General features: G+C 65.2%; 55 protein-coding genes and 1 tRNA gene (1 of these 56 running past the window's edge). 17 read left to right on the forward strand and 39 right to left on the reverse strand.

From position 1 onward, the window contains the following. Window positions 1–232: hypothetical protein (locus V8Z74_RS17085; protein WP_349710310.1), on the forward strand; the 232-nt coding region annotated here is incomplete at its 5' end. 57 nt (window positions 233–289) lie between these two features. Here the strand turns inward: V8Z74_RS17085 and V8Z74_RS17090 are convergent. The 20 genes from V8Z74_RS17090 to cysS all read right to left on the reverse strand — a co-directional run bounded on the left by V8Z74_RS17090 (window position 290) and on the right by cysS (window position 15,173). Next, entirely contained in the window at window positions 290–880 is a 591-nt protein-coding gene (locus V8Z74_RS17090) for a recombinase family protein (protein ID WP_349710311.1), read from the reverse strand. Window positions 881–1,012: 132 nt separating this feature from the next. After that, window positions 1,013–1,714: a hypothetical protein gene (locus V8Z74_RS17095; protein ID WP_349710312.1), complete on the reverse strand. Its 702-nt coding sequence runs from the start codon at window positions 1,712–1,714 to the stop codon at window positions 1,013–1,015. A gap of 195 nt (window positions 1,715–1,909) precedes the next feature. Further along, on the reverse strand, window positions 1,910–3,340 hold the full coding sequence (locus tag V8Z74_RS17100; protein ID WP_349710313.1) for a zonular occludens toxin domain-containing protein: 1,431 nt from the start codon (window positions 3,338–3,340) through the stop codon (window positions 1,910–1,912). Continuing rightward, window positions 3,337–3,726, reverse strand: a complete 390-nt coding sequence (locus V8Z74_RS17105) for a DUF2523 family protein (RefSeq protein ID WP_349710314.1) — start codon at window positions 3,724–3,726, stop codon at window positions 3,337–3,339. The genes V8Z74_RS17100 and V8Z74_RS17105 overlap by 4 nt, the downstream gene beginning before the upstream one ends. Before the next feature lies 1 nt (window position 3,727). Further along, window positions 3,728–5,122, reverse strand: coding sequence for a hypothetical protein (locus V8Z74_RS17110; protein WP_349710315.1), 1,395 nt, complete (start codon window positions 5,120–5,122; stop codon window positions 3,728–3,730). A 113-nt stretch (window positions 5,123–5,235) separates the two neighbouring features. Continuing rightward, window positions 5,236–5,475, reverse strand: coding sequence for a hypothetical protein (locus V8Z74_RS17115; protein ID WP_349710316.1), 240 nt, complete (start codon window positions 5,473–5,475; stop codon window positions 5,236–5,238). Window positions 5,476–5,548: 73 nt separating this feature from the next. Beyond that, entirely contained in the window at window positions 5,549–5,761 is a 213-nt protein-coding gene (locus V8Z74_RS17120; protein ID WP_349710317.1) for a hypothetical protein, read from the reverse strand. Next, window positions 5,761–5,916 carry a hypothetical protein gene (locus V8Z74_RS17125; RefSeq protein ID WP_349710318.1) on the reverse strand — a complete coding sequence of 52 codons (156 nt, stop codon included), beginning with the start codon at window positions 5,914–5,916 and terminating at the stop codon, window positions 5,761–5,763. Before V8Z74_RS17125 ends, V8Z74_RS17120 begins: the two co-directional genes overlap by 1 nt. A gap of 34 nt (window positions 5,917–5,950) precedes the next feature. Continuing rightward, a complete protein-coding gene (locus V8Z74_RS17130) occupies window positions 5,951–6,145 on the reverse strand; it encodes a hypothetical protein (protein ID WP_349710319.1) in 195 nt (64 codons plus the stop codon). 3 nt (window positions 6,146–6,148) lie between these two features. Continuing rightward, complete coding sequence (locus V8Z74_RS17135; RefSeq protein WP_349710320.1) at window positions 6,149–6,460, reverse strand: hypothetical protein; 312 nt, start codon at window positions 6,458–6,460, stop codon at window positions 6,149–6,151. 21 nt (window positions 6,461–6,481) lie between these two features. After that, entirely contained in the window at window positions 6,482–7,750 is a 1,269-nt protein-coding gene (locus V8Z74_RS17140; RefSeq protein ID WP_349710321.1) for a replication initiation factor domain-containing protein, read from the reverse strand. A 220-nt stretch (window positions 7,751–7,970) separates the two neighbouring features. Next, window positions 7,971–8,183: a hypothetical protein gene (locus tag V8Z74_RS17145; RefSeq protein ID WP_349710323.1), complete on the reverse strand. Its 213-nt coding sequence runs from the start codon at window positions 8,181–8,183 to the stop codon at window positions 7,971–7,973. Next, window positions 8,180–8,308, reverse strand: coding sequence for a hypothetical protein (locus tag V8Z74_RS17150; protein WP_349710324.1), 129 nt, complete (start codon window positions 8,306–8,308; stop codon window positions 8,180–8,182). Before V8Z74_RS17150 ends, V8Z74_RS17145 begins: the two co-directional genes overlap by 4 nt. Continuing rightward, a complete protein-coding gene (locus V8Z74_RS17155; protein ID WP_349710326.1) occupies window positions 8,305–8,595 on the reverse strand; it encodes a hypothetical protein in 291 nt (96 codons plus the stop codon). Before V8Z74_RS17155 ends, V8Z74_RS17150 begins: the two co-directional genes overlap by 4 nt. 433 nt (window positions 8,596–9,028) lie before the next feature. After that, window positions 9,029–9,121: transfer RNA gene (locus tag V8Z74_RS17160), tRNA-Ser, on the reverse strand. A 53-nt stretch (window positions 9,122–9,174) separates the two neighbouring features. Beyond that, on the reverse strand, window positions 9,175–10,440 hold the full coding sequence (locus tag V8Z74_RS17165; protein WP_066472049.1) for an aspartate kinase: 1,266 nt from the start codon (window positions 10,438–10,440) through the stop codon (window positions 9,175–9,177). A 97-nt stretch (window positions 10,441–10,537) separates the two neighbouring features. Further along, window positions 10,538–11,590 carry a tRNA lysidine(34) synthetase TilS gene (gene tilS / locus V8Z74_RS17170; RefSeq protein WP_349710327.1) on the reverse strand — a complete coding sequence of 351 codons (1,053 nt, stop codon included), beginning with the start codon at window positions 11,588–11,590 and terminating at the stop codon, window positions 10,538–10,540. A 270-nt stretch (window positions 11,591–11,860) separates the two neighbouring features. After that, entirely contained in the window at window positions 11,861–12,838 is a 978-nt protein-coding gene (locus tag V8Z74_RS17175) for an acetyl-CoA carboxylase carboxyltransferase subunit alpha (protein ID WP_066472051.1), read from the reverse strand. A gap of 60 nt (window positions 12,839–12,898) precedes the next feature. Beyond that, a complete protein-coding gene (locus V8Z74_RS17180) occupies window positions 12,899–13,735 on the reverse strand; it encodes a DNA-3-methyladenine glycosylase family protein (RefSeq protein WP_066473832.1) in 837 nt (278 codons plus the stop codon). Window positions 13,736–13,787: 52 nt separating this feature from the next. Beyond that, a complete protein-coding gene (cysS, locus tag V8Z74_RS17185) occupies window positions 13,788–15,173 on the reverse strand; it encodes a cysteine--tRNA ligase (protein ID WP_066472055.1) in 1,386 nt (461 codons plus the stop codon). Window positions 15,174–15,392: 219 nt separating this feature from the next. On the opposite strand from cysS, the gene V8Z74_RS17190 reads away from it, so the two are divergent. From V8Z74_RS17190 to V8Z74_RS17230, 9 genes are all read left to right on the forward strand, one after another. After that, on the forward strand, window positions 15,393–16,007 hold the full coding sequence (locus V8Z74_RS17190) for a tetratricopeptide repeat protein (protein ID WP_349710328.1): 615 nt from the start codon (window positions 15,393–15,395) through the stop codon (window positions 16,005–16,007). Window positions 16,008–16,153: 146 nt separating this feature from the next. Next, window positions 16,154–16,747, forward strand: coding sequence for a peptidylprolyl isomerase (locus tag V8Z74_RS17195; protein WP_349710329.1), 594 nt, complete (start codon window positions 16,154–16,156; stop codon window positions 16,745–16,747). A 73-nt stretch (window positions 16,748–16,820) separates the two neighbouring features. Further along, window positions 16,821–17,348 carry a peptidylprolyl isomerase gene (locus tag V8Z74_RS17200; protein WP_066472061.1) on the forward strand — a complete coding sequence of 176 codons (528 nt, stop codon included), beginning with the start codon at window positions 16,821–16,823 and terminating at the stop codon, window positions 17,346–17,348. A 186-nt stretch (window positions 17,349–17,534) separates the two neighbouring features. Next, a complete protein-coding gene (locus tag V8Z74_RS17205) occupies window positions 17,535–18,281 on the forward strand; it encodes a UDP-2,3-diacylglucosamine diphosphatase (RefSeq protein WP_349710396.1) in 747 nt (248 codons plus the stop codon). A gap of 268 nt (window positions 18,282–18,549) precedes the next feature. Further along, window positions 18,550–20,568, forward strand: a complete 2,019-nt coding sequence (dnaG, locus tag V8Z74_RS17210) for a DNA primase (protein WP_349710330.1) — start codon at window positions 18,550–18,552, stop codon at window positions 20,566–20,568. Between the two features lie 277 nt (window positions 20,569–20,845). Beyond that, on the forward strand, window positions 20,846–23,266 hold the full coding sequence (gene rpoD, locus V8Z74_RS17215) for an RNA polymerase sigma factor RpoD (RefSeq protein ID WP_349710331.1): 2,421 nt from the start codon (window positions 20,846–20,848) through the stop codon (window positions 23,264–23,266). A 197-nt stretch (window positions 23,267–23,463) separates the two neighbouring features. Further along, window positions 23,464–24,507, forward strand: a complete 1,044-nt coding sequence (locus tag V8Z74_RS17220) for a tripartite tricarboxylate transporter substrate binding protein (RefSeq protein WP_349710333.1) — start codon at window positions 23,464–23,466, stop codon at window positions 24,505–24,507. Window positions 24,508–24,737: 230 nt separating this feature from the next. Further along, window positions 24,738–25,043 carry a winged helix-turn-helix transcriptional regulator gene (locus V8Z74_RS17225; protein ID WP_066472074.1) on the forward strand — a complete coding sequence of 102 codons (306 nt, stop codon included), beginning with the start codon at window positions 24,738–24,740 and terminating at the stop codon, window positions 25,041–25,043. A gap of 143 nt (window positions 25,044–25,186) precedes the next feature. Beyond that, window positions 25,187–25,540: an FKBP-type peptidyl-prolyl cis-trans isomerase gene (locus V8Z74_RS17230; RefSeq protein ID WP_066472085.1), complete on the forward strand. Its 354-nt coding sequence runs from the start codon at window positions 25,187–25,189 to the stop codon at window positions 25,538–25,540. Between the two features lie 75 nt (window positions 25,541–25,615). Here the strand turns inward: V8Z74_RS17230 and V8Z74_RS17235 are convergent, their stop codons facing one another. Continuing rightward, a complete protein-coding gene (locus V8Z74_RS17235; protein ID WP_066472087.1) occupies window positions 25,616–26,098 on the reverse strand; it encodes a hypothetical protein in 483 nt (160 codons plus the stop codon). Between V8Z74_RS17235 and V8Z74_RS17240 the strand changes: the two genes are divergently transcribed. After that, a complete protein-coding gene (locus tag V8Z74_RS17240; RefSeq protein WP_349710335.1) occupies window positions 26,093–26,296 on the forward strand; it encodes a hypothetical protein in 204 nt (67 codons plus the stop codon). The two genes, V8Z74_RS17235 and V8Z74_RS17240, sit on opposite strands and share 6 nt — an antisense overlap. 8 nt (window positions 26,297–26,304) lie before the next feature. On the opposite strand, the gene V8Z74_RS17245 is transcribed toward V8Z74_RS17240, so the two are convergent. Genes V8Z74_RS17245 through ppsA form a run of 3 tightly spaced genes read right to left on the reverse strand, consistent with a single transcriptional unit; the run spans window position 26,305 to window position 31,210 of the window. Further along, window positions 26,305–28,407 carry a VC_2705 family sodium/solute symporter gene (locus V8Z74_RS17245; RefSeq protein WP_349710336.1) on the reverse strand — a complete coding sequence of 701 codons (2,103 nt, stop codon included), beginning with the start codon at window positions 28,405–28,407 and terminating at the stop codon, window positions 26,305–26,307. Next, on the reverse strand, window positions 28,400–28,801 hold the full coding sequence (locus tag V8Z74_RS17250; protein WP_349710337.1) for a DUF4212 domain-containing protein: 402 nt from the start codon (window positions 28,799–28,801) through the stop codon (window positions 28,400–28,402). The genes V8Z74_RS17245 and V8Z74_RS17250 overlap by 8 nt, the downstream gene beginning before the upstream one ends. An 18-nt stretch (window positions 28,802–28,819) precedes the next feature. Further along, complete coding sequence (gene ppsA, locus V8Z74_RS17255) at window positions 28,820–31,210, reverse strand: phosphoenolpyruvate synthase (protein ID WP_349710338.1); 2,391 nt, start codon at window positions 31,208–31,210, stop codon at window positions 28,820–28,822. Between the two features lie 246 nt (window positions 31,211–31,456). Here ppsA and ppsR point away from each other — a divergent pair, with 246 nt between their 5' ends. Continuing rightward, on the forward strand, window positions 31,457–32,278 hold the full coding sequence (gene ppsR / locus V8Z74_RS17260) for a posphoenolpyruvate synthetase regulatory kinase/phosphorylase PpsR (RefSeq protein ID WP_349710340.1): 822 nt from the start codon (window positions 31,457–31,459) through the stop codon (window positions 32,276–32,278). 15 nt (window positions 32,279–32,293) lie between these two features. Here ppsR and V8Z74_RS17265 read toward each other — a convergent pair whose 3' ends face one another. Then, on the reverse strand, window positions 32,294–33,244 hold the full coding sequence (locus tag V8Z74_RS17265; RefSeq protein WP_349710341.1) for a LysR family transcriptional regulator: 951 nt from the start codon (window positions 33,242–33,244) through the stop codon (window positions 32,294–32,296). A 158-nt stretch (window positions 33,245–33,402) separates the two neighbouring features. On the opposite strand from V8Z74_RS17265, the gene V8Z74_RS17270 reads away from it, so the two are divergent. Continuing rightward, entirely contained in the window at window positions 33,403–33,678 is a 276-nt protein-coding gene (locus tag V8Z74_RS17270; RefSeq protein WP_349710342.1) for a DUF2798 domain-containing protein, read from the forward strand. A 68-nt stretch (window positions 33,679–33,746) separates the two neighbouring features. Here the strand turns inward: V8Z74_RS17270 and V8Z74_RS17275 are convergent, their stop codons facing one another. The 9 genes from V8Z74_RS17275 to ahpC form a co-directional block, all read right to left on the reverse strand. After that, on the reverse strand, window positions 33,747–34,562 hold the full coding sequence (locus tag V8Z74_RS17275; protein WP_349710343.1) for a heme ABC transporter ATP-binding protein: 816 nt from the start codon (window positions 34,560–34,562) through the stop codon (window positions 33,747–33,749). Further along, a complete protein-coding gene (locus V8Z74_RS17280) occupies window positions 34,559–35,719 on the reverse strand; it encodes a FecCD family ABC transporter permease (protein ID WP_502879566.1) in 1,161 nt (386 codons plus the stop codon). The genes V8Z74_RS17275 and V8Z74_RS17280 overlap by 4 nt, the downstream gene beginning before the upstream one ends. After that, window positions 35,719–36,642 (reverse strand): heme/hemin ABC transporter substrate-binding protein, encoded by a 924-nt coding sequence (locus tag V8Z74_RS17285; protein ID WP_502879567.1) that lies wholly within the window; start codon window positions 36,640–36,642, stop codon window positions 35,719–35,721. Before V8Z74_RS17285 ends, V8Z74_RS17280 begins: the two co-directional genes overlap by 1 nt. Next, a complete protein-coding gene (locus V8Z74_RS17290) occupies window positions 36,639–37,769 on the reverse strand; it encodes a hemin-degrading factor (RefSeq protein ID WP_502879568.1) in 1,131 nt (376 codons plus the stop codon). The genes V8Z74_RS17285 and V8Z74_RS17290 overlap by 4 nt, the downstream gene beginning before the upstream one ends. Continuing rightward, window positions 37,766–38,203, reverse strand: a complete 438-nt coding sequence (locus V8Z74_RS17295; RefSeq protein WP_349710344.1) for a hypothetical protein — start codon at window positions 38,201–38,203, stop codon at window positions 37,766–37,768. The genes V8Z74_RS17290 and V8Z74_RS17295 overlap by 4 nt, the downstream gene beginning before the upstream one ends. An 86-nt stretch (window positions 38,204–38,289) precedes the next feature. Continuing rightward, the gene (locus V8Z74_RS17300) at window positions 38,290–40,545 is read right to left on the reverse strand and encodes a TonB-dependent hemoglobin/transferrin/lactoferrin family receptor (RefSeq protein ID WP_349710345.1); all 2,256 of its coding nucleotides are present in this window, start codon (window positions 40,543–40,545) and stop codon (window positions 38,290–38,292) included. Between the two features lie 279 nt (window positions 40,546–40,824). Continuing rightward, window positions 40,825–41,616 (reverse strand): alpha/beta hydrolase, encoded by a 792-nt coding sequence (locus tag V8Z74_RS17305; protein WP_349710346.1) that lies wholly within the window; start codon window positions 41,614–41,616, stop codon window positions 40,825–40,827. 251 nt (window positions 41,617–41,867) lie between these two features. Continuing rightward, window positions 41,868–43,424: an alkyl hydroperoxide reductase subunit F gene (ahpF, locus tag V8Z74_RS17310; protein WP_349710347.1), complete on the reverse strand. Its 1,557-nt coding sequence runs from the start codon at window positions 43,422–43,424 to the stop codon at window positions 41,868–41,870. Between the two features lie 103 nt (window positions 43,425–43,527). Continuing rightward, window positions 43,528–44,091: an alkyl hydroperoxide reductase subunit C gene (gene ahpC, locus V8Z74_RS17315; protein WP_066472125.1), complete on the reverse strand. Its 564-nt coding sequence runs from the start codon at window positions 44,089–44,091 to the stop codon at window positions 43,528–43,530. Window positions 44,092–44,181: 90 nt separating this feature from the next. On the opposite strand from ahpC, the gene V8Z74_RS17320 reads away from it, so the two are divergent. Both V8Z74_RS17320 and bfr read left to right on the forward strand, forming a co-directional pair. Beyond that, window positions 44,182–44,319 (forward strand): hypothetical protein, encoded by a 138-nt coding sequence (locus tag V8Z74_RS17320; protein WP_157081822.1) that lies wholly within the window; start codon window positions 44,182–44,184, stop codon window positions 44,317–44,319. Between the two features lie 189 nt (window positions 44,320–44,508). Then, the gene (gene bfr, locus V8Z74_RS17325; protein WP_066472128.1) at window positions 44,509–44,985 is read left to right on the forward strand and encodes a bacterioferritin; all 477 of its coding nucleotides are present in this window, start codon (window positions 44,509–44,511) and stop codon (window positions 44,983–44,985) included. Between the two features lie 71 nt (window positions 44,986–45,056). On the opposite strand, the gene V8Z74_RS17330 is transcribed toward bfr, so the two are convergent. From V8Z74_RS17330 to V8Z74_RS17350, 5 genes are all read right to left on the reverse strand, one after another. Then, the gene (locus V8Z74_RS17330) at window positions 45,057–47,354 is read right to left on the reverse strand and encodes an FdhF/YdeP family oxidoreductase (protein WP_349710348.1); all 2,298 of its coding nucleotides are present in this window, start codon (window positions 47,352–47,354) and stop codon (window positions 45,057–45,059) included. Between the two features lie 143 nt (window positions 47,355–47,497). Further along, window positions 47,498–48,409, reverse strand: a complete 912-nt coding sequence (locus tag V8Z74_RS17335) for a LysR family transcriptional regulator (protein ID WP_349710349.1) — start codon at window positions 48,407–48,409, stop codon at window positions 47,498–47,500. A 99-nt stretch (window positions 48,410–48,508) separates the two neighbouring features. After that, window positions 48,509–49,465, reverse strand: coding sequence for an alpha-E domain-containing protein (locus V8Z74_RS17340; RefSeq protein ID WP_066472137.1), 957 nt, complete (start codon window positions 49,463–49,465; stop codon window positions 48,509–48,511). A gap of 139 nt (window positions 49,466–49,604) precedes the next feature. Then, a complete protein-coding gene (locus V8Z74_RS17345) occupies window positions 49,605–51,059 on the reverse strand; it encodes a circularly permuted type 2 ATP-grasp protein (RefSeq protein WP_066472139.1) in 1,455 nt (484 codons plus the stop codon). 52 nt (window positions 51,060–51,111) lie between these two features. Continuing rightward, window positions 51,112–53,709, reverse strand: coding sequence for a DNA internalization-related competence protein ComEC/Rec2 (locus V8Z74_RS17350; protein WP_502879569.1), 2,598 nt, complete (start codon window positions 53,707–53,709; stop codon window positions 51,112–51,114). Between the two features lie 151 nt (window positions 53,710–53,860). Here V8Z74_RS17350 and V8Z74_RS17355 point away from each other — a divergent pair, with 151 nt between their 5' ends. After that, on the forward strand, window positions 53,861–55,021 hold the full coding sequence (locus V8Z74_RS17355; RefSeq protein WP_502879570.1) for a GGDEF domain-containing protein: 1,161 nt from the start codon (window positions 53,861–53,863) through the stop codon (window positions 55,019–55,021). Window positions 55,022–55,200: 179 nt separating this feature from the next. Continuing rightward, a protein-coding gene (locus tag V8Z74_RS17360) for a RidA family protein (protein ID WP_349710353.1) crosses the window boundary here: on the forward strand, window positions 55,201–55,316 show its 5' portion. It continues 343 nt past the right edge of the window; only the first 116 of its 459 coding nucleotides appear in the window; it begins with the start codon at window positions 55,201–55,203; the stop codon falls past the right edge of the window.

A 55,316-nucleotide genomic window follows, 5' to 3' on the forward strand; every position in this document is an offset into this window, starting at 1 on the left:
TTTTTTTAATGAACCGAAGAGTCAATCGCTTGATTCTTCTGACTCGCTGCAATCAGCGAAGCCTTGCATTGTAGCACAGTTTTTAGCGCTTGCAGAAAGAATTTTCAAACTTTCTTCAACCACCTGCGAAGTGCATCTCGCTCAGCGAAGCCTTGCATTGTACACGGAATTCAATCCACACACTCCACTCAGCATCACTTCGATCAGGCTGTTCGCGCAACCCTCTCAATAAAAAAGACACCCTTGCGGGTGTCTTTCAATCTGGCGGAAACGGATGATATCACCATTTCTAGAGCTTCGAACGCTTCAGGTAGTCAGGTGGCTTCGTCGCACGATAGACAGCACGCTTTATGGCCGAGTCAGATACCTCGTACTTCACGCCTAGCGCTTTGTAAGTTGTCTCCCCTCTCAGGTACTCAGCGACCACCAATGCTTCCTCTTCCGCCGTCAGCGATCTGACCCGGCCTGGAACGCGCCCCCTCTCTCTCGCAGCCAATTGGCCTGCAATCGACCTCTCCCGAATCATCGAACGCTCCAGCTGGGCCACCGCGCCAAGTATCTGGATCATGAACACGCCCATGCTGTTTGTCGTGTCGAGGGGTTCAGTCACGCTCTTGATGGTCGCCCCAACTTTCTCCAGGTGCCGCAAGATGTCGAGCAGATCAAACAAACTACGAGCAATGCGGTCGATCTTGTAGACGACGAGTGTGTCTCCCCGATTCAGGGAAGCCAGACAGCGCGCAAGCTCTTCACGACCGCGCCTCGAAGCACCGCTAGCCTTCTCCTGAAAAATCGTGTCACAGCCTATCCTGTGCAGCGCGTCCAGCTGCAGAGCCGTGTCCTGCTCTTGCGTGCTCACCCTTGCATAGCCAATCAACACTCCATTTCCTCCCTTGTTGCAATGGCTAGAACTCTATTAATTAACGCGCAAAGCAAGACACAGAAAACGCTTCAAGCTATACCTTTAATAGCATGAATAGCAGAATCTGAAATCTACAGAATCACTTGCTGACTAGCAGCCAAGGCGAAACTGACGATCCCGCGCTTTCCGCCGCTCTTCTCTCACAGCATCCAGCTCATCCATATTGCAGGCCTTGACTCTGCACTCCCGGTCAGCCCAACGCACCACACCTTCCAAAGCCTGACATTCACCGGCATTGGATTTCTGCGTCAAAGCCCGTGGAGCAACCGGAACAATCTGCTCTGCAGCAATGGCCTGCGCTTTGTCGCGCTGCGCCCTTGCGATTGCCACCTGCTGATCCCAAGACACATCTGCCGGCACCCTGGCGATACGGTCAATAGTGCGGCCGCGCAAAGAGCATGGCGTGCTTTCCCAATAGAGTTGGTCGTGGATGTCCTTGCAGAGGTAGATTTCGCGCGATGCAGAGGCCGATGGATCGGTCAGGACCGACGCGATGCTGATGGCCTTGCCGCCTTCACCACATGGCTGCTGGCTGTAGGTATTGCCGCAGCGGTAGACCTGGCCGTCTCGAGGTATTGGACGCGGCGCGGGAGGCACATAAGCATTGCGCGCCACCGGCGCCTGAGGCACTGGCCCCGGTATTTCCGGCCGCGCCCGAACCGGCTCAGGCACAGCCTGTCGAGCTTCCCAGTGCCTGTAAGCCTCATAGCCAATCCACACCAGCACACCGAACATAACCAGCTTCAGCCAGAAGCCGAAGCCATCATCGTCCCAACTTGATCTGTGCCCCATAGTCCTCTCCTGTCTTGCATCATAGGACAGAGAGTTTGTCTATCAGGACGCGAAGCGACCGCCCTGCAAATGCAGAGACTGCGCAACGCGAACGAGTGGAAGTGATCTGCGAGAGGTGCCGCGAGCGCAGCGACTGGTGGGCTGGGTACTGCCTGGTCAACCGTTGACATCAGGGGCGCAGCCCCCGATACCCCCTCAGGGCTTATCCATGAGAATCGAACGCACCTGGGCATTGCGCCTTGCCAGGGCCTCCAGATAGCCGTATGCCTGCTGCTGCTGCTCCTGGCGCACCTGGGCTACCTCGTTAGGCATGGGGCCCTGGGCGCGGTATGAGGCGCGGCCATCACTGCGAGCGCCGGTAGCCGTGTCGATGACCAAGGGGCGATCCTGGCCGCCGGTGTTGAGGTATGGAGCATCGCACGTGACCGGGCGCACGGTGCCTTCAAACTTGACCGTGACCATGCACGTGGCGAGGCGCTTGACGGTGTAGCCGGCGTCCTGCAGGTCGTCGCTGCTGATCTCAAACATGCGGCGCGCGCCGTCAGAGACCACGAACATGACCAGGCTCTTTCCCTTTTTCGAGAGGTCGCCAACGACGTGCAGCTGCTTGCCGAACAGCGGGTCTTTGACCTGCGCCGCGGCGTCGGCCTGGCCGGAGCTTGATGCAGACGCGGGAGACTTGTCCGCCGCCTGGTCGGACTGGGCCGGTGCTGCAGCTGCAGGAGCTGGAGCAGGTGCGGAAACAGGCGCGACCGTGGCCACAGAAGCACCAGGCGCTGGCCCCATGACGCGCGGCTGCACGGGCGGCGATGGCACGACCTTTTTGCGGCCCCAAACGTCGCGGTCCGCTTTTGGCCAGAAAGCCCACAAGAGCACGACCAGCGACAGGGCCAGCCAGGCCCATTTGAAGCGGTTGAACTTGACGATCAGAGGGCTGACGTCGGTAACGCCCGACTCGGCAGATCCGCTGCTTTGCGTGTTGCTGCGGTACAGGCCAAAGTACTGCTTCTTGTACTCGCGCTCGTCGGTCTGGATGACCGCGCCACGGTAGCCGGCGTGCACCTTGCGGATGTAGCTGCCCTTATTGCCCAGGATGTCGGCCTTGCGGCATTTGATGAGCGTTGCGATGAGCTGCGCAATGGGCTGATTGATGTCGCGAAAGCTCTGCGTCATCAGCAGCACCTCTGCGTTGAAGTGCCGATGGAGCTTGAACCACTGCACGACGCTTTCCGGCGTCCCCAACTTGGGGAAGCAGACGTGGCACTCATCCACCACGAACAGCGGCCCTTCGCCCTTGGCACCGCGCCAGGTGCTATAGAAGTCCCAGACTGTGCCGAACGCGAAAACGTTCTCAGGCTGGGGCTCAGGCTCCCTGCCGTCCGTCCAGAGCTGGAAGGCATCCTGCTCGGCGATGTTCGCGGCGTTCCAGTCGCCGATGCGCGGCGCGGGCCTTGTGCGGACTTCGACCAGATCGCGGTAGCTGGGATCGATGGCAGCCAGCTGGTCGATGTTGAGTGGCAGATTCGTGATGACCTTGCGGCCAGACTTGAGCGCGGGCAGCACGTGGTAGGCCACGGCTTCATAGCTTTTCCCCGAGCCGGGGATGCCTTCCAGGCCATTGATCATGAGCCAAGCCTCGTGAACGGGATGAGCTGCAGGACCAGGCGGATGCCGATGGCCGTAACGATGATGCCAATGGCCGTCCCCGTACCGATGAGCCCCATGATGTTGGAGATTTCCTGCGGAAACTGAATCTGCTCCGCGAAGCCCTCCAGCGACTTGACGTCGACCGCATCAAGCGCCGCCTTGATGATGTCAAACAGCTTATCGATGATCCAGCAGACCGCATCAGTAAACATGTCCCAGCCCGCCTTGATGACAGCCTTGACCAGGTCAACGATCCACTTATAGCCAGAGTCGAGAACGTCCCGAATCCATTTGAACTGATCGGTCAGAAAAGACGTGATCCAGGTGAAGAAGGCATCAATGCGCCCCTTGAGCCAATCGAACATTTCAGCCTCCAAAAATGAGACGACGTGCGGTTATCAGCGCAGTGAGAATGACGATGGCCTTGAGCACATCCCAGAGCCATTGCGGCGGCGATATGTCATGCACGCCCAGGCTGCCCAACGGGCCAAAATCGAAGTCCACAACCCACTGCGGAGGTGTTCCACCGCCCGGCACCTGCGGAAAGAGCTTCAGCGCGAGCGAGCCGAGGCCCGAACTTTTGAGCGTGGCGCTCTTGTCGTTCCAGAGCTTTACAGGGCCGTCCGGATACTTCGGCTGGTAGAGCTGACCGATCTCACCACCCGCCCCCGTCCCGGGAAAGCCGACTTTGCCAGGGCCACCGCCGCCCGTATCGCTGCAGTTTGAAATATTGCAACCGCCGCTACCAGTGCCGTTACCGTTGCCGCCATTGGTGTTGTCTTTACCCGGCATCGGATTCGCATTGACGGCAGCACAGACCATGCTGCCCGGATTCTTGGCGCAGTAGTCATGCTGGCTCACCTTATCGGTCGTGGTCGTCGTGCCAGTGACGTTGCCCGCAGCATCCTTGGTGGTCTTTGTCGTCGTGGACTCGCATATGCCGTTCGAGCAAGTCGTAGTGGTCTTGCCTTCGGTCTTTGTGCCATCGCTGTTAGTCGTCGTACCCGTCCAGTCGACGCCGGTAGCGCTAGACGCAGGGATGCAGGCCTCTTTGCCATTGACGGTACCAACATAGCCAGCGCAGCGCTCATCAACAGGCCTTGCGGGAGGCTCATTTGGCTTGTCAGGATCAGCAGGGTTAACAGGACCAATGCTGTCATCACCCATGACAAGACCGCAGGTGCCGCCGCTGTACTTCCCCTCTCCCTGCCACCAAGTCTTGCCCTGATCGTCTTTCAGCGCAACATCCACGCCCGAAGGCAGCAATGTGCATCCCGTATTGCAACCGGGATACTTGGGCTGATCCCAGTAAAAGTCATCGGGTGGCGGAATGCAGTACGCGTCCAGGCCACCCGAAGCGGACGCATAGTTACGACGCCCGCCTTTCTTGGCTGCACATGTTGCTGCAACATCCTTGCATTTATCTTCTGCAACACACTGCCCCTTAACTTTGTCAAAGGTTTGACCGGATGGACAAACTGGACATGGCATCAACAAATAAGTCACATAAAACTGGATTACTTCGATCGTTGACCCATTACCTTGCTTCGACGGTCCATAACAAATGATCTGCGACCCGCTTATTTCCGCGCGTGTGACAGTTACACCGTAACCAATTGCAGACCGCTGACAAATTGCAGACTCGCCATAGACATACTCGGAGCCATACTGCTTTGCGACTGTGCGGCATTGATCTTCTGCAAATGCAACACCCCAAAGCAGTGCTGAGATGCAAAGCGCAAAACGTAGGAGCCAATTCATACAGCACCTCACATCCGCGCGAGCTGGAAAAAGCAAAGCGCCCCGATCGCGCCGATCAGCGCAAAAGCAGCGTGAACGACGACGACCAGGGCGACTACGAGCATGGCCGGGCCTTAGATCTTGGCAATGATGCGCTTGACGATGGCGGGGCCCTTCATGACCAGAGCGATGCCCACGATGATCACGGCCAGGGCAGTGATCTTTGCGGCGATGCCAGACAGGTCCACTTCATCGAAAAGGCTGTCGATGCCAGTACCGGCCGCATGAGCCGATGCAAAAGCCAAGGCACCCACCGTACCGGCAACGACCTTGGCACCGTACTGACGAGCGATAGCGCGAGTTTTGTGGAACATAGTTTTCTCCTGAAAAAGATCGGTGCGAACTTGCACCAGGGAGCAGGCACCGCGCCCGCTCTCGGCTGCAATCTCACAGCTTGCGGATGAACCGCAGCACAAGGCCGAGCACATAGCCCGTCATCACAAGGCTGAAGACCAAACCGAATCCCAGCGTGACGGACATACCAATGCTTTGCGGCGTTATGCCCAGGGCAGCCAGGTCCTGCACAGTGATTTCCGTGACAGCAACCTGATTGCCCGGCTGGCAGGGGTTTTCAATCTGCGTGCAGACGAAATAGGTCATCAGGCGTCGCCCATCTCATCGAGATACTCGGCATAGGTAGCCAGATCGCGCGAGCCACACTCGGGGCAGCCGTCGGCGCACTCCTCTACCGTATGACCCACATTGATGGCGCCGCAGCCGTAGCAGCAGCATGTGTCGTCGTCAAAATCGCTCATCGAATCACCTCATCAAGAGTTAGGGAAACAGCGCTCAGAGCTGAGACAGGTCAACTACCTGCGCTTGGTGGAAACCGTCTACGTGGTCGGCAATCATTTCGACGGCGGTTTCAAAGTCATCCAGCGCGCACGCGTCGCGCAGCAACATGACCCAGCGCGGCTGCCCGTCGTCAGGATCGGGGGCCAGAAATGCGCCGGTAAACGACGACTGAACCACGTAGCGGCTCATGGTTTAGGCGGCTTTGTGAGGCCGAATATCGACCAACACGAGCTTGGAGGACTGATCAGCGCCTGCCGCCATCTCAAACGTGCAATCGACCTGAATGCCGCCTGCAGGCCAGGAATTCTTGAGATGCGCCCACTTCTTGAACTCTGCAGATGTACCCATCTTGAAAGGGCGGGTGACTTGGCCCACGGAATCACCCGTCTGACTGTCCGGCAGATCAACGGCGAGGTGAAAGGTCGTGGAGTCAAAAGGACGGCCTTCGTACTCGCCCTTGCTTGTCTTGATGCCGGTGAGCACACCTTGAGATTGAAAACGCATGATTGATCCTCGGTTCAGGCATTAAGCGATTGCCGGACTAGCGCGCCCACTGCTAGCCAGCTCTGTGAAAACTTTTTGATAAGAGGCCACCACTTCGCCGCGGGAGAATTTCCGCAACCGATTCGGCAAACGGTGCTCGAACTCATCGAACAGCGAGTGCATGACGCCCCTAGGGAGATTGAGGAAGGCAAGGACGGCGCTGGCCCCTGCCGTGTTCATGAACCAGCGCACATTGCGCGTAACCTCGGCTTCAACGGTCTGCGTCTGCAGCCGTGGCTCGCACTTGATGGGCATGGGAATGGCGAGCAATTCCAGCTCGCGCACGATGCCTGCATGCCACTCGCTCGCACCCGCAAACGCAGCTGCAGGACGCCTCAGAATGTCTGCAGGCAGCAGGCGCTTTTGATTGCCGTAGCGCAGCTCGATGCGCAGCCATTGCGAGTCATCTTCTTTGCCGAAGAGCTGCTTGCCCTTCTCGTAGATGTTGGTCAGCTTGCCGCTTTCGCGCGAGCCGATATAGAAGCTGCGGCCCTTCTTTTTGGAGAGCCAGGAGCCGCCAAAATTCTCCTGCGGGCGGTGCCCGAGGTGATCCATGAGGCCGCTCTCATACTCGTGCGCAAAGCGGGCGAATGCATCGCTATGGCCCTTGTGATCGATGCCCTCAAAGAAGTCCGCTGCCAAGTCCACGCGGGTGATCAGACCCCGGTGCTGCTCGATGTAGTTCGCCATTTCATCGAGCCAGCCGTGCTGCGCAAACGTGCATGCCATGCCTTCGAGGTTGCAGTGCAGCGTGTTCGCTTGGGCTTCAGCACGAGCGCCCGAAGACGTAGACAAGAAGCCGATCCAGCCCACAGGATGATCGTTGCGCAAAATGTCGATACGAAAGCGATAGAAGTCTTTGCCGCGCTGTATGAGCGTGTCTGCGCGATAGTCCGGGCCCAGGATGGCGGCAACGTCTTCGGCCATGGTGAATGCCTGGGCGCTGGCGTCATAGTCCGGATCGGGCATATCGCGCAGCAGGCGCACAATGCGCTGACGGCGGCTCAGCACGACAGCATGGGCATTTACGCGCTCGCTCTCTGTCCAGCCTTCGCGGCCGGCCCGATAGTCGATGCCGGTATCCGGCTCAGGAAACAGCAGCTCGACGCTCGGCACCGGCGCATAGCGCCGATTGACAGTGAAGCGCAGCCAGTCAACATGGATATGAGCACCGTAACGCTCATGGTCGACGTGCAGGCGGGCCTTGATCTCACGGCCCTCTAAAACGAGGTCATTACGGCGGGTGCTCATACGCCCCGCCCTGTAGAAGTTGTCCCCGTGTTACCTACGGGGACAGAAGATGTACCAGCGCCTGCGTACCCACCAAAAATGATAGCAGCGCGCGGCGCCGCTGCTTCCCCGCAAGCGGGGGCCCCTTCAGCGCCGCGCGCCCTCCCCTGCAGCACGAGGCGCAGGTTTTGACGGGCCAGGAAGTCGGCGATAGAAAGCCATTGAGCGCGATTGCAGGCCATCACAGATTCCCCCATCCGCGAATGCCCGAGCAGTAAGCGCCAGAAATGATGAAGCCCGCCTCGCGCTGGCACATAAGCAGCGCAGCGCGGGTAAGACGATGGTGCGCGCCAAAACCGCGAACCAGAGCTTCATAACGGAAGCGGCAGCGCTCCAGATAAAGCGCCTGAATGGATTGGTAGCCCACCTGGGCGTGTTTTGCGACGAGCCTCATACCGGCAACGCCCCAGAATGGATCGAGATCAGCCAGCAGAACATGACGAACACAAGACCCACAAAGGAATTGTTCGCGACCATCAGCAGGCCGAGCAGTGCAAAAACAAGGTCGAGATTGCTCACAGGCCCTGCTCCAGCTTGAACATCATCAGAAGCGCTGTTGCCTCGCGGCAGCTATGAATCATCGCGTTGCAGCGGAACTCGTGATTCGATGGCGTTTCATTGAGCGAGGGACTTGGCCAGGTGGCATGCGCTGCATCGTGTGCGCGGTCTTCCAGCCAGCGCTGGAAATGCTCTAGGACATGGGTGCCCTCCACCTGATCGACCGAGGCGGGAGCCGCCAGGCAAGCGCTTTGGTCTTGCTGACCAGGCGGAGGACTTAAAGGGGATGTAGGGGTGCGATTAAGCATGCTGGCGGCTCCTGTAAACTCTGAGCGCAATCTGCTACCAAGCTGGTATCAAATTGCATCCGGCCGCATTTAAACACACAGTGGACGCAAATTGCAACCATGAACCTACAAGAATTCAACGACCTCGTCGACAAAGCCGCAGAACTCACAGGAAGCCAAAGAAAACTCGCCGAGCTACTTGAGCTCAGCAATGCAAGCTTGATTCAGATGAAACAGGGGAAGCGGCCCGCAAACTGGCGGGTGCGAGGCGGTCTACGCACAATCCTGGGAGAAGAGCCCGCACGTGCATTCATGGCCGCTATGGCCGAGGATCTGGAAACGTCAGAAAAGGCAGACGAAAAAAAAAGCTGCAGACGGATTCAAGGCCATCTTGGCAGCTTTCCCAGAAGGGCAAGAAAAAAGCCCCAGCGATCAAATCGATGGGGCTCATTCTTGGCGGAAACGGAGGGATTCGAACCCTCGATGAGGCTCTACACCCCATACTCCCTTAGCAGGGGAGCACCTTCGGCCACTCGGTCACGTTTCCGGATTGGCGCTATTGTAACGCGGTTTTTGGCCGTTTCCGGCAAAACAACGATTTTATTCGCTTTTGTCCAAACCGAAAGCGGTGTGCAGCGCGCGCACGGCCAGCTCCAGGTACTTCTCGTCGATCACGACGGAGGTCTTGATCTCGGAGGTGGAGATCATCTGGATGTTCACGCTTTCCTTGCTTAGCGCGCGGAACATGGTGGAGGCCACGCCCACATGGCTGCGCATGCCGATGCCGACGATGCTGACCTTGGCGATGTTGGGATTGCCCACCACGTCGGCGGCGCCCAGGGCGGGCACTACCTTCTCGCGCAGCAGTTCCATGGCACGCTGGTAGTCGCCCTGGCTCACGGTGAAGCTGAAATCAGTCTTGCCATCCTTGGAGATGTTCTGGATGATCACGTCCACTTCGATGTTGGCATCGGCCACGGGACCCAGGATGTCGGCGGCCACGCCGGGAGTGTCGGGCACGCCGAGCACGGAGATCTTGGCTTCGCCGCGGTTGAAAGCGATGCCGGATACGACGGCCTTTTCCATTTTTTCGTCTTCCTCAAAAGTAATCAGCGTGCCGGACTTGGCTTCTTCTTCCAGATCGATGTCCCAGGGCGTGAAGCTGGAGAGCACGCGCATGGGCACCTTGTACTTGCCGGCGAACTCCACCGAGCGGATCTGCAGCACCTTGGAGCCCAGGCTGGCCATTTCCAGCATCTCCTCGAAGCTGACGGTACCCAGGCGCTTGGCGGCAGGCACCACGCGCGGATCGGTGGTGTAGACGCCGTCGACGTCGGTATAGATCAGGCATTCGGCCGCCTTGAGCGCAGCCGCCACGGCCACGGCCGAGGTGTCGGAGCCGCCGCGGCCCAGGGTGGTGATGTGGCCTTCGGGGTCGATGCCCTGGAAGCCGGTCACGATGACGACGCGCCCCGCCTCCAGATCGGCACGCACACGCTTGTCGTCGATGGACTCGATGCGGGCCTTGGTGAAGCTGCTGTCGGTGCGCACCGGCACCTGCCAGCCCGCGTAGCTCACGGATTCCATGCCCTCGGCCTGCAGGGCGATGGCCAGCAGCGCAGATGATGCCTGCTCGCCGGTGGCGGCCAGCATGTCGAGCTCACGGTAGTACGAAGTCTTGGCATGGCTGGGAGCCAGCTCGCTGGCCAGGCCGAGCAAGCGGTTGGTTTCGCCACTCATGGCGCTGGGAACGACCACCATCTGGTGACCAGCCCGAGCCCACTTGGCCACACGCTTGGCGACGTTGCGGATGCGCTCTGTCGAGCCCATCGAGGTGCCGCCGTATTTATGAACGATCAGTGCCATTGGATACAAAGGGGTGACGAAACTGCCTGCCACGGCGCAGGTCGACAAGGGTTTTGGCGCGCCGCCGGTTTTCGTACAAAAAATAAAAGACCAAAACCTAGAAATTGTACCAATCGAGCACCAGCCCCCGGCGTTGGACGAAACCTCGCCCCACCTTGATGTGGATACTGTGCCCTCGCGTAGTGCAAACGCGGATCTGCGCCATCAGCTGGGAAAGCTGGGCCGCCGTGGGCGTGGTGCCATGCAGGCTGCGCAGCCAGTGGCGCAGCACATTGGCCAGCCGCGCATCGCCCAGCTGCTGCAGCGCGGCGATGCGCGGCGGCAGGCCCACGGACTGCAGATCGGATACAGCCACCTCCTCCAGCACCTCGGCCGCCTGGGCGCAGTGCGCACTGCTGCGCGCAAACGTGGCGCGGAACTGCGGAAATACCTGTTGCAGCACCGGCAGCAGCTGTGCGCGGATGCGGTTGCGCGTATAGCTCGGGTCGGCATTGGTGGGATCCTCCACCCAGTTCTGCCCACGCTGCAGCAGCCAGTCGCGCAGCGCCTGCCCGGGCACCGAGAGAAAGGGCCGGAACCATTGCAGCCCCGCACGCTGCCAATGGGCGGGCATGGCCGCCAGCCCGGCGATGCCGGCGCCACGCGACAGGGCCAGCAGCAGTGTTTCCACCTGGTCATCCGCATGCTGGGCCAGGAGCACGGAGCGCACACCTTCCCCAAGAGGCAGCCCCGCCACGTCCACCCAGGGACTGTTCGCCGCAGCCATCAGGGCTTCATAGCGCCCCTGGCGTGCCGCATCTTCGGGGCTTTGGCCCGGCGCCTTCCGCGCATCGATGGCGCAGATCTTGAGGGGGATGGCGCGGGCCTCGCATACGGCCTGACAATGCCGCGCAAAACCATCGGCCGCCGCCTGCAAGCCATGGTGCACGTGAATGGCCCTGACCTGCCCTGGCCAGCGTTCCGCACAGGCCAGCAGCAGGGCCGTGGAGTCTGCGCCGCCGCTGAAAGCCACGGCCAGCGGCAAGGCAGGCGCCGCGGCGGCAAAGGCACGCAGCGCCGCATCCACGGCATCGGCGCTCTGTGGCAGGCGCGATTCCTGCGCCGGCAAGGCAGCGGCATCGCGCGGCGGCTCGGTTTCGGAAGAATTCATGCAGGCAAAGGCCGGGCACCGGGGAATGGATCAAGGCTGGAATTCTGCCAGTGGCCGATGCAGCCGCCCATCGCTTTGAAAACAGGAGCTGCCTGCGCTTTCTGGCTCTGGTTTTGGGATTCCAATCAAGCTGAAATTCTTGCACGGACAGCGACAGCCGCTTTGAAATTGATAGAGGACAAAGCCAAACGGCTTTCCGGAAACCACCGGAAAGCCGTTTGCGCAGATTTGCCCGGCATGCCTGCGGGCACCGCAGCATGCCTCAGTCCATCAGCTGTTGTCGGCCTTGGTGTCGGCAAAGCGGCCGTAGCTCTGAAGGCGCTCGTAGCGGCGGTCCTGCAGGTCCTTGGGCTTGAGGTCGGCCAGCTGGCGGTAGGCGTCGCCCAGCGCACGCTTGAGGAAAGCGCCCATCTGCTTGTGGTCGCGGTGCGCGCCGCCCACGGGTTCGCTCACGATCTTGTCGACCAGGCCCAGGGCCTTGAGGCGATGGGCCGTGATGCCCATGGCGTCCGCAGCTTCCTGCGCCTTCTCGCCGGTCTTCCAGAGAATGGAGGCACAGCCTTCGGGGCTGATCACGGAGTACACCGAGTACTGCAGCATCAGCACCTGGTCGGCCACCGCGATCGCCAGCGCGCCGCCCGAACCGCCTTCGCCGATGATGGTGGTGATGATGGGGGTCTGCAGCTGGGCCATTTCGTAGATGTTGCGGCCGATGGCTTCGGACTGGCCGCGTTCCTCGGCGTCGATGCCGGGGAAGGCTCCGGGCGTGTCCACGAAGGTGAACACCGGCAGCTTGAACTTCTCGGCCGTCTTCATCAGGCGCAGGGCCTTGCGGTAGCCCTCGGGGCGCGTCATGCCGAAGTTGCGCAGCGTGCGCTCCTTGGTGTCGCGGCCCTTCTGGTGGCCGATGATCATGCAGGGCATGCCGTTGAAGCGCGCCAGGCCGCCGACGATGGACTGGTCGTCCGCGAAGTGGCGGTCGCCGTGCATCTCGACGAAGTCGGTGAAGCACTCGCGCACGTAGTCCAGCGTATAGGGACGCTCGGTATGGCGCGCGATCTTGGTGATCTGCCAGGGGGTCAGATCGCTGTAGATGTCCTTGGTCAGCTGCAGGCTTTTCTTGCTGAGCTGCTCGATCTCTTCCGAGATATCGACTGCGCTTTCAGTCTGCACATAGCGCAGTTCCTCGATTTTGGATTCCAGCTCGGCAATGGGCTGCTCAAAATCCAGAAAGTTCTTTTTCGCCAACGTATTTCTCCTTGTGCCAGCCTGCTGCAGTGCTTGCAGCGGGCCAGTGAACGGGTGTCATCAAGCCACAGGCTGCGCTTCGAGCGAGCGCCAAATATACCAAGTTGCAACCGTGCACCACGGTTTCCAGGCCTCGGCCACTTCGCGGGCGTCACTGCGGCTCACAGGATCGCCCGAAAAATAATTCTGCGAGATGCCGTGGATCAATCCGGCATCGTCAAGCGGCAGCACATTGGGCCGCATCAGGTAGTAGATGAGGAACATCTCGGCCGTCCAGCGGCTGACGCCGCGAATGGCCATGAGCTCGGCGACGATGGCCTCGTCGGCCATGCCTTGCCACTCATCCATGTGCAAACGGTTTTCCGTGAAGTGCAGCGCCAGGTCCACGAGATAGTCGATCTTGCGCGCCGAAAGCCCGGCAGCGCGCATGTCGTCCACCTTGAGCTTGAGCACCAGCTCGGGCTTCACTTCAGCCAGCAGCCGGGCGAACTTGTTCCACAGCGTCTTGGCCGACTTGGCCGAAATCTGCTGACCCACGATGGAGCGCGCCAGCGTGGCGAAGGCTTCGCCCTCGCCGCGCGGCAGCAGGGCCTGGCTGCTCAGTTGCGGGATCAGGCGCTTGAGCACGCGGTCGCGGCGCATGAGCTGGCGGCAGGCTTCGGCCCAGTAGGCCGGCGCCCCTTCAGGCAGGGCCAGATGGACCTTGGCCGCAGCCGGAGCCTTGGCCGCATGGCTGCCCGCTGCGGCCGCCTGTGCCGCCTTGCTTGCAGCGGCGCCACCCAGCTTCATCACGGGCAGCGGCGCTTCCGGGCCCATGGGCACGGGCAGATCGGCCACCAGCGGCAGTTGTTCGAATTCCATGGTGTCCAGCTGCCGGGCCGAGGTCGCACCCGTCATGCCGGCCTCCGCCATTTGTCCACCCTCAAGATTGCGCACATCATGGAACAGCTCAGCCCTTGGCGGCTGCCTCCCAGGTCGTGCCGGCGGCCGAATCCTTGAGCACAATGCCCTGCTCCAGCAGCTCCTTGCGGATGCGGTCGGCCTCGGCCCAGTTCTTGGCGGCTTTGGCCGCGGCACGGGCAGCAATCTGCGCTTCGATCGCGGCCGCATCCATTCCGGCTGCGCCGGCCTGCAAAAAGCGCTGCGGATCGTCCTGCAGCAGGCCCAGGCAGGCGCCCAGCGCCTTGAGCAGGCCCGCGGCTTCGGGCGACTTGCCGCGGTTGACCTCGGCGGCGAGCTCGAACAGCACGGCCACGGCCTCGGGCGTACCGAAATCCTCGTCCATGGCGGCCTTGAAGCGCGCCGCATAGGCATTGCTCCAGTCGATCTTCACCTCGGCAGGCGCCACCAGGCTCAACGCCGTGTACAAGCGCTTGAGCGCGCTGCGCGCATCATCCAGATGCACATTCGAATAGTTGAGCGGGCTGCGGTAGTGGCTGCGCACCACGAAAAAGCGCACGGTCTCGGCGTCGTATTCCTTGAGCACGTCGCGGATGGTGAAGAAGTTGCCCAGCGACTTGGACATCTTCTCGTTGTCCACGTTGATGAAGCCGTTGTGCATCCACGTCCTGGCGAACGGCTTGCCGGTGGCGCCTTCGCTTTGCGCGATCTCGTTCTCATGGTGCGGGAACTGCAGGTCCGCGCCGCCGCCGTGGATGTCGAAGCTCTCGCCCAACAGCGCGCAGCCCATGGCCGAGCATTCGATATGCCAGCCGGGTCGGCCTTCGCCGAAGGGACTCTGCCATTTCACATCGGCGGGCTCCTCGGGCTTGGAGGATTTCCACAGCACGAAGTCCAGCGGATCGTGCTTGCCGTCGGCCACGGCCACGCGCTCGCCGGCATTGAGCTCGTCCAGCGACTTGCCCGACAGCTTGCCGTAGCCGGGGAACTTGCGCACGGCGTAATTCACGTCGCCGTTGCCGGCCTGGTAGGCCAGGCCCTTGTCCTGCAGCGTGCCGATCATCGAAAGCATCTGCGGCACATATTCGGTGGCGCGCGGCTCGTGCGTGGGGCGTTCGATGCCCAGGGCGTCGGCGTCCTGGTGCAACGCATCGATCATGCGATCGGTAAGGCTGCGGATGGTCTCGCCGTTTTCCACGGCGCGGCGGATGATCTTGTCGTCGATGTCCGTGATGTTGCGCACATAGGTCACGCGCAAGCCGCTGGCACGCAGCCAGCGCTGCACCACATCGAAAGCGACCATGGAACGCGCATGACCCAGATGGCAAAGGTCGTACACGGTCATGCCGCACACATACATGCGCACATGGCCGGGTTCGATGGGCGAAAACGCTTCCAATGCACGCGACAGCGTGTTGTAGATACGCAAACTCATGAATGTCTATGTGGGGAGAAAACTGGCAGCTCACGGCGCCGAGGTCGCAACTGCGCCGCAAGCCGTTTAGAACGATCCGGTTGCAGCCTTGCCGAGAGCGGCCGGCATTGCCCTGCCAGCGGCACCGTCATGGCGCCTTGCACCCCTCAGCTACAATGCCCCGCAGTATAAGCCCGCGCCGCAGGTCCGATGTTGCGGCGCACCGAAAGCACCTACTACATGCCTGTACGCAACCTGATGAGCTCTGCAGTGCGCCTGACGGCGCTGTCCGCTGCGATGGCTGCTGCGCTGATGTGCGGCAGCGCCCGCGCCGACGATTACACCGATATTGCACAGCTGCTCAAGAACGGCAAAACCGAGCAGGCACTGCAGCGCACCGACACCTCTCTGGCCGCCAATCCGCGCGATCCGCAGATGCGCTTTCTCAGGGCCGTTGCGCTGACCAATCTGAACCGCACCGAAGACGCCGTTGCCGCGCTGCGCCAGCTCACCGAGGACTATCCCGAGCTGCCCGAGCCCTACAACAACCTGGCCGTGATCTATGCCCGCCAGGGCGAGCTGGAAAAGGCCCGCGCCGCGCTGGAAAACGCCGTGCGCAACAACCCCGACTATGCCGTGGCTCACGAGAACCTGGGCGACATCCACGTGCGGCTGGCCTACCAGTCCTATGCCCAGGCCCGTGCCAAGGGCGGCCGGGCGGCCAATCTGCAGCCCAAGATGAAGCTGCTCAAGGAAGTGCTGCAGCTGTCCAGCACGGCAGCGAAGCCCGCCCAGCCCGCCGCCAGTGCGCCGGCCGCAGCCGAAGCACCGGCACGCGGAGCACCCAAGCCCTAAGCCGCAACCCGGGCCGGCCCGCCGGCCCATGCGGGGATGGCCGACCACAGGGCTCGACAGGCAGTCGTCCGCCGGCTCCAGCGGCCTCCACGCATCTTCGACACTCCTGCCTGCAGGCAGGCTTTACGTTTCCCCAGGAGCGCTTCATGCCGAATTTCCGCCCCTTGACTTCTTTCCTCTCCCGCCGCCAGGCCGCACTGGCACTGACCAGCGCGCTGCTGACGGCGCCGGCCTGGGCCCAGGCCGAGCCCCAGGTGCTGCTCAAGACCAGCCTGGGCGACATCACGGTAGCGCTCAACGAGGCCAAGGCGCCCAAGACCGTGGCCAACTTCCTGCAGTATGTGCGCGACAAGCACTATGACGGCACGGTGTTCCACCGCGTGATCGACGGCTTCATGATCCAGGGCGGCGGCATGGACGCGGCCATGAAGGAAAAGCCCACGCGCGCGCCGATTGCGCTGGAAGCAGGCAACGGCCTGAAGAACGACCGCGGCACCATCGCCATGGCGCGCACGGGCGATCCCCACTCCGCCACCTCGCAGTTCTTCATCAACGTGGCGAACAACGACATGCTCAATGCGCCCAAGCCCGACGGCTACGGCTACGCCGTGTTCGGCAAGGTCGTCAAAGGCATGGACGTGGTGGACAAAATCCGCACCGTCGCCACGGGCAACCGCGGCATGCACCAAAATGTGCCCATCACGCCGGTGACGATCCTGTCGGCCACCGAAATCAAGTAACACCTCTGCGCTGCCTGCCCTCCTCTGAACCAGGACGCGGCGGCAGCCTCCCATCCACCTCTGAAAGACAGACATGAGCAATCCCCAAGTCGAACTGCACGTCACCATCAATGTGGCCGAGACCGCCACGCCCGGCGTGATCACGCTGGAACTCGACGCCCAGAACGCGCCCAAGACCACCGAGAACTTCCTGAACTACGTGAACAAGGGTTTCTACGACGGCACCATCTTCCACCGCGTGATCAAGAACTTCATGATCCAGGGCGGCGGCTTCACGACGGACATGAAGCAGAAGGAAACCGACGCGCCGATCGAGAACGAAGCCAAGAACGGCCTCAAGAACGACAAGTACACCATCGCCATGGCCCGCACCAACGACCCGCACAGCGCCACGGCCCAGTTCTTCATCAACGTGGTGGACAACGGCTTCCTGAACCACACCGCCCCCACCGGCCAGGGCTGGGGCTATGCCGTGTTCGGCAAGGTGGTCAAGGGCGAGGACGTGGTTGATGCGATCAAGAAGGTGCGCACCACGCGCAAGGGTTTCCACGACGACGTGCCTTTCGACGCCGTGGTGATCGACAAGGCCGTGGCACTGTAACCCCCTGAAGCGCTGTGCGCCTTCCCCCAAGGGGGACGACGGCCTCGCCGCGGGGCGGCCCTTGCTCGCCGTCCCCCACGTGTGCCGCGCCGGTTTTCAAGACCGGTGGCAGCGCCAAAGATTGCTAGATATTCTTTTCTAGTGGCTACGGATCCCCGCACGACCGTGCCCCCGGTGGCGCAGCTCATGGCTGCTCCCGGCTGGCGCACGGTCGATTTCATTTCCGACCTGCATCTGCAGCCTTCGGAGCCGCAGACCGTTCAGGCCTGGCGCGACTACCTGGCGCGCACCACGGCCGATGCGGTGTTCATCCTGGGCGACCTGTTCGAGGTCTGGGTGGGCGACGATGCGCTGGACGAGCCGGGCAGCTTCGAGGCCGAATGCGCGGCCGTGCTCCGGGCGGCCGCACAGCAGCGTCCGCTGTTCTTCATGGTCGGCAACCGCGACTTCCTGGCGGGCGAGGAATTCCTGCGCCGCAGCGGCATGACCGGGCTGGCCGATCCCACGCTGCTGCAATGGGGCGCAACGCGCATTCTGCTCAGCCATGGCGACGCGCTGTGCCTGGACGATGTGGAGTACCAGCAGTTCCGCGCGCTTTCACGCTCCGACACATGGCGCCGGCAAGTGCTGTCCCAGCCGCTGGCCGCGCGCCGGGCGCTGGGCAAGTCGGCCCGCAGCGAGAGCGAGATGCGCAAGCAGTCCGGCGCGCCGTACGCCGATGCCGACGCAGCCATGACCGCCACCTGGATGCAGGCGGCCGATGCGCGCTGGCTGATCCACGGCCATACGCACCGGCCTGCCGACCATGCACTGGGACAGGAACGCTGGCGCATCGTTCTCAGCGACTGGCATATCGACGCGGATGCGCGCCGAGTCCAGGTGCTGCGCGTGACGCGCGAGGGCTGGCAGCGGATCGCACCCGAGCAGGCCTGACCCCTTCCGGGATGCGGCTTCGCTATCGGTAAAGGAGCTTCCGGCGCATGTCTTTCTTGGTTTTTACCATCGAAATAGCTTGATCTCATTCACCTTCAAGCGCTAAACGCTATCAAATTCACTAAGCTCCACCCGGGAGCCAGCGCCCGCCGCCCTGCGCCGCGGGCGTTTCTCGTTGATGGGCCTGCCGCACATGGCCTGGGCCGATGCTGGCGCGCCTCATACCTTGGACGCCATCAGACATAGCAAGCCAAGGCAGAATACGCGGGTGGCCATTCCCCAATCGTTCATCCAAGAGTTGCTGTCCCGCGTCGACGTGGTCGACATCGTCGGGCGCTATGTGCAGCTCAAAAAGGGCGGTGCCAATTTCATGGGCCTGTGCCCTTTCCACAGCGAAAAATCGCCCTCCTTCACCGTCAGCCCCAGCAAGCAGTTCTTCCACTGCTTCGGCTGCGGCAAGAACGGCAATGCCATCGGCTTCCTGATGGAGCATGCCGGCATGGGCTTTGTCGAAGCCGTGCAGGAGCTGGCCAACCAATGCGGCCTGCAGGTGCCCCAGGACGACGTCAGTCCCGCCGAGCGCGAGCGCCAGGCCGCGCAAAAGCAGAAGCAGGCCAGCCTGAGCGACCTGCTCGAAAAAGCCGGCGAAGCCTATTGCAAGCAACTCAGGACGGCGCCGCACGCCATCGAGTACCTGAAAAAGCGCGGCGTCTCGGGCGAGATTTCCAGGCGCTTCGGCCTGGGCTATGCGCCCGCGGGCTGGCACGGCCTGGCCAGCGTGTTCGCCGAATACGACAACCCGCAGCTGCAGGAATGCGGCCTGGTCATCGTGAGCGAGGAAGACGGCCGCCGCTACGACCGCTTCCGCGACCGGCTGATGTTCCCCATCCGCAACGTCAAGGGCGAGTGCATAGGATTCGGCGGGCGGGTCTTCGGCGACGAAAAGCCCAAGTACCTGAACTCCCCGGAAACCCCGGTCTTCCACAAGGGCCGCGAACTCTACGGCCTGTTCGAGGCGCGGCAGGCCCTGCGCGACATGGGCTATGCGCTGGTCACCGAAGGCTATATGGACGTGGTGGCCCTGGCCCAGCTCGGCTTTGCCAACGCCGTGGCCACGCTGGGCACGGCCTGCACGCCCGACCATGTGCAAAAGCTGTTCCGCTTCACCGACGCCGTGGTCTTCAGCTTCGACGGCGACGGCGCGGGACGCCGCGCGGCCCGCAAGGCCCTGGATGCCGCCCTGCCGCTGGCCACCGACACGCGCTCGATCAAATTCCTGTTCCTGCCGGCCGAGCACGACCCGGACAGCTTCATCCGCGAATTCGGCCCCGAAGCCTTCTCGCGCTACGTGGGCGACGCCACGCCACTGAGCCGCTTCCTGATCGAATCGGCCAGCGAAGGCTGCGACCTGGGCCAGGCCGAAGGCCGTGCCCACATGGCCAGCAATGCCCGCCCGCTGTGGTCGGCGCTGCCCGACGGCGCGCTCAAGCGCCAGCTGCTGGGCGAGATCGCCGCGCTGGTGCAGCTCGACGCCCGCGACCTGGCCGACATCTGGGCCCAGGAGGCCGCACGCACGGCCCCGTTGCGCTCCAGCCAGGCGACAGCCCGCCATGCGCCGGCGGCCGGCCCTGGCACCCCCTGGGATGCAGTGCCCGCGCCCGACTGGGATCAGGGCTGGAGCCCCGCAGGCGCGGATGGCCATGGCAGCGACCCGGGCTACGGCCATGCTCCGCAAGGCGGCCAGGGCAGCGGCTGGCGCGGCAAGCGCTTCGACGGCAGCCGCAAGCCCTGGAACAGGAACAAGGCCGGCACCGACTGGACGGCGCCGCCGCGCGGCCCGCGCACAGCGCCCGCAACCCGCATAGACCAGGCCGCCCGCCTGCTGATGGCGCACATGGAATTCATGGAGGAGCTCACGCACGAGGACTTCGACGCGCTGGCCCGCTGCAGCGAAGGCCATGGCGGTCTGTTCCACTGGCTGGAAGCGCAGTTCACCGAGTCGGGCCCGCGCCCCTGGGCCGTGCTGCGCGAGCAGATGCGCGGCCTGCCCTGCGAGATGCTGGCCGACAAGCTCATGAGCGGCCCCCACGCCCACCCCGAGGGCGAAATCGATGAGCTGCGCCGGGAGCTGCGCGGCGTGCTCAACCTGATCCTGGTGGACCACCTGAAGCGCCAGGAAGAGCAAGCTCTCAAAGATGTAGCAACCGACCCTACTGCAGCAAAGCGTTATCTGGAATTCCAGGCCAGAAGAAAAAATTTATCCGCAATTATTGGCTCAGCCTCTTGATATTTTTCACCAAAGGTATAATTGATAGGTTATTGGCAAGAGCGACAGCAGCACCTCCGGCCCGGGCCCCGTGAAGCAATCACGTGATGGCAGCAACTGCATGGCCCAATATTCCGCAAGGACTGCACACCAAATGATCGCCCGACATCTTGCCTTGGAGATATCGACTCCCGAGCGGGCCAGGCCTGCTCACGCGCCGGCCTAGGCGGCGTTTGTTTGCACGTACGTTTGCGTTTCCCTTTGTGTTTGTGTGTGTTCGCTACCGTGAAAGGTGTTCATGCCCGTGTCAAAGTCCGTGAAGTCCAAGCAGGCTGCCGAAACCGCCAAGACCTCTACTTCCGCTTCCGCAGCCGCCAAGAAAGCCGGTGCCGCCAAGGCCGCTGCGAAGAAGAGCGCCGCGTCTGCGGCTGAAGCCAAGAAAGAAACCAACGTGGTTACCAAGTCACAAGCCGAACTCAAAGCACTGGCCGATGCGCTGCTGGCCGAAGCTGCGCCCAAGCGCGGCCGCAAGAAAGCTGCAGCCGAAGGCGAAGAAGCTGCCACCGAAGCCAAGAAACCCGCTGCCAAGAAGGCCGCCGCCAAGAAGACCGCGGCAGCCAAGGCCCCTGCCGCCGAAGGCAAGGCACCCGCCAAGCGCGGCCGCAAGCCCAAGGCCAAGGAAGCCAGCGACGACATGGACGATACGGACCTGTCGGACATCGACAGCGATCTGGAAGGCGAGATCGAGGAGGAGGTGGAAGTGGAGGCCGAAGCCTCGGCAACGCCCACCGAGAAGGTCAAGCCGCTGCGCATGAAGATCAGCAAGGCCAAGGAACGCGCCTTGATGAAGGAATTCGGCCTGGACGAGACCGTGCTGACCGAAGAGGAAATGTCCACCCGCCGCCAGCGCCTGAAGACGCTGATCAAGCTGGGCAAGACCCGCGGCTACCTGACCCACAGCGAGATCAACGACCACCTGCCCGACAAGCTGGTCGACGCCGAGACGCTGGAAGTCGTGATCTCCATGCTCAACGACATGGGCGTGGCGGTGTACGAGCAGACCCCCGATGCCGAGACCCTGCTGCTGAACAATACCGGCCAGTCCGCCACCACCGAGGAAGAGGCCGAGGAGGAAGCCGAAGCCGCGCTGTCCACCGTGGACTCCGAATTCGGCCGCACCACCGACCCCGTGCGCATGTACATGCGTGAAATGGGCACGGTGGAGCTGCTCACGCGCGAAGGCGAGATCGAGATCGCCAAGCGCATCGAAGGCGGCCTGATGGACATGATGGAAGCCATCTCGGCTTCGCCTGCCACCATCGCCGAGATCCTGACCATGGCCGAGGAAATCCGCGAAGGCAAGGTCGTCATCTCCACCGTGGTCGACGGCTTCGTCAATGCCGACGAGAACGACGACTACGTGGCCGAGGAGGACTTCGACGAATACGACGAAGAGGACGACGACGACGGCAAGGGTGGCTCCAAGGCGCTGACCAAGAAGCTCGAGGAGCTCAAGAACGAAGCCATGCGCCGCTTCGACGCCATGCGCGAGATGTTCGAGAAGATGCACAAGGTGTACGACAAGGAAGGCTACGGCGGCCCGGCGTACATGAAGGTGCAGAAATCCATCACCGAGGAGCTGATGACCATCCGCTTCACGGCCAAGACCATCGAGAAGCTGTGCGATCTGGTGCGCGCCCAGGTGGACGACGTGCGCAAGAAGGAACGCGAGCTGCGCAAGATCATCGTGGACAAGTGCGGCGTGCCGCAGGAAGCCTTCATCAAGGACTTCCCCGCCAACCTGCTGAACCTGCAGTGGGTGGTGGACCAGGCCGCCGCCGGCAAGCCCTACAGCGCCGTGCTGGAGCGCAACATCCCGCCCGTGCAGGAGCTGCAGCAGGCCTTGATCGACCTGCAGTCGCGCGTGGTCGTGCCGCTGGACGAGCTCAAGCGCATCAACAAGCGCATGAACGACGGCGAGCGCGCCAGCCGCGATGCCAAGAAGGAAATGATCGAGGCCAACCTGCGCCTGGTGATCTCGATCGCGAAGAAGTACACCAACCGCGGCCTGCAGTTCCTGGACCTGATCCAGGAAGGCAACATCGGCCTGATGAAGGCCGTGGACAAGTTCGAATACCGCCGCGGCTACAAGTTCTCGACCTACGCCACCTGGTGGATCCGCCAGGCCATCACGCGCTCGATCGCCGACCAGGCCCGCACCATCCGCATCCCGGTGCACATGATCGAGACCATCAACAAGATGAACCGCATCTCGCGCCAGCATCTGCAGGAGTTCGGCTTCGAGCCCGATGCATCCATCCTGGCCGCGAAGATGGAGATCCCCGAGGACAAGATCCGCAAGATCATGAAGATCGCCAAGGAGCCGATCTCGATGGAAACCCCCATCGGCGACGACGACGATTCCCACCTGGGCGATTTCATCGAGGACAGCAACAACACGGCGCCCGTGGATGCGGCCATGCAGGCCGGCCTGCGCGACGTGGTCAAGGACATCCTCGACGGCCTGACGCCGCGCGAAGCCAAGGTGCTGCGCATGCGCTTCGGCATCGAAATGTCCACCGACCACACGCTGGAAGAAGTGGGCAAGCAGTTCGACGTGACGCGCGAGCGCATCCGCCAGATCGAGGCCAAGGCGCTGCGCAAGCTCAAGCACCCGAGCCGCAGCGACAAGCTGCGCAGCTTCATCGACTCGCTGTAAGACAGCCGTCTTTGCAGCCAGGCCCCGTACCGCAAGGTGCGGGGCTTTTTCTTTGCGCCCCTGCAGCACAGCGCCAATTTGATACAGGTTGACACATCGACGGGCGGCTGAGGGACAATCCCCCGATCCGCAAGATCCAAAGCGCCCGCCTACCGCGCAGGCCCACAACGCGACAGCCCGAAGAGATGGAGGAACCCATGCCCAGCCCTACCTGCCCCCCAGCCTTCCGTACCGGCACGGCCCGCTTTTCCCGCCGACAGCTGCTGCTAGGCGGCACCGCTGCGCTGCTGGAGTTGCCCGGCCTGGCCGGCGCCGCCAATGCCGCCACGGCTGCGCCGGCCGCCGCCCGCCAGAAGATTGCCAGCCGGCTGCGCATCGTGATCCCGGCCAACGCCGGTGGCGGCTGGGACCAGACAGGACGCGCGCTGGGCGAGGCCTTGCTGGCCAGCGGCGCTGCCGATGCCGTGGACTACGAGAACATGGGCGGCAAGGGCGGCACCATAGGTCTGGCCCACTACGTGCAGCAGTACGGCAGCCAGCCCGACACCCTGCTCATCGGCGGCATGGTCATGGCCGGCGCCATTGCGCTGCAAAAGCCGGCGGTGGATCTGTCGGCCGTGCAGCCGCTGGCGCGCCTGACCAGCGACTACATCGTGGTGGCCGTGCCCAAGGATTCGCCCATCCGCAGCGCCAAGGACCTGACCGCGGCGCTGCGCAGCGACCCGCGCTCCCTCACCATGGCCGGCGGCTCGGCCGGCAGCGTGGACCATATGTTCGCCGGCCTGCTGATCCGGGCGGCCAAGGCGGCCCCGGACCAGCTGTCCTACCTGCCGTTTGCAGGCGGCAAGGACGTGGTCAATGCCCTGCTCCAGGGCAAGGCACAGCTGGGCCTGTCGGGCTACAGCGAATTCAGCGAGGCCCTGCGCTCGGGCCAGCTGCGCGCCATCGGCATTTCCTCGCGCCGCAGCGTGTTCGGCCTGCCCACCTTCAAAGAGCAGGGCGTGGATGCCGACATGGCCAACTGGCGCGCCGTGTTCACGGGCAAGGGCGTGAGCGCCGCGCGGGCGCAGGAGCTGCTGCAGGCCGTGGAGCAGGCCACGCTGCAGGAAAGCTGGCTGCGCGCCCTGCGCAGCAACCGCTGGGACAGCGCCCTGCAGTCGGGCAAGGACCTGCGCGAATTCCTCGAGCTCGAGCAGACGACAGCCAGCGTGATGACCTATCTGCTCAAGCTCAAGAGCTGATTCCCGCACCGGCGCGGGCTGCTCCAAAACCCTGATGGCGCACGTGGCAAGTCCACAACACTTCGCGCGGCTTTGTTGGCTTTACGACTTCAGGACGTTGCAATTATTGATTTTGAGCTACTAAACTTGTAGCAAAATAAATTACACGCTATAGTCGACCAGGACTTGGCGCCAGGCCCACCCCGGTGTGCCCACGCTCAAATAACACCACTGCGCAAGGAGAAGCGTCCATGAGCTCCAAGGAAAACGCCGCCATCAACCAGTTGTTCGAGAAACTCGAATGCCGCTATGCGTTGCGTGTGTTGTGGGCCCTGCGGGACGGACATCCCCAGACGTTCCGTCTGCTGCAAGACAGCGTGGGCGGCATCACTCCCAACACGCTCAATACCCGCATCAAGGAACTGCGCGAATGCGGCCTGCTGGAGCACGGCAACGACGGCTACACCGTCACCCTGGCCGGGCAGGACCTGCTCAAGCGCCTGTCGGACGTGCAGGCCTTCGCCAACCGCTGGGTTGCTGCCCGCGCCAAGAAATAAGCAAACTTTCCGTCACTGCGCTGCCCGGTGTTGCGCAGTACATTGAAAACTGCCTTCCTCCAAGGGCCCAAGCTTTGCTTGCCGGCCCTTTTCCATCGCCTTTTTTCCCGCTTTTCCAGCGACCGCGCTGAAAGGAACTCATCATGGCTTTCAACACCACCGCCTCCGGCCTGCAATATGAAGACACTGTTGTGGGCGAAGGCGCCGAAGCACGTGCCGGCCAGACCGTGACCGTGCACTACACCGGCTGGCTCTACAACAACGGCGTGCAGGGCGCCAAGTTCGACTCCAGCAAGGACCGCAACGACCCCTTCGTCTTTCCCCTGGGCGCCGGCATGGTGATCAAGGGCTGGGACGAAGGCGTGCAAGGCATGAAGGTCGGCGGCCAGCGTACGCTGCTGATCCCCGCCGAACTCGGCTACGGCGCCCGCGGCGCCGGCGGCGTGATCCCGCCCAATGCCACGCTCAAGTTCGACGTGGAACTGCTGGCCGTCTGAAGCCGGCCCTGCCCATGAAAAAAGCGGCCCCCGGGCCGCTTTTTTCATGCCTGTCCCGGAGTCCGGAGGAACCGGTCAGGGCTGCTGGGCAAACAGCGCCTTGTGCAGCGGTGCATAGGCCGCTTCGCCGACGGCCTCGCGGATGCGCGGCGCCAGTGCCGCCAGCTGCTCGTAGCCCATGGCGGCCTCCACGGCAAGGTTGAGCCTGAAACCCTTGAGCCCGAGCTTGCCCGTCAGCGCCACGGCCAGCGGATAGGCCTGCCGGTAGCGCTGCCTCCTGCCCTCGCCCGCGTCGCCGGGCTCTGCGGGTTCGGGCGCCGCAGCCGCCTGCGCCGAAGCCACCTCCGGCGGCCGGGACTCGCGCGGCGCCAGCCATTGGCGGTCGACCAGCTTCATGATGTCGTCGCGGGTCACGCCCATGGCCGATGTGGCCTCCAGCACCTGGGCCAGGCTGCGCTGGCCGTCGAACAGCAGGAATGCGGAGCGCAGCCGCTGCGGCAGATCCGCATGGCGTTCCTTGAAAGCCTGCTGGCCGGCGAGTGTTTTGACGAAATGCATGAAGCCCGCAACCTCCCCTGTGTTCTCTGCATGCAGGGTGTCATAGTGGTAAGCAATTGCAAGGCGGGTTTTCCTGAAAACCGCCCGCATCTTGCGTTTGCTCAAAAAAAAGAAAGCGGCCTGCGCTTGGTCTTCAACATTTTCCATATGAAATCTATGGATAAACCAGAGCTGGCAAGCGTTGGCAGCTCGCAATGAAAGAGCATTCAGGCAGCGCCGCGCCTGCGGCGCCAGCCATCCCAGCGGCTGACCAGCCAGGTCACGGCAAAGCCCGCCGGCACGCCGAACACGCCGGCCGAAATCGGCTGTATGCCCCACCAGAGTTCGTCGCTGCGCAGCATGGATGGCAGCACGCCCTGCAGGCCGGGCACATGGGCCAGCATGTAGTACACCGCCACCGCCAGCCCCAGCAGCATGCCGGCCACGGCGCCGCGCCGCGTGGCGCCGCGCCAGAAGATGCCCAGCACCATGGCCGGCACGAAGGCCGAGGCCGCCAGCGAGAACGAGGCCGAAACCATGGGCAGGATGTCCGACGAGCGCCGCGCGGCCACGAAGGCGGCCGACAGCGCGACCACCAGCAGCGTGAACTTGGACAGGATGACGCGCTGCTCGGGCGAGATGCGCCGCGCCCCCGGGGGCAGCTGCCGCTTCTGCCAGCGCTCCTGGAAGTACAGGTCGCGCACCAGGGCATTGCTGATGGTCAGCAGCAGGCCGTCGGCCGTGGACAGCGCCGCCGCCAGGCCGCCCGCCGCCACCAGGCCCGAGACCACGTAAGGCATGCCGCCCAGCTCGGGCGTGGCCAGCATGATGAGGTCGGCGCCCATGTGGATCTCGGCGAACTGCAGCATGCCGTCGCCGTTGATGTCCTCCACCGACAGCAGCGAGCCATCCACATGCGACCACTGCGCGATCCAGTTCGGCAGGTCGTCAAAGCGCGTGCCCACCAGGTTGTGCAGGACTTCGTACTTGACCAGCACTGCCAGGGCGGGAGCGCTCAAATACAGCAAGCCGATGAAGAACAGGCTCCACGCCACCGAGCGCCGCGCGCCAGACACCGAGGGCGCCGTGTAGTAGCGCGTGAGCAGGTGCGGCAGCCCGGCCGTTCCCACCATGAGGCAGAACATGAGGGCCAGGAAATTGCGGCGGCTGTTCTCGTACTCGGCCTGCTGCTGCGGCGTGCCATGCGGGTCGCCCGCAAAAGGCTGGCTGTGCAGCGCAATGCCGCCCATGGGCTTGGCCCGCTCATGGGTTTCGTGCAGCTCGCGCGTCCAGCGCTCGCGCGCCGTGGCCTCATCGCGCGGCATGGCGGCCAGTTCGCGGCTGGCAGCCATGATGGCGCCGATATTGCCGCTGCTGTTGCGCAGCTCGCGGATGTGCTCGCTCAGCGCCTGGCGCTCGGCCGCCAGCACGCTGGGTACGTCGCGCAGCTTGGCTTCGAGCACCCGGGCGCGCAGCTCATAGGCCTCCACGGCGGATTTCTCGGCTTCGGAGGCCAGCAGCCCGTGCTCCAGCTGCGCGATCTTGCCCAGTTGCTGGGTGTAGCTGACCGGAGCCCAGTACGAGCCCAGCTGCTTGTAGGCCAGCCACGACACGGGAATCATGAAGGCCAGCAGCATCACCACATACTGGGCCACCTGGGTCCAGGTGATGGCCCGCATGCCGCCCAGGAAGGAGCACAGCAGCACACCGCCCAGGCCCAGCATGATGCCGATCTCGAACTGCACGCCGGTCAGGCGCGAGGCGATCAGCCCCACGCCGTAGATCTGCGCCACCACGTAGGTGAACGAGCACATCACCGCGGCCAGCGCGGCAATGATGCGCGGCCAGCGCCCGCCATAGCGCACCTGGAAGAAATCCGGCACGGTATAGAGCTTCATGGCCCGCAGATAGGGGGCGATCAGCATGCCCACCAGGCAAAAGCCGCCCGTCCAGCCCAGCACATAGGCCAAGCCGCCCACCTGCCCCGGCGCGCCGGCAAAGCCCTGCAGGTACAGCGCGCCCGACAGGCTGATGAAGGAGGCCGCGCTCATCCAGTCCGCCGCAGCGGCCATGCCGTTGTACAGCGGCGGAATGCGCCGCCCCGCGACGTAGTACTCCTCGGGGTTGCTGGTGCGCGAATAGACGCCGATCCCCGCATACACCATGACGGTGCAGAACAGGAAGATCGGCCCTATCCAGTGGCGCGACAGCCCGCGCCCCTCGGCCCACAGCATGGCCAGCACAAACCCGGCCACGCCCAGCACGTACAGGAACAGGATACGGTGCAGCCGCCAGTAGTAGGCCCTGGACAGCGCCAGCTGCTCAGGCATGGGGCATCGAGGTGCTGGAAGGCGGGTGCGGCGATGCTGCCGCGTCCTCGCGGGCAGGCGCACCGCCGGCAGGAGGCTGGCGTTCGAAATAATCCATGGCCACACAATAGACCACGATGAGGGCCAGGAACATCAGGACCGCCCCCTGGGCCGCCATCCAGTACGCGATGGGCCAGCCCGGCACCAGGGCCTGCAGGTCGCGGGCGAAATAGCAGGTGCCAAACGAGGCTGCCCCCCAGATCGTCAGCAGCAGGGCCTTGAGCCTGAGGTGGTGGGAGCCGTGCAGGTCGGGCGGAAAGACCGCCCCCGCCGGTACGCCGAAGCCGTCGACGGCATCGGCCGTTTCGGCGTCAGAGCCATGCGAACCATGCAAAGGCGCACGCGGCATCTGCATGGCTCGGCTCGGGCGGGCTTAGTTCGCCAGGCGCTGCCAGGTGGAGACCACGCTGTCAGGGTTGAGCGAGATGGACGAAATGCCCTCGTCCGACAGCCACTGGGCGAAGTCGGGATGGTCCGAGGGCCCCTGGCCGCAGATGCCCACGTACTTGTTCTGGTCGCGGCAGGCCTTGATGGCGCGCGCCAGCATCTTCTTGACGGCGGGATCGCGCTCGTCGAAGTCGGCCGCCAGCAGCTCCAGGCCGGAGTCGCGGTCCAGGCCCAGCGTGAGCTGGGTCAGGTCGTTGGAGCCCACGGAGAAGCCGTCGAAGTACTCGAGGAACTCGTCGGCCAGGATGGCGTTGGACGGAACCTCGCACATCATGATCAGCTCCAGGCCGTTCTCGCCGCGCTGGAGGCCGTTCTCGGCCAGCAGCTCGGTCACGCGCTTGGCCTGGCCCAGCGTGCGCACGAACGGGATCATGATCTTGACGTTGGTCAGGCCCATGTCCTCGCGCACGCGGCGCAGCGCCTCGCATTCCATCTTGAAGGCTTCGCCGAAGTCGGCCGAGATGTAGCGCGCCGCACCGCGGAAGCCCAGCATGGGGTTCTCTTCCTCGGGCTCGTAGCGGCTGCCGCCGATGAGCTTGCGGTACTCGTTGGACTTGAAGTCCGACATGCGCACGATCACCGGCTTGGGCCAGAAGGCCGCGGCAATCGTGGCCACGCCTTCGGCCACCTTGTCCACGTAGAAGGCGCGCGGCGAGGCATGGCCGCGGGCCACGGACTCGACGGCCTTCTTCAGGTCGGCATCCACGGCAGGGTAGTCCAGGATGGCCTTGGGGTGCACGCCGATGTTGTTGTTGATGATGAACTCCAGGCGGGCCAGGCCCACGCCCTCGTTGGGCAGCTGGGCGAAGTCGAAGGCCAGCTGGGGATTGCCCACGTTCATCATGATCTTGGTCTTGATGGCCGGCATCTCGCCGCGCTTGACCTCGGTCACCTCGGTCTCGAGCAGGCCGTCATAGATCTTGCCGGTATCGCCTTCGGCGCAGGAAACGGTCACCAGCGTGCCGTCCTTGAGCAGCTCGGTGGCATTGCCGCAGCCCACGACGGCGGGAATGCCCAGCTCGCGCGCGATGATGGCCGCGTGGCAGGTACGGCCGCCGCGGTTGGTGACGATGGCCGAGGCCTTCTTCATCACCGGCTCCCAGTTGGGGTCGGTCATGTCGGTCACCAGCACGTCGCCGGCCTGGACCTGGTCCATCTGCGAGATGTCGGACACCAGGCGCACGGGGCCGGTGCCGATCTTCTGGCCGATGGCGCGGCCTTCGGCCAGCACGGTGCCCGTGCCCTTGAGCTTGTAGCGCTGCTCGGCCTGGCCCTTGGACTGGCTCTTCACCGTCTCGGGGCGTGCCTGCAGGATGTAGAGCTGGCCGTCGGTGCCGTCCTTGCCCCACTCGATGTCCATGGGGCGGCCGTAGTGCTGCTCGATCACCAGCGCATAGTGGGCCAGCTGCTGCACTTCCTCGTCGGTCAGCGAATAGCGGTTGCGCAGCTCGTGGGCCACGTCGGTGGTCTTGACCAGCTTGCCGGATTCGGCCTTTTCCTCGGGCGTGGCGAACACCATCTGGATCAGCTTGGAGCCCAGGTTGCGGCGGATCAGCGCCTTCTTGCCGGCCTTGAGCATGGGCTTGTGCACGTAGAACTCGTCGGGGTTCACGGCGCCCTGCACCACGGTTTCGCCCAGGCCGTAGCTGGAGGTGATGAAGACCACCTCCTCGAAGCCGGACTCGGTGTCGATGGTGAACATCACGCCGGCGGCGCCCAGGTCGGAGCGCACCATGCGCTGCACGCCGGCCGACAGGGCCACCACGTCATGGGCAAAGCCCTTGTGCACGCGGTAGGAAATGGCACGGTCGTTGTACAGCGAGGCGAACACTTCCTTCATCTTGTGCAGCACCTGCTCGATGCCCACCACGTTGAGGAAGGTTTCCTGCTGGCCGGCGAACGAGGCGTCGGGCAGGTCTTCCGCTGTGGCGGAGGAGCGCACGGCGAACGATGCCTCGGCATTGCCGCCCTGCAGGCGGGCAAATTCGTCGCGGATGGCCTTTTCCAGGTCGGCCGGGAAAGGCTGGCTTTCGACCATGGCGCGGATTTCGGCGCCCACGGCGGCCAGGGCGCGCACGTCGTCCACGTCCAGGGCTGCCAGCTTGGCCGAAATCTTGTCGGCCAGGCCTTCGAAGGCCAGGAATTCGCGGAAGGCGTGGGCCGTGGTGGCAAAGCCGGTGGGCACGCGCACGCCCTGCGGCAGCTGCGAGATCATTTCGCCGAGCGAGGCGTTCTTGCCGCCTACGGACTCGACATCGGTCATCCTCAGTTTTTCAAAGGGAACGACCAGGGCGGTCGCCTCGAACAGTTGAGACATGGGAAAGCTCCAAAGTTAAAAAACCGGTGCCGGCGCGATCCCCGGGCTGAATGGCCGGGGCGCGCAAACCCACGCTGCATCGATGCAGTGCTTTGCTGTTCTGGGTGTCGACCGTCAACGAGCATGGGCTGGAAATTGGGAATAATGGGCGCCATTGTAGGCTCAGCCGCCTGTCCCCGCGCAGCTGGCAAAAATTAACAAGCCGGCTCCGGATGCCCTGTCCGCCCGGCCACCTCACCGCGCACCATGCATACCCATACGATTTTTGTCATCTCCGACGGCACCGGCATCACGGCCGAGACCTTTGGCACGGCCATCATGGCCCAGTTCGACACCAAGCCGCGGCTGGTGCGCCTGCCTTTCGTGGATTCCATGGACAAGGCCCACCAGGCCGTGCGCCAGATCAACCACGTGGCCGAGGTGGAGAACCACAAGCCCATCGTCTTCACCACGCTGGTCAACCAGGAGCACCTGGAAATGATCGAGGCCAACTGCAAGGGCAAGGTTTTCGACATGTTCGGCACCTTCGTGCGCCCGCTGGAGCAGGAGCTGGGCCAGAAGTCGCTGCACCGCGTGGGGCGCTTCTCCGACATCAGCGAGAGCAAGGAATACCTGGAGCGCATGGAGGCCATCAACTACACGCTGGCCCATGACGACGGCCAGACCAACCACGACCTCACGGGCGCCGACGTGATCCTGGTCGGCGTGAGCCGCTCGGGCAAGACGCCGACCAGCCTGTACCTGGCCATGCAGTTCGGCCTGAAGGTGGCCAACTATCCGCTGATTCCCGAGGATTTCGAGCGCAAGCAGCTGCCGCCGGCGCTGGAGCCCTACCGCAAGAAGCTGTTCGGCCTGACCATCGATCCGCAGCGCCTGTCCAGCATCCGCAACGAGCGCCGCCCGGACTCCAAGTACGCCAGCCTGGCCAACTGCCGCTACGAGGTGGCCGAGGCCGAGGCCATGATGCGCCGCAGCGGCATCCGCTGGCTCTCGAGCACGACCAAGTCCATCGAGGAAATCGCCACCACCATCCTGCAGGAAGTGCTGCCCTCGCACCTGGGCTACTGATACTGATCCGCAGCCCTACCCCGCCCGGCCCGGCAACCGCTCCAGCGACGGATGGCCAGGCAGCACCTCGAGCAGGTAGTCGACAAAGGCGCGCACCTTGGCCGGCACGTACTGCCGGTCGCGGAAGCAGGCAAAGAAGTCCAGCGTGCCGTCCTCGAATTGCAGCTGGCCCTTGCGTCCGGCCTTGAGCGCCAGCGGCACCAGCCGCCCCTCCTGCACATAGCGGTGGGCGATGAAGCTGCCGGCCCAGACAATGCCGCCGCCGGCCACGGCAAATTCGGTCAGCGCATCGATGTCGGAACCTATGGCCGCCATGCGCAGCGGCGGATCCGTGCGCCGGCCGTCGCGCACGAACGGCCAGCGCATCAGGCGCCCGTCGCGCTCGCTCCGGTACAGCAGGCAGGCATGCTGCAACAAGTCCTCGGCCACCTGCGGGCGGCCATGCCTTTCCAGGTAGGAGGGCGCGGCGCACAGGATGCGCGGCACGGCCGCCAGCGGCCGCACCGACATGCCGGGCTCCAGCACGTCGCGGTAGCGGATGCTGACGTCCACATCCTCCTTGAGCACATCCACGTCGCGGTCCGTCACCAGCAGCTCCAGCGCCAGCCGCGGATGGCGCTGCGTGAAGGCCGGCAGCAGCGGCGCCAGCACATGGCGGCCGAAGGCGGCCATGCAGGCCACGCGCAGCCGCCCGTGCAGCTCGCCATGGACCAGGGACACGTCGGACTGGGCTTTTTCCAGCTCGTCGAGCACGGGCGCCACGCGGGCCAGATAGCGTTCGCCGGCCGCCGTCAGCGCCATGGAACGCGTGGTGCGCGTGATCAGCCGCGTGCCCAGCTCGCGCTCCAGGCGCGCGATGTTCTGGCTGGCGGCCGCCGGGGAGATGCCCAGCTGGCGCGCGGCCGAGGCGATGGAGCCCCCCTCCAGGGCTTTGACAAAGGTTTCGATGGCACGCAGATTCGGCATGAATGCGAATGTATCGCCAAATGCATTCGCAATTTCAGCTTACGAGTCATGCAAGCCGGGGCCACCTACCGCGGCGGCGGCGGGCTGCGTACAGTGCGGGCCTGGTTCGGGGCCTTCCCTTTCCGGCCCCGGTTCCCATCCTTCCCCCAAACGACGGCATGACACCCACACAGAACATCGCCAGCAACGGCGCCCGCCCGCGCCGCAAGCTGCATCCCCGCTACACACCCATCGTCTTTGCCTTCTACATGGCCGGCATCATGGCCTTTCTCATGTGCTGCACCATCGTGGCGGCCAACAGCGGCCTGGGTGCAGGCTATCTGCAGCGCGTGCTGCAGGCCTATGCCCTGGCCATGCCCGTGGCCTTTTGCTGCGTGATCCTGGTGCGCCCCGTGGTGGCACGGCTGGTGGCGATGACGGTGCATTCCGGCTGATCCGCTACTGGATCAATAGCTTCTGGCGCCTTTCGGTCATTGTTTTCCAGCCGATTTATCCACAAAAACTAGGCAGCCGGGGCGCCAGCCGCTACGAAAATATATTGCAGCGTACCGTCGCTGCCGCGCACGGGGTCGCAGCGCATGCCCCAGATGCGCTCGGCCAGCGCCGGCTGCAGCACCTCTTCGGCAGCCCCGTGGAACACGCCGGCCGTGCCGCCCAGCACCAGCACATCGTCGGCGTAGCGCAGCGCCAGGTTCAGGTCGTGGATCACGGCCACCACGCCCACGCCCTGCTCGCGGGCCCAGCCGCGCAGCAGCTGCATGGCATGGTGCTGGTGCGCCAGGTCCAGCGCGGCCGTGGGCTCGTCCAGCAGCAGCCAGCGCGCGCGGCCGTCGCCGGGCGATTCCCAGATCTGCGCCAGGGCCCGCGCCAGGTGGGCGCGCGCCCGTTCGCCGCCCGAGAGCGTGTTGATATTGCGCTGCGCCAGGGGGGCCACGCCGGTCAGCGCCAGCGCCTCGGCCACGATGGCTTCCTCGCGCGGGCTGGGCTGGCCGCGGTGCGGGTAGCGGCCCAGCTCCACCACCTCCTGCACCGTGAAGTCGAAGGCCACGGCGCAGTCCTGGGGCATGAAGGCACGGCGGCGCGCCAGGCCCTCCATGCCCAGGGCGGTCAGGTTGCACCCGTCCAGCAGTACCGCGCCCTGCTGCGGCGCGCGCTCGCCGACCAGCATGGACATCAGCGTGGACTTGCCCGCGCCGTTGGGCCCCAGGATCGCGGTGAAGCGCCCGGCCCGCAGCGCAGCCTGCACCGTGGCCAGGCGCGGCCCGCGCGCCACGCCCACGCCCAGGCCGCGGCATTCCATGACGGAGACGGCACTCATACCTTGCTCCTGAACTGGCGCAGCATGGCCAGGAACAGCGGCACGCCGATGAAGGCCGTGAGCACGCCCAAGGGCAGCTCGGCCGGCTTGACCACGGTGCGCGCCACGGCATCGGCGCCCACCACCAGCGCCGCCCCCAGCAGGGCCGAACCCGGCAGCACGATGCGGTGATCGGGCCCGGCCGCCAGCCGCACCCAGTGCGGCGCCACCAGGCCGATGAAGCCGATCACGCCGGTCGTCGCCGTCACGGCGCCCACGGCCAGGGCCGCGACCAGCACCGCGCGGCGCTTGGTGCGCTCCACCGCCACGCCCAGCAGGCCGGCCTGGGCCTCGCCCAGCGCAATCGCGTTCAGGGGCCGCGCCAGCGCCAGGCCCGCGGCCAGGCTGGCCGCCACGGCAGCGCCGACCAGGGCCACGGCGCTCCAGCGCGCGGCGCCCAGGCTGCCCAGCAGCCACATCTGCAAGTTGCGCAGCTGCTCGTCGGTGGAGATGAAGCTCAGAAAACCCAGGCCGGCGCCGGCCAGCGCATTCACGGCCACGCCGGCCAGCAGCATCAGGCCCATGCGCGTACCGCCCTGGGCCTGGCCCAGCGCATAGATCAGCGCCGTCACCAGCAGGCCGCCGCCGAATGCCATGGCGATCAGCGCCCAGCTGCCCAGCGTATGCGGCAGCCAGGGCAGATACACGCTGCCCAGCACGATGGTGAGAGCCGCCGCCAGGGCCGAGCCGCTGCTCACGCCGATCAGGCCGGGATCGGCCAGCGGGTTGCGGAACAGACCCTGCATCAAGGCGCCCGCCAGCCCCAGGCCGGCGCCCGCGGCCACGCCCATGAGCAGGCGCGGCAGGCGGATATTGAAGAACACCAGTTGCTCCGGCCCCGCCGGTGAATGCCCCGTGACCGCATTGGCGATGACGGACAGCAGCTGCGCCGGAGCGATCGCATAGGCGCCGCTGGCGCTGCCCAGCACCACGGCCGCCAGCACCAGCATCAGGCCCAGCAGCAGCGTGGCCCGGCGGCTCAGGCGGCCGCTGGCCGTGCGCCAGCGGGATGCGGCCGAAGATGGCGGGGCCTTGCCGGCAGCCGGGCAGCGCAGCGACGGCTGGGATTGCGCTCTCTTTCTCTCGGCGCCGGCGGCCGTCTGCGGCAGGCTGCCCATCAGGCCACCCACTGCAAGGTACGCAGGTGCAGGGCCTGCACGGCGCCGGGCAGGCGCGGGCCGAAGCCCAGCAGGTGGCTGGCTTCCAGCGCCACCAACGCCTTCTTCGCATAGGCCGGCGTCAGCGCCAGCTCGGGCCGCTGCCAGAAGGCCGTCTCGCCGCCCAGGGCTTCGATGCCCTGGGTGGTGCTGATGATGACTTCGGGCGCCGCGCTGGCCAGGGCCTCGGCGGTCAGCGGGCGGTAGCCTTCGAACTGGTCGATCACGTTCGCCGCACCCGCATAGGCCATCAGCGCCTGGGCCGCCGTGCCGCGCCCGGCCACCATGGGACTGCCCGAATGCGCGAGGATGAACAGCACGCGCGGCTTGCGCGTGGCCTGCGCCACCTGGGCCTGCACGCCGGCCCACTGGGCATCGAGCTGCGCCATCAAGGCCGTGGCCTGCTGCGCCCTGCCGGTCTCGCGGCCCACCACGGCGACTTTCTCCTGCACCTCGGCCCAGTTGTGGCGCGACGGCACCAGCGCCACGCGCACGCCGGCCTGGCGGATCTGCTCCAGCACCACGGGCGGCCCCGCCTCGCTGGTGCCGATCACGGCATCGGGCCTGAGCGACAGCAGCCCTTCGGCCGAGAGCTGGCGCACATAGCCGACCTTGGCGGTCCTGCGCGCGGCTTCGGGGTAGAGGCTGGTGGTGTCGGTGCCCACGAGCTGGTCCTGCGCCTGCAGCAGGTAGACCACCTCGGTCAGCGCGCCGCTGAGCGAGACCAGCCGGCGCCTCTTGGCCTGTGCCGCGGACACGGATGCAGACGCCGGCGCAGAAGAGGCCTGCGCCAGCGCCGCACCGGGCAAGGCCCCGGCCAGCGCCGCGCCCGCCAGGCATTTCAGGCCGCGGCGGCGGCCGGCCAGGGCCATTCCGGCCGTCATGCCGCCACCTCGGCCCGGCAGTCCAGGCGCGGCAGTCCGGCCACCAGTTCGCGCCATGCCGGCAGCTCGGCCTGGCCGGGCTTGCGCTCGCCAAAGAACATGGCCATCAGCTCGCCCGCGGCGTCGAAGACTTCCACGGCCGTGACGATGCCGTCCGCCGTGGGCTTGCGCACCACCCAGGCCGTGTCGATCAGGTCGGTGCGCAGGTGCAGGTTGAAGCCCCTGTCGAGCACATTGATCCAGCGCGCGCCGCCCGGCGTGTCCAGGGGCTGGATGTTGCTCACGGGGCCGGTGTGGATCTGGATGCAGCCCTTGCTGCCCACGAACACCATGATGGACACGCCGTCCACGGCCGCGTCGCCCAGCAGCCGGACCACGGCCGCGGGCTCCAGGCGTTCGCAGAATTGCGGCACCAGGCGCAAGGCCTGCTGGCGCTCCACACCGAATGTGCGCAGCATCTCGAAGAAGTCGTGCGTGTCCTGGAGTTCGCTCCAGGCCCGGGCCAGTCCGGCCACGTCGATTTCCGTGTCGGCCCGGGGCGCAGACCTGGGCATGGCGGGACGGAACACATGGCCGGCGGAAGGCTCGGCAAAGCGCTCGACCAATGCATCCCAGGCCGCCATGTCCGTGGCTTCGCGCGCGAAGACCTTGTGCACGGCGCAGCCGCTGGCATCGAAGAACTGCAGGCTGCGCGCGGCCGGGCGGTTGCCATTGGCGCCATCGGCCACGGCAAATCCCGCATGCCAGTGCATGAAGAACAGGCGCAGGTCGATCTCGCGGCTCAGCGCCAGCCCGACCGGCCCGGTGGCGGAAACGTTCTGGTAGACACCGGTCTTTTCGTGGACCGTGGATTCGTTGCGCGTGAGCGCCATGACTTCGCCGCAGGCCTCCAGGCCCTGCAGGATGGCCAGCCATTCGGCGCGCAGCGGCGTGGCCTTGAGCGCGTACCCGTGCGCGCCGCCATGGGCGGCCACCACGGCGCCCTCGCTCAGTTGCAAGGCCTCGGCGGCATCCCGGGCACGCAGGCCGGACTGGCGCTTTTCGGCAAAGCGCTGGCGGATGGCGGCCGCATCGCCGCCCAGGGACGGCGCGCGAACGGTTGCATGATTCATCGTGGTAGGGGTCATTGAAGAGTCTCCAGTGGCTCGTGCCAGAGCACGGAAAAGGGAAGAGAAGCAGGGCCCGAGGTACCTGCCAGCGCCTGGATGGCGGCGGCGCGGCTGGCCGCAGCCTGCTCCTGCGCCGCCTGCTGCCAGCGCTGGCACAGGCGCAGCAGAAAGGCGCGCATGTCGGGAGAGCGGTCCGCATCCCCGGCCGGCCGGGCCAGAAGCGCCAGCTGTTCGGCCACCCTGGAGGCCATGGCAGCCTTGTGCGCCGTGCAGCAGCCATTGCCGAAGCCGGTCATCAGCGCCAGCGTGGCCGCCAGCAGCGCCTCGCCCTCGGTCAGCAGGTATTCCTCGTCCCGGGAACCTGGCGTGCCGCGCTCGTGGCCGGCTTCGGTTTCCTGGGCGCTGTCCTGGGCGGCCTGGGCCTGGCCGGGCTTGTCGGCGAATCTGTGCATACCCCTCTCCCATTGAAAAACATGGAAAAACCAGCGCTATCGCTTGCACATCAAGCGCCGGCAGCTATCAATTCAGAAGAACCGGCTCAAAAATCCTGCACCAGCGAGACGCGCAAGTTGCGGCCCGGCTGGGTGTAGGCATCGACATAGGCGGGGTTGCCCGTGAGGCCGCGCACATCGCTCCAGCGCCAGTACTTCTTGTCGGTCAGGTTGTAGAGGCCCACGTTCAGGCGCGTGCCGGGGCGGATGCGCCACTGCGCGCTCAGGTCCAGCACCGTGGCCGCGGGGCTGAGCCAGGCGCCTTCGGCGGCATCCCCGGCCTTCTTGCCGGCCCAGTGCGAGGCGGCGAGCTGCACGCCCACCCGGGCTGCGTCATAGCGCACGCCCACCACCAGCTGCCGGGGCGAGATGGTGTCCAGCGGCGTATCGGTATTGGTTTGCCGCCCCCTGGTGTAGCCGTAGGCCGCGTGGGTGCGCCAGTTGCCGCCCGCATGGCGGCCCCAGTCGTAATCGGCCTTGAGCTCGAAGCCGCTGATGCGCACGCGGTCCAGGTTGACCGACTGGTAGATGCCGGGGTTGTTGCGGTTGCCGGGCTGGCCCGAGACCAGCTGCTGGTCCTGGATGAAGTCCTTGTAGCGCCCCGTGAAGACCGCCGCATCCACCTTCAGGCGCTCGAGGCGGCCGCGCAGGCCCAGCTCGAAGGTATTGCTCTTTTCGGGCTTGAGGTCGGGGTTGGGAATGTTCCTGTAGTAGTAGAACGGGTTCTCGAAATAGGCGTTGATCTGGCCCGCATTGGGCGCCCGGAAGCCCGCGGCGTAATTGCCGTAGACCGACCAGGCATCGCTGGCCTGGAACATCACGCCGAGCTTGGGCGAGACGGCGGAAGCCGAGTTGCTGGCCACTGCGGGCAGAAAGCCGGCCTGCCTGGGCCGGATGCTGTAGTGCTCGGCGCGCACGCCGGGCGTGACCGTCCACAGGCCGTAGTTGAGCTCGGCCTGGGCGAACAGGGCCGTCGATGTCTCCGTGGTGTCGGGGAAGCGCTTGAGCGGGAAGCTCTCGCCCGCGGCCGGCGTCACCCCGTTCTGCTCGTTGACCACCTTGTTGCGGCTGTAATCCACGCCGTAGGTGAACTTGCCGCTGGCCGAGGCGCCCCAGCGCAGCAGCTTGCTGGCCTGGGCATGCAGCTGCAGCGCATCCTCGTCATAGGTGACGTCGCGCTCCCGGTAAGGCAGGTTGAGCCGGGTCTCGTTCACCCATTCGCGCGAATCGGCGCTCTGGTAGCTGGCCATGAGACGCAGCTCGTCGGCCCAGGCGGCACCCAGCTGCTGCCACTGGCCCTGCCAGCTCGCGCGCCAGCGCTGCATGCGGGTACGGGCCTGGGAATCCAGCGTGGTGCCGGTCAGCCCAGCGCCCCGGGCGCTGAGCAGTTCGTAGTCGGCGCGCTTATCCACGTTTTCCAGCGTGAACACATGTTTTTGCACGGCCGACGGGGTGTAGACCAGACGGCCCAGCAGCGAGTGGCTTTGGTCGCTTTCGGGATTGGGTGCGGTGCGGCTGCTGCCCACGCCATGGTTGACGCCCATGTTCTCCAGCGCATGCGCGCGGCCGATGCCGGCCGACAGCAGCCAGCTCCACTCCCCGCTGGCGCGGCCGGCCAGCGTGGCGTCCACGCGCTTGCCATTGTCCGAGCCGTCGTAGCTGGCCGATACGCGCCCGCCGATGGCCTTGCCGTCCTGGAGCAGGTCGCCGGGCTCCATGGTGATGAAGTTCACCAGGCCACCCATGCCGTCCGAGCCATAGAGCGCGGGCACCGCGCCGCGCAGGATTTCCACGCGCTGCACCAGCCCCAGATCCAGGTAATCGCGGCCGAAGGCGTTGGCACTGAACGAATAGCTGCGCGGCAGGCGCACACCGTCCACCAGCATCAGCACGCGGTTGCCTTCCAGGCCGCGGATGTTGAAGCCGCTGTTCTGGTCGCGCCCCGCCGACGAGCCTGCCAGCGTGAAGCGCGCAGGCGCACGCGGCACGGTCACATTGGGCAGGCGCCCGGCCAGTTCGCGGATGTCGCCGATCTGCGCCTCCTCCATCTGACGGGCATTGATCACGTCCACGCTCATTGGCAGGGCATCGGGGTCCTGCTCGTCGCGCGAGGCGCTGACCACGACGTCGCGCATCACCGGCGCATGGCGGCCCGCCGCTGCGGCAGCCACGGTGGCCGCCTGGGCCTGTCCGGCCTCGGGTTCCGCCGCCCAGGCACTGCCGGCACAGGCCAGCGCGCATGCCCAGGCCAGCGGATGGAGCGCAATGCAGGCGCGCGAATGCAAAACGGTGGCTGACGCCATACCAGAAACCCTCTCTGTATTTGGAATGAAAACAAGAGCTGGCTTCTGGAAGCGGCCGCAGGCTTCAGGCCTGCAGCCCGCACCGCATGTGCTGGCTGGGATGCACTTAGTATATGCGAATCATTCTCATTAATTCATAAAACCATGCGCGCATTCCGCGAAAGCGCAAACCTGCCGCGGCCCTCCCGGTCGTGCCGCCCAACGCAAGAAGGACTGCCGCAGCAGTCCTTCTTGCAGGGTGTTCCCCGCCCGCCCGGGGCCGTGGCGAACGATGCGATGTCAAGGCACGGGTTGCTGGATCCACTGCGCAATGTCGGCCACCGCTTCTGCCTCCATGCCGGCATAGCCATGCCAGTGCATGGCATGGCAGGGGTCGCCGGACGGATTCCCGCCGCCCTCCACCAGCATGATTTTTTTCACCGGTGCCTGGGTGAGGCTTTGCAGCACCCCGGGCAGGGCGCCCGGAGGGCAGATGCGGCAGGCATCCCTGGCATGGTGGAACAGCAGGACTGGCACGCGGATATGGCCCAGGTCCAGGCTTTGCATGGAGCCGGGCTCCCTGGCATCCACAATGCTGGAACTGAGCACCACGCCGGCAATCACGCCATCGGGCAGCTGGCTGGCGGCGGCGGCCGCCGAGGTCGTGCCACGGCTGGTGCCCACCAGCCACAGGGGTGCTGAACTGCGCTGCCTGACGGCATCAACCACCTTGCGCACGTCCTCCATGTGTTCGGGCGACATGCGCTCCCGGGGGGTGATCTCCTGCCCGTTGGCGCGGCCGAAGATGGCCACATTCAGGCCATGGGCCACGAAATCCTGCTCGGTGCGCACCAGAAAATTGTTGCTGCTCGGCCTGCCCTGCTCCATCTTGCCAAAACCGCCCAGCCCGCCGGGAAACAGCAGCACGGTTGCCATGGCCCGGGGCGCCGGATGCCAGAACACCGTGGTCTCCACCCCCGTCCGGGTGGGCAGTTTCAGCACCGATCCCTGCTCCTGCCCGAGGGCCGCAGGCATGAGCGCGGCCAGGCACAGGCCGGCGCATAGCGAACGAATGGCGGAAATGGCTGGCATGGTGCTCTCCCATAAGGCCCGGTCCTGGCAGCGATGTGATGGAAAGCTGCGGGCCAGCCGCAATGACGTGGCCTGCAGTGCCGCAAAGCATAGCCCTGCGCCCGGCTGCGGTCCACTCCGGCCGCCCCGGCTTGCCAGGCTGGCCCGGCAGGAGCAAGCCCCACCGGCAGCGCAAAAAAGGACTGCCTGGGCAGTCCTTTTTTCATAGCTATCAGCGCTTTTGCATCAAGCGCTTCAGTCCATTTTCATGCTCAATGGCGAATCATGAAGTCAAAGGCCGACAGCGCTGCCGTGGCTCCCGCGCCGGCGGCGATGATGATCTGCTTGAACGGCACGTTGGTGCAGTCGCCGGCGGCAAACACGCCGGGCAGATTGGTCTCGCCCTTGGCATTGATCTCGATCTCGCCAAAGCGCGTCAGGTTGACCGTGCCCTTGAGCCATTCGGTGTTGGGCAGCAGGCCGATCTGCACGAAGATGCCTTCCAGCGCCACGGTTCTGACCTCGTCCGTGGTGCGGTCCTTGTAGGTCAGGCCCGTCACCTTCTTGCCGTCGCCGTTCACCTCGGTGGTCTGGGCGTTGAGGATCACGGTCACGTTGGGCAGGGTGGCCAGCTTCTTTTGCAGCACGGCATCGGCCTTGAGCTCGCCGGCAAACTCCAGCACGGTCACGTGCCGGACCAGGCCGGCCAGATCGATGGCCGCCTCGATGCCCGAGTTGCCGCCGCCGATCACGGCCACGTCCTTGCCCTTGAACAGCGGGCCGTCGCAGTGCGGGCAATAGGTCACGCCCTTGGTGCGGTATTGCTCCTCGCCCGGCACGTTCATGTTGCGCCAGCGCGCCCCGGTGGACAGGATCACGGTCTTGGCCTTGAGCGATGCGCCGGATTCGGTCTGCACCTCGATCAGCCCGCCCTCCTCGGCCGCAGGAATCAGCTTGGCCGCGCGTTGCTGGCCCATGATGTCCACTTCGTAGTCGCGGATGTGGTTTTCCATCGCGGCGGACAGCTTGGGGCCTTCGGTCTTGCTGACCGAGATGTAGTTCTCGATGTCCACGGTGTCCAGCATCTGGCCGCCGATGCGGTCGGCCGCGATGCCGGTGCGGATGCCCTTGCGGGCCGCATAGATGGCCGCGGCCGCGCCGGCGGGGCCGCCGCCGACGATGAGCACGTCGAAGGCGCCCTTGGCCGAAATCTTCTCGGCTTCGCGCGCCGCGGCGCCGGTATCGACCTTGGCCACGATCTCGGCCAGCTCCATGCGGCCCTGCCCGAAGCGCTCGCCGTTGACGAAGACGGTGGGCACGCCCATGACTTCGCGGTCCTGCACTTCCTGCTGGAACAGGCCGCCGTCGATCGCGGTATGCGTGATCTTGGGATTGAGCACCGACATCAGGTTCAGCGCCTGCACCACGTCGGGGCAGTTGTGGCAGGACAGCGAGTAGTAGGTCTCGAAATGCAGCGGCGTGTCGATGTTCCTGACCTGCTCGAGCAGGTCGGCCGATTCCTTGGAGGGATGGCCGCCGACCTGCAGCAGCGCCAGCACCAGCGAGGTGAATTCATGGCCCAGTGGCACGCCGGCAAAGCGCACGCCGGTGTCCACGCCGGGATTGGTGATCAGGAACGAGGGCTTGCGCACGGGCAGGTCGTTGTTCTCGACGACGGTGATCTTGTCGCTGAGTTCCTTGATCTCCTGCAGCAGTTCCTTGAGCTCGGCAGCACCCTTGCTGTCATCCAGCGAAGCCACCAGCTCCACCGGACGCTGCAGGCGCTCCAGATAGGCTTTCAGTTGGGCTTTCAGGTTGTTGTCAAGCATTGGGAACTCCTTGTATCTTGCAAAAATTCGGGAAAAAAAAGCCCGGGCGCCAGGCACCCGGGCGTCTTCAACAGTTCAACTGTGAATGTTCAGCTTGCGCCGATCAGATCTTGCCGACCAGGTCCAGCGAAGGAGCCAGCGTCTTTTCGCCTTCCTTCCACTTGGCGGGGCAGACTTCACCGGGGTGCGAAGCCACGTACTGGGCAGCCTTGACCTTGCGCAGCAGGTCGGCAGCGTCGCGGCCGATGCCTTCGGCGGTGATTTCCATGGCCTGGATCACGCCCTGGGGATCGACGATGAAGGTGGCGCGGTCGGCCAGGCCCTGGCCTTCGCGCAGGCAGTCGAAGTTCTGGCTGATCTGCCATGTGGGGTCGCCCAGCATGGTGTACTTGATCTTGGCGATGGTGTCCGAGGTGTCGTGCCAGGCCTTGTGCACGAAATGGGTGTCGGTGGACACGGAGTACACCTCGACGCCCAGCTTCTGCAGTTCGTCATAGTGGTCAGCCACGTCGCCCAGCTCGGTGGGGCACACGAAAGTGAAGTCAGCGGGATAGAAGAAGAACACGGCCCACTTGCCCAGGACGTCCTTCTCGGTCACTTCGATGAACTTGCCGTTCTTGAAGGCTTGCGTCTTGAAAGGCTTGATGGTGGTGTTGAGTACGGACATTGCTGTTTCCTTTTGGTGAGTGATTGAACACAGGAGAAAGTGTAGGCCTCATTGAGCAATCAATCCAATCAATTGACTTGATATTATTGATTGCAAAAAACTATCTATCTTTCTTCTTCTTTGCAGGGCATGGCGGGCGCGGTGCGCCTGCAGAAAGGCCCTGCTCCCTATTTTGGACTGCAATTCGGGCATTTCAAGCCAAAGCCCGGCATGGCTGCCATGACATGACTTCTTGTCACAAGTCCGTCAGGCTGGCGGCTTCCTGCGGGACGCCGCTGCATGCACCTGGCGTAACGAGAACGCACCTCATATGCAGCCAATGCGCAAGGACGCGGGTTTAGTTGATCTATCGCATAAACCCTGGACAATCGAAGCCTGACAAAAGCCCCCCGGACAATCAACAAGGAAGGATTCCCCATGAAAGGCGACGCGCAAGCAATTTCCTGGCTGCAAGCCCAGCTCAAGAACGAGCTCACCGCCATCAACCAGTACTTTCTGCACTACCGCATGCTCAAGCACTGGGGCTTCGACAAGCTGGCCAAGAAGGAATACGAGGAATCCATCGGCGAAATGAAGCACGCCGACTGGCTGATGGACCGCATCTTCATGCTCGACGGCCTGCCCAACCTGCAGGACCTGGGCAAGCTGCAGATCGGCGAGGACGTGCCGGAACTGCTGGCCTGCGACCTGCGCCTGGAGCAGGCCGCCCAGCAGACCATCAAGGAAGGCATGGCCCACTGCGAATCCGTGCGCGACTACGTCTCGCGCGACCTGCTGCAGAAGATCCTGGACGATACCGAGGAGCACATCGACTTCCTCGAAACCCAGCTGGACCTGATCGAGAAGGTCGGCGTGCAGAACTATCTGCAGTCGCAGATGGGCGAGGTCGAGTGAGCGCGCCGGCAGGAAAAGCCGCCGGGCGGCCATGACAAAGCGGACCCCGGAGGTCCGCTTTTTTTATGCCGTCATGCCGCCTCGGACACGGCGCCCTGGCCCGAGGCCCGGCGGATGCGCACCGGAATCGACTTGTAGGAAGGCGTGCCGCTCTCCTGGTCGATGTAGTCGAGCGACACCAGCACATTGGCCTCGGGGTAGTAGGCCGCCACCGTGCCGCGGGCAATGCTGTACTCGATGGCGGTGATGTTTTCCATGCGCAGCAGGCGCGTGGACGAGACCGTCTCGATGTCCACCAGGTCGCCATGCTCGAGCCCGTGCGCCGCCAGATCCTCGGCATTCATGAACAGCACGTCACGGCGGCCGAACACGCCGCGGTAGCGGTCGTCCATGCCGTAGATGGTGGTGTTGTACTGGTCGTGGCTGCGGATGGTCACCAGGCGCAACACATCGTCGGGCCAGGGCTCGTAGCGCTCGCGCACGCCCGCAAACACCGAGAACATGGCCTTGCCCGTGGCGGTATTCCACTGGCGTTCGGTGGGCGGCAGCGGCATGCGAAAGCCGCCGGGCACGCGGATGCGCCGGTTGTAGTCGTCAAAGCCCGCCACCGTGCGCTCGATGAGGTCGCGGATGCGGTCGTAGTCTGCAATCAGGCCCAGCCAGTCCACCCTGCTGCCCGGCAGCGTCGCCCGGGCCATGCCGGCGACGATGGCGCACTCCGAGCGCAGATGCTCCGAGGCAGGCTTGAGCTTGCCGGCCGAGGCATGGACCATGGACATGGAGTCCTCGACGGTGATGGACTGCGGCCCGCCGGCCTGCACATCCACCTCCGTGCGCCCCAGCACCGGAAACAGAAAGGTCTGCTTGCCGACCAGCAGGTGCGAGCGGTTGAGCTTGGTGCCCAGGTGCACGCTGAGCTCCAGCTGCTTCATGGCGGCAAAACTGCGCTGCGGATCGGGCATGGCCACGGCCAGGTTGCCGCCCAGGCAGATCAGCGCCTTGGCCGAGCCGTCGGCCATGGCCTCCATGGCCTTGACCGCATCGTGGCCGTGGGCCTGGGGCGGCGTGAAGCCGAAGACCTGCTCCAGGCGCTGCAGAAAGGCTTGCGTGGGCTTTTCGGAAATGCCGACCGTGCGGTTGCCCTGCACGTTCGAATGGCCGCGCAGCGGGCAGATGCCGGCGCCGGGCTTGCCGATGTTGCCGCGCATCAGCAGCAGGTTGGCAATCAGCTTCACATTGGCGGTGCCCGTGTTGTGCTGGGTGATGCCCATGCCGTAGGTGACGATGGCTGCCGTGGACCGGGCATAGGCCTCGGCCACCTGCTCGAGCTCGGCGCGCCGCAGGCCGCTTTCCTTCTCGATATCCGCCCAGCCCGTGGCCTGCAGATCGGCGGCCAGCGCATCGAAGCCCTGCGTATGCTCGGCGATGAAGGCATGGTCGAGCACGCCGCCGCGCTCGGCTTCCAGCGCCAGCAGCGCCTTCATGATGCCCTTGAGGGCCGCCGCATCGCCGCCGGCCTTGACCAGGTAGTAGGTGGAGGCGATGTCGGTCGAGCCGTAGGTCGCCATTTCCACCAGGTTCTGCGGATCGGCAAAGCGCTCCAGCGCCCGCTCGCGCATGGGATTGAACACGATGATGGGCACCTTGCGCCGGGCCGCTTCATGCAGCGTGCCCATCATGCGCGGATGGTTGGTGCCGGGATTGTGGCCAATCGAGAGAATGAAATCGGTGTGGTCGAAGTCGTCCAGCGAAACCGTTCCCTTGCCTATGCCGATGGACTGCGGCAGGCCGGTGCTGGTGGCCTCGTGGCACATGTTGGAGCAATCGGGAAAATTGTTGGTGCCGAACTCGCGCGCAAACAGCTGGAACAGATAGGCAGCCTCGTTCGAAGCCCGCCCCGAGGCGTAGAACTCTGCCTGATCGGGGGAGTCGAGGCCCCTCAGCGCTTCGCCGATGCGCTCGAAGGCCGCCTCCCATTCAATGGGGCGGAACTTGTCGCTGGCCGCGTCATAGGCCATGGGATGGGTCAGGCGGCCGAAATTCTCCAGCTCGAAATCGGACAGCTCCAGCAGCGAGGACACCGTGTGCTCGGCAAAGAACTCGGGCGTCACGCGCTTGCTCGTGGCTTCCCAGGTCACGGCCTTGGCTCCGTTCTCACAGAACTGGAAAGTCGAGCGGTGCTCCTTGTCGGGCCAGGCGCAGCCCGGGCAGTCGAAGCCCGTGGGCTGGTTGGTGCGCAGCAGCAAAACGGGGGCTTCGACAATCTCCATCTGCTGGTGCACGGCCTTGGCCGTGGCGCGCAATGCGCCCCAGCCGCCGGCAGGGCCGTCATAGGGGCGTATGCCCGGCACTTCGCGTCGTTTGTTCATGGGTGGCCTTTGTTGGGTCTGGCGGGACTGGGTGAATGCGGGATCCGCCGGGGCGGATCTCACCTGTCCCATTCTCCGCAGCATGCCAAAGCCCGGCTACGGAGGCCAATCGTTTGTTCTGATCTGGTGATAAGCCACGCTTATCACGGCGCAGGGGACGAAGGCAGTTCGAGGGCGGCCTCCAAGTCAAGGCCTGCGGCGATCTGCCAGGCCGCCTGCGACAGCGGCGGCTGGGTGTCGCGCCGCAGCCGCACCAGGCACACCTGCTCGCGGTGCTCCGGCAATATGGCGTGGGCTCTCAGGCCCGAACCTCCATGGCCCAGCGGCACGGCGCTGAGCGGCAGGATGGTGAAGGCCCTGCCGCTCTGGCATTCGGCCAGCAGCACGCGCATGTCGTTGCTCTCCAGCACCACGCGCGGCACGGCCTCGGCGGCCTCGAACCGCTCTCCCAGCGTACGGCGGTTCTGCATGTCCCGGCTCAGCAGGCACAGCGGCAGCTCGGCCACCTCGGCCCAGCCCAGCTGGTGCGGCAGCGAGGCCTGCTCGCTGGCCACCAGCACGTAATGCTCGGTGAACAGCGGCAGCACGTCATAGTCCTCGCCCGCGATCGAGCGGTCGTACAGCAGGCCCAGCAGTATCTGCTGCGACTTCAGGCGCTGCAGGATCTCCGGCGTGCTCAGGGAGGCGACCTCCAGCGTCAGCTGCGGCAGGATCTCGCGGTACTGGGCGCTCAGCAGCGTGGCCGCATGGCCGGCCGTGGGAATCACGCCGATGGCCAGGTGGCCGCCGGGCACGCTGCGGATCAGGTCGGCCTCCTGCTTCAGTCCATCGAGCGAGGCCAGTGTCTGGCGCACCCACTGGATCACGCGCTCGCCTTCGGGCGTGATGCCCTGGAAGCTGCGGTTGCGCCGGATGATGGTGATGCCCAGCTCGCGCTCCAGCTCCCGTATGCCGCTGGACAGCGCTGGCTGCGAGACATGGCAGCTTTCGGCCGCCCGGCCGAAGTGCCGGTATTTGTCCAGGGCGATCAGGTAGTGGAGCTGGCGTATGAACATGCAGGGTTTGCGCGCAAGGCTGCAGGTGGCGCCGACAGCCTTGCGGATCTGAAGAAGCCGCCCAGTTTAAAGGCCGCTTCTGCGGAGAAGCGCCGCCCGCTAGGTCGGCAGCAGGAAATCGCGGCTGATGCCGTAGCCCAGATCGTTGATGCGGTCCAGGAACTGCGTCAGATAGGCATGCAGGCCCGTGGTCAGTATCTCGTCGATGCGGCCGTACTGCAGGTCCGCCAGCAGGCGGCCGGCCTTGCGCTCTGTCTCGCGCGAATGCGCATTCTTCACGCGCGCCAGGTTCTTCACCACCTCGTTCATGCAGGCGGCCAGCGATCGCGGCATGTCGGCGCGCAGCATGAGCAGCTCGGCCACGCGCTCCGGCGTGATCACGTCGCGGTACACCTTGCGGTAGACCTCGAAGGCCGAGACGCTGCGCAGCAGGGCGCTCCAATGGTAGAAGTCGAAGTTCACGGCGCCGCGCCCGCGCTGGGCGCCATGGTAGTCGCGCTCTATGGCGTGGAACTTCACGTCGAGCAGGCGCGCCGTATTGTCGGCCCGCTCCACGAAGGTGCCTAGGCGCACGAAGTACAGCGCCTCGTCCTTGAGCATGGTGCCTATGGTCACGCCATGCCAGAGGTGGGAGCGGTACTTGACCCATTCGAAGAACTGGGCCGGGTCCTGCCGCCAGCCGCCATGGGCGAACTGGCGCTGCAGCTCCAGCCAGGTCTGGTTCTGCGTCTCCCAGGACTCGGTGGTCAGGGCTCCGCGCACGGCGCGCGCATTCTCGCGCGCAGCCTTGAGGCAGGAGAAGATCGACGAGGGATTGAGCTCGTCGCACACCATGAACTCCAGCACGGAATCACGGTCCACCATGCTGTACTGGCTCATGAAGGCCGGAATCAGCTCGCTGATGGACAGCACGCTGTGCCAGCCCCGGCGTGCATCGTGCATGGCGCTGGGCAGCATGGCCGTGTCATAGGCCACGCTGAGCATGCGCGCGGTGTTCTCCGCCCGCTCCGTATAGCGGGACATCCAGTACAGATGGTCTGCGGTGCGGCTCAGCATAGGCCCTCCTTGGGCAGGGAACCCCGCACGCGCTGCGCGCCCGGGCGGTTTTCCGGCGACAAAATAACTGCGGTATTTTTTCCTGCCCGCTCCCTATGGCGGGACATCCGGTGCAGATGGTCTTCAACGCGGCTTTGCATCATTGCTCTCCCTCTTCCAGCACCCAGGTGTCCTTGGTGCCGCCGCCCTGCGACGAGTTGACCACCAGCGATCCCTGCTTGAGCGCCACGCGCGTCAGGCCGCCGGCCACCATCTGCACCCGGGTGCCGCTGAGCACGAAGGGCCGCAGGTCGATATGGCGCGGCGCGATGCCGCTGTCCACCATGGTCGGGCAGGTCGACAGGCTCAGTGTGGGCTGGGCGATGTAGCCGGCCGGATTGGCCAGCAGCGCTCGGCGGAAATCCTCGATCTCGGCCTTGCTGGCCGCCGGGCCGATCAGCATGCCGTAGCCGCCCGCACCATGGACTTCCTTGACCACCAGCTCGGGCAGGTGGTCCAGCACATAGCGCAGGTCGTCCTGCTTGCGGCACATCCAGGTCGGCACGTTCTGCAGGATGGGCTCCTCGCCCAGATAGAAGCGGATCATCTCGGGCACATAGGGGTAGACCGATTTGTCGTCGGCCAGGCCCGTACCCACGGCATTGCAGATATTGACATTGCCTGCGCGGTAGGCCCGCATCAGGCCCGGACAGCCCAGCGTGGAGCCGGGCCGGAACACCTCGGGGTCCAGGAAATCGTCGTCCACGCGGCGATAGATCACGTCCACGCGCTGCAGGCCCTGCGTGGTGCGCATGTAGACCATGTCCTTCTCGACCACCAGGTCCTGGCCTTCGACCAGCTCCACACCCATCTGCTGGGCCAGGAAGGCATGCTCGAAATAGGCGCTGTTGTACATGCCGGGCGTGAGCACCACCACCGTGGGCTCCTGCACGCCGGGCGGCGCGCTGGCATGCAGGGTGTCGAGCAGCATGTCGGGATAATGGGCCACGGGCGCCACCGCATGCGAGCCGAACAGCTCGGGAAACAGGCGCATCATCATGCGGCGGTTCTCCAGCATGTAGGACACGCCCGAGGGCACGCGCAGATTGTCTTCGAGCACGTGGTAGATGCCTTCGCCACTGGCATCGGGCACGCGCACGATGTCGATGCCCGCGATGTTGGCATAGACATTGTTCGGCACCTTGATGCCTTCCATCTCGGGCCGGTACTGGCTGTTGCCGCCCACCAGCGCATCCGGAACAATGCCCGCGCGCACGATGTCCTGGCCATGATAGGCATCCTCGATGAACCGGTTGAGCGCCGTTACGCGCTGCACCAGCCCGGCCTGCATGCGGGTCCACTCGCGGGCCGGAATGATGCGCGGAATCAGGTCGAAGGGGATCAGCCGCTCGGTGCCCGCGCCACTGCCGTCCTTGTCGCCATAGACGGCAAAGGTGATGCCCACGCGGCGGAACACGATCTCGGCCTCGGCACTGCGCGCGCGCAGGTAGTCCTGCGACTGCCGGCCCAGCCACTGTCCGTAATCCCGGTAATGGCTTCTCAGCCCGGCGTCCGGAGCCGACGGGTCCAGATACATTTCGTCCAATAGCTGCATTTTTTTCCCTCGCTTTCCAGTCCTGCTGCAAGCCCTGTGCCAATCCGGAAGCTCAATCCTTCTGCGGATCGAGCGGCGCGGCATGCACATCCCAATAATGCGCCCGAATCAGGCGTTCGCAGTGCAAAGCCCCGGGCTGCGCCGACCGCCACAGTGCGGCGCCGCAGCGGTCCTGCTGCACCACCGTGCTGCCTGCACGCTCGTAGCGCTGCACCACGGCCGGCACGGGGTGGCCGAAGCGGTTGCGGTAGCCGACCTGCACCATGGCCCAGCGCGGCGCCAGTGCGTCTATCCATGGCGGCGAGGACGACGTCTTGCTGCCGTGGTGAGGCACCAGCAGCCAGTCCACCGGCCCCGCCAGTCCCTGGGCCACCAGTTGCCGCTCCTGCGCAGCCTCGATGTCGCCGGCCAGCAGGGCCACGCGTCCCGAGGCCGAGCGCAGCCGCAGCACGCAGCTGCCGGCATTGGACGAAGCCCTGGCCCAGGGGCGGGCATCCTGCACCGGTTCGGTGCCCGATGCCCCGGATTGGGGCATGAACGGATGCAGGATGTCGAACGCCACGCCATCCCACTGCCAGCGCTCGCCCGCCGTGCAGCGCCGGACCGGCGCCAGGTCCGCGAGCGCGGGATCCCGGATCACCGAATTCGAGCCCCAGACCGTGACGGCCGGCCCCGCACTCGTGAGCGAGCGGTGCAGGCTCAGGGCTCCGCCGGTGTGGTCGGTATCGCGGTGGCTGAGCATCATGGCATCGGGCCGCAGGCCCAGCGCCTGCAGCAGCGGCAGCAGCACGCGCTCGCCCGCATCGCTGTGCTGGCTGTACTGCGGGCCGGCGTCGTACAGCAGGCTGTGGCTGCGGGTGCGCAGCAGCACCGCGTTGCCCTGCCCAATGTCGACGGCCAGCACCTCGAACTCGCCCCAGGCCGGCCGCGGCAGCGGCCACCACAGCGCCGGCACGCAGCACATGGCGGCCACCACGCGCATGCGCCACGGCAGCGGCGCCACCAGCAGCAGGCCGGCCCCGATGGCAACGGCCGCGGCCCACCATGCCGGCTGCGGCAAGGCGAGCACGGCCACCGGCGCCCCGGCCAGCCAGCGCAGCAGGGCCATGAGCGGCTCCAGCGCCACGGCGGCCAGCGCGGCAGCCTGCGGTAGCAGGGCGCTGGCCAGAGCCAGGGGCGTGACCAGCAGCGTGATCCAGGGAATGGCGGCCAGATTTGACACCAGGCCGATCACGGAAACCTGGCCGAACAGCAACAGGCTCAAGGGAGCCAGCGCCAGCGAAATCAGCCATTGCTCGCGCCACAGGCCCGCCGCCTTGCCCCAGGCCCTGCCTGCCGCGGTGGCGGCCTCGCCACCCGGCTGCGAGCGCCGGTCCGTGGCCAGCAGCACGCCCACGGCGACAAAGCTGAGCCAGAATCCGGCCTGCCACAGCGCCCACGGATCGGCCACCAGCACCACGGCCAGCGCCAGCATCCAGACCTGGGGCCAGGGCCAGCGCAGGCCCCACCATTGCAAGGCCCCCACCACGGCCAGCATGCATACCGTGCGCTGCGCCGGCACGCCCCAGCCGCTGAACAGGGCATAGCCCCCAGCCAGCACGGCCCCGGCCAGGAGGGCGGCGCGCGGTGCCGGCAGCCATTGGCAGGCCCGCGCGCTCAGGCGCCACAGCCGCCCCGTCGCCCAGGCGGCCAGCCAGGCAAACATCGTTATGTGGAGGCCGGAGATGCTCATCAGGTGGGACACGCCGGTCTGCCTGAACAGCGTCCAGTCCTGCCGGTCCACGGCCTGCTGATCGCCCACGGCCAGCGCCGCCACCACGCCGATGGCCGATTCGCGCTCGGATGCCCCGAGCCCCGGCCACCAGCGCTGCAGGACTGCGGCCTGGGCGCGGATGCGGTCGCGCAGCCACTGGCGCCAGCGCTGCATGCGGTAGCCGGCATCCCCCTGCAGCCGCTGCGGCGGCGGGCTTTCGCGCACATAGCCGGCGGCCTGCACGCCCTGCTCCCATTGCTGCAGCTCGAAATCGAAGCCATGCGGATTGCGCGCGCCATGGGGGCGCTTGAGGCGCACCGTCATGCGCCAGCGCTGGCCGGGCTCCAGCGGCTCGCCACGGGCCCAGGCCGGCCCCTCGGCATCCGGCGCCCCCTGGCTGCCCCAGGGCATGTACCAGGCCAGCTCGATCATGGATGGGAACAGGCGCTCGGGCTGCTCTGCATCCACGCGCCAGGCCTGTTCCACCTCGAAGCGCCAGCGCTGGCCCTGCGCGGTGTTCTGCAGCATGGAGGCCACCGTGCCCTGCACTACCAGATCCTGGCCCTCGAGTTCGCCGGGCAAGGCCTGCCCCAGGTACGCATGGGCGCGCCAGCCCGTGACGGCGGCCGTCATCCCGGCTGCGCACAGCAGCACCAGCAGGCGGGCCGGCCAGGTCTTTGGGCGCCGCCGGGCGAAGCGGCGGCCGACAGCCCCGCATGCCGCAGCGACGAAACCCGCGCACAGCAATGCCTGATAGGCCCCCAGCGGCCACAGCTGCGGCTGGGTCACCTGCCAGGCCGCCCCCAGCACACAGCCCCACAAGGCCCACGACCAGGAGGCAGGCCCGGCTTGGCGCAACGGCAAGGCGGGAACTGAAGCAGTGCGAAATTGCAACATGGCTTGCATGCTAGCGCGGATGCTTTCATGCCCGCTTGTCGCCTGTGCCTCAGGCACCTTTACCCGGCCTCGGCCCGTTCAATCTAAAATAATTGGTTACAAAAAGGAGTTCCATTCCGAATGCACTGGGTTTGCCGGACCAACTGAACGAATGCCTAATCTCGACCTCCCGACGATCGTTGCCTATGCCGGAGGCATGGCCTGCGTCATAGGTCTCATATTGGCGGTGCTGGGCAGGAGCTTTCCGGCATCCATCCGGGGATGGGGCTATTGGGCGGGAGGCGCGATCGTGGCCGGCGGCCTGGGCATGCTGGCCCGGGGCTGGCTGCGCAGCGTGGTGCCCGAAGACGTGGCCGTCGCGGCGCAGAACATCTGCCTGATCATGACGGCAGGCCTGTTCCTCTCGGGTACCTGCGCCTTGTTCGAATGGCGGCTGCCGCGGCATTTCCTGCCGCTGCTGCTGGGCGTGGCGGTGGTTGCCTCGTGCATCTTCTTCGGCTACGAGTCCGTCCCCATCCACCGCCGCATCTTCGCGCGCGGCCTGTTGGCGGCCCTCTATGGATGCCACGCATGGGTGGTGCTGCGCCAGCCACGCACGCTTGCCACACGGGTCACCGCCGGCATCCTGGTGGCGCTGGTCGCGCTTCTCTTGCTGCGCGCCGTGAGCGGCTATCTCGCTCCCGGCACGGATGGCATCCACTCCGTCGCCTGGCTGCAGCAGGCCTATGCCGTGGGCTTTTCGTCGACGGATGTGCTGCTCCCCCTGTGCGCCATCCTCATGATGTCGGAAAAACTGCGCGGCGCGCTGGAGCACGAAACCATGCACGACAGCCTGAACGGCCTGCCCAACCGCCGCGCGGTGCTGGCCGAGCTGGACCGGCTGTTCGCGCTGGCAAGGCGGACCCGGATGTTCGTGCTGGTGGTCTTCATCGACCTGGACGGCTTCAAGAAGATCAACGACACCTACGGCCATGAGGTCGGCGACCAGTTCCTCGCGGAGGTCGGCCGGCGCATATCGGCCGGCCTGCGCTCGGGCGACATGCTGGGGCGGATGAGCGGCGACGAATTTGTGGTGCTCGGCTTGATCCCGCCGCCCTTTTCCGATACCGCCATCAACGCCATCCGCGCCCGGCTGACGCCACGGCTGAGGGGCCGGTTTGCGTTTGCCGGCGGCAGCTTCGACTATGCCGGCGCCAGCTTCGGCCTGGTCGCGGCGGACCCGGCGGCCAGCTCGCCCGAGGCCACGCTCCGCGTGGCGGACCAGCGCATGTATGCGGAAAAACGGGCCAAGCGCATGCTTGAGGCGGCGTAAAGCCCGAAGCCGCCTTTTCGCATCCAGGCACCGGCCCGAGCCGCCCAGGCCACGGAGCAGCGCCGGTCTGCACCGGCCCGCAATGGCCGGCTCCGGGATTTCCGGAACCCGCTTGGCATCGGCGGCCGACCGGCTGTGTCACACTTGGCCGCCTTGTTTTCCTCTCAGATGGAGCTGCCATGAGCGTTTACGACAAACTCAAAGAACTCAACATCACCCTGCCCGAAGTGGCCCTGCCGGCCGCCGCCTACCTGCCCTATATGCAGACCGGCAACCTGGTGTACCTCAGCGGCCA

The sequence above is a fragment of the Comamonas sp. w2-DMI genome, assembly GCF_040187735.1.
Lineage (GTDB): Bacteria > Pseudomonadota > Gammaproteobacteria > Burkholderiales > Burkholderiaceae_C > Comamonas > Comamonas terrae.

What these genes read in the sequence shown, in the direction of transcription:
- V8Z74_RS17245 (WP_349710336.1), bottom strand. Translation starts at nt 28,407, where the DNA reads ATGCCTGAGCAGCTGGCGCTGTCCAGGGCCTACTACTGGCGGCTGCAC.
- ppsA (WP_349710338.1), bottom strand. Translation starts at nt 31,210, where the DNA reads ATGTCTCAACTGTTCGAGGCGACCGCCCTGGTCGTTCCCTTTGAAAAA.
- V8Z74_RS17240 (WP_349710335.1), top strand. Translation starts at nt 26,093, where the DNA reads ATGCATGAAGCCCGCAACCTCCCCTGTGTTCTCTGCATGCAGGGTGTC.
- V8Z74_RS17140 (WP_349710321.1), bottom strand. Translation starts at nt 7,750, where the DNA reads ATGAGCACCCGCCGTAATGACCTCGTTTTAGAGGGCCGTGAGATCAAG.
- V8Z74_RS17110 (WP_349710315.1), bottom strand. Translation starts at nt 5,122, where the DNA reads ATGAATTGGCTCCTACGTTTTGCGCTTTGCATCTCAGCACTGCTTTGG.
- V8Z74_RS17290 (WP_502879568.1), bottom strand. Translation starts at nt 37,769, where the DNA reads ATGACCCCTACCACGATGAATCATGCAACCGTTCGCGCGCCGTCCCTG.
- ppsR (WP_349710340.1), top strand. Translation starts at nt 31,457, where the DNA reads ATGCATACCCATACGATTTTTGTCATCTCCGACGGCACCGGCATCACG.
- V8Z74_RS17225 (WP_066472074.1), top strand. Translation starts at nt 24,738, where the DNA reads ATGAGCTCCAAGGAAAACGCCGCCATCAACCAGTTGTTCGAGAAACTC.
- rpoD (WP_349710331.1), top strand. Translation starts at nt 20,846, where the DNA reads ATGCCCGTGTCAAAGTCCGTGAAGTCCAAGCAGGCTGCCGAAACCGCC.
- ahpC (WP_066472125.1), bottom strand. Translation starts at nt 44,091, where the DNA reads ATGTCCGTACTCAACACCACCATCAAGCCTTTCAAGACGCAAGCCTTC.
- V8Z74_RS17220 (WP_349710333.1), top strand. Translation starts at nt 23,464, where the DNA reads ATGCCCAGCCCTACCTGCCCCCCAGCCTTCCGTACCGGCACGGCCCGC.
- bfr (WP_066472128.1), top strand. Translation starts at nt 44,509, where the DNA reads ATGAAAGGCGACGCGCAAGCAATTTCCTGGCTGCAAGCCCAGCTCAAG.
- V8Z74_RS17350 (WP_502879569.1), bottom strand. Translation starts at nt 53,709, where the DNA reads ATGTTGCAATTTCGCACTGCTTCAGTTCCCGCCTTGCCGTTGCGCCAA.
- cysS (WP_066472055.1), bottom strand. Translation starts at nt 15,173, where the DNA reads ATGAGTTTGCGTATCTACAACACGCTGTCGCGTGCATTGGAAGCGTTT.
- V8Z74_RS17250 (WP_349710337.1), bottom strand. Translation starts at nt 28,801, where the DNA reads ATGCAGATGCCGCGTGCGCCTTTGCATGGTTCGCATGGCTCTGACGCC.
- V8Z74_RS17270 (WP_349710342.1), top strand. Translation starts at nt 33,403, where the DNA reads ATGACACCCACACAGAACATCGCCAGCAACGGCGCCCGCCCGCGCCGC.
- V8Z74_RS17305 (WP_349710346.1), bottom strand. Translation starts at nt 41,616, where the DNA reads ATGCCAGCCATTTCCGCCATTCGTTCGCTATGCGCCGGCCTGTGCCTG.
- V8Z74_RS17190 (WP_349710328.1), top strand. Translation starts at nt 15,393, where the DNA reads ATGCCTGTACGCAACCTGATGAGCTCTGCAGTGCGCCTGACGGCGCTG.
- V8Z74_RS17230 (WP_066472085.1), top strand. Translation starts at nt 25,187, where the DNA reads ATGGCTTTCAACACCACCGCCTCCGGCCTGCAATATGAAGACACTGTT.
- V8Z74_RS17265 (WP_349710341.1), bottom strand. Translation starts at nt 33,244, where the DNA reads ATGCCGAATCTGCGTGCCATCGAAACCTTTGTCAAAGCCCTGGAGGGG.
- V8Z74_RS17155 (WP_349710326.1), bottom strand. Translation starts at nt 8,595, where the DNA reads ATGCTTAATCGCACCCCTACATCCCCTTTAAGTCCTCCGCCTGGTCAG.
- V8Z74_RS17355 (WP_502879570.1), top strand. Translation starts at nt 53,861, where the DNA reads ATGCCTAATCTCGACCTCCCGACGATCGTTGCCTATGCCGGAGGCATG.
- V8Z74_RS17295 (WP_349710344.1), bottom strand. Translation starts at nt 38,203, where the DNA reads ATGCACAGATTCGCCGACAAGCCCGGCCAGGCCCAGGCCGCCCAGGAC.
- V8Z74_RS17125 (WP_349710318.1), bottom strand. Translation starts at nt 5,916, where the DNA reads ATGAGCGATTTTGACGACGACACATGCTGCTGCTACGGCTGCGGCGCC.
- V8Z74_RS17345 (WP_066472139.1), bottom strand. Translation starts at nt 51,059, where the DNA reads ATGCAGCTATTGGACGAAATGTATCTGGACCCGTCGGCTCCGGACGCC.
- V8Z74_RS17340 (WP_066472137.1), bottom strand. Translation starts at nt 49,465, where the DNA reads ATGCTGAGCCGCACCGCAGACCATCTGTACTGGATGTCCCGCTATACG.
- V8Z74_RS17105 (WP_349710314.1), bottom strand. Translation starts at nt 3,726, where the DNA reads ATGTTCGATTGGCTCAAGGGGCGCATTGATGCCTTCTTCACCTGGATC.
- V8Z74_RS17330 (WP_349710348.1), bottom strand. Translation starts at nt 47,354, where the DNA reads ATGAACAAACGACGCGAAGTGCCGGGCATACGCCCCTATGACGGCCCT.
- V8Z74_RS17095 (WP_349710312.1), bottom strand. Translation starts at nt 1,714, where the DNA reads ATGGGGCACAGATCAAGTTGGGACGATGATGGCTTCGGCTTCTGGCTG.
- V8Z74_RS17120 (WP_349710317.1), bottom strand. Translation starts at nt 5,761, where the DNA reads ATGACCTATTTCGTCTGCACGCAGATTGAAAACCCCTGCCAGCCGGGC.
- V8Z74_RS17280 (WP_502879566.1), bottom strand. Translation starts at nt 35,719, where the DNA reads ATGGGCAGCCTGCCGCAGACGGCCGCCGGCGCCGAGAGAAAGAGAGCG.
- ahpF (WP_349710347.1), bottom strand. Translation starts at nt 43,424, where the DNA reads ATGCTTGACAACAACCTGAAAGCCCAACTGAAAGCCTATCTGGAGCGC.
- V8Z74_RS17235 (WP_066472087.1), bottom strand. Translation starts at nt 26,098, where the DNA reads ATGCATTTCGTCAAAACACTCGCCGGCCAGCAGGCTTTCAAGGAACGC.
- V8Z74_RS17115 (WP_349710316.1), bottom strand. Translation starts at nt 5,475, where the DNA reads ATGTTCCACAAAACTCGCGCTATCGCTCGTCAGTACGGTGCCAAGGTC.
- V8Z74_RS17205 (WP_349710396.1), top strand. Translation starts at nt 17,535, where the DNA reads ATGGCTGCTCCCGGCTGGCGCACGGTCGATTTCATTTCCGACCTGCAT.
- V8Z74_RS17285 (WP_502879567.1), bottom strand. Translation starts at nt 36,642, where the DNA reads ATGACGGCCGGAATGGCCCTGGCCGGCCGCCGCCGCGGCCTGAAATGC.
- V8Z74_RS17135 (WP_349710320.1), bottom strand. Translation starts at nt 6,460, where the DNA reads ATGCGTTTTCAATCTCAAGGTGTGCTCACCGGCATCAAGACAAGCAAG.
- V8Z74_RS17200 (WP_066472061.1), top strand. Translation starts at nt 16,821, where the DNA reads ATGAGCAATCCCCAAGTCGAACTGCACGTCACCATCAATGTGGCCGAG.
- V8Z74_RS17145 (WP_349710323.1), bottom strand. Translation starts at nt 8,183, where the DNA reads ATGAGGCTCGTCGCAAAACACGCCCAGGTGGGCTACCAATCCATTCAG.
- V8Z74_RS17300 (WP_349710345.1), bottom strand. Translation starts at nt 40,545, where the DNA reads ATGGCGTCAGCCACCGTTTTGCATTCGCGCGCCTGCATTGCGCTCCAT.
- V8Z74_RS17165 (WP_066472049.1), bottom strand. Translation starts at nt 10,440, where the DNA reads ATGGCACTGATCGTTCATAAATACGGCGGCACCTCGATGGGCTCGACA.
- V8Z74_RS17100 (WP_349710313.1), bottom strand. Translation starts at nt 3,340, where the DNA reads ATGATCAATGGCCTGGAAGGCATCCCCGGCTCGGGGAAAAGCTATGAA.
- tilS (WP_349710327.1), bottom strand. Translation starts at nt 11,590, where the DNA reads ATGAATTCTTCCGAAACCGAGCCGCCGCGCGATGCCGCTGCCTTGCCG.
- V8Z74_RS17130 (WP_349710319.1), bottom strand. Translation starts at nt 6,145, where the DNA reads ATGAGCCGCTACGTGGTTCAGTCGTCGTTTACCGGCGCATTTCTGGCC.
- V8Z74_RS17195 (WP_349710329.1), top strand. Translation starts at nt 16,154, where the DNA reads ATGCCGAATTTCCGCCCCTTGACTTCTTTCCTCTCCCGCCGCCAGGCC.
- V8Z74_RS17335 (WP_349710349.1), bottom strand. Translation starts at nt 48,409, where the DNA reads ATGTTCATACGCCAGCTCCACTACCTGATCGCCCTGGACAAATACCGG.
- V8Z74_RS17180 (WP_066473832.1), bottom strand. Translation starts at nt 13,735, where the DNA reads ATGACGGGTGCGACCTCGGCCCGGCAGCTGGACACCATGGAATTCGAA.
- V8Z74_RS17275 (WP_349710343.1), bottom strand. Translation starts at nt 34,562, where the DNA reads ATGAGTGCCGTCTCCGTCATGGAATGCCGCGGCCTGGGCGTGGGCGTG.